Annotated in this window: 54 protein-coding genes and 2 tRNA genes (1 of these 56 running past the window's edge); 30 read left to right on the forward strand and 26 right to left on the reverse strand. The window is 63.6% G+C overall.

All coding sequences use genetic code 11. The annotated features are described in order from the left end of the window. The first annotated feature begins 215 nt into the window (after positions 1–215). The gene (locus tag AC2TC0_RS12100; RefSeq protein ID WP_484717777.1) at positions 216–488 is read left to right on the forward strand and encodes a hypothetical protein; all 273 of its coding nucleotides are present in this window, start codon (positions 216–218) and stop codon (positions 486–488) included. Here the strand turns inward: AC2TC0_RS12100 and AC2TC0_RS12105 are convergent. Together AC2TC0_RS12105 and AC2TC0_RS12110 are read right to left on the reverse strand one after the other, a co-directional pair. Then, positions 457–1281, reverse strand: coding sequence for a CDP-alcohol phosphatidyltransferase family protein (locus tag AC2TC0_RS12105; RefSeq protein ID WP_484717778.1), 825 nt, complete (start codon positions 1279–1281; stop codon positions 457–459). The two genes, AC2TC0_RS12100 and AC2TC0_RS12105, sit on opposite strands and share 32 nt — an antisense overlap. Further along, complete coding sequence (locus tag AC2TC0_RS12110; RefSeq protein WP_484717779.1) at positions 1271–2005, reverse strand: phosphatidylserine decarboxylase; 735 nt, start codon at positions 2003–2005, stop codon at positions 1271–1273. The genes AC2TC0_RS12105 and AC2TC0_RS12110 overlap by 11 nt, the downstream gene beginning before the upstream one ends. A 153-nt stretch (positions 2006–2158) precedes the next feature. Here AC2TC0_RS12110 and AC2TC0_RS12115 point away from each other — a divergent pair, with 153 nt between their 5' ends. Continuing rightward, positions 2159–3379, forward strand: coding sequence for an NADP-dependent isocitrate dehydrogenase (locus AC2TC0_RS12115; RefSeq protein ID WP_484717780.1), 1221 nt, complete (start codon positions 2159–2161; stop codon positions 3377–3379). A gap of 176 nt (positions 3380–3555) precedes the next feature. Continuing rightward, positions 3556–5328, forward strand: coding sequence for a cation:proton antiporter domain-containing protein (locus tag AC2TC0_RS12120; protein ID WP_484717781.1), 1773 nt, complete (start codon positions 3556–3558; stop codon positions 5326–5328). Between the two features lies 1 nt (position 5329). Here AC2TC0_RS12120 and AC2TC0_RS12125 read toward each other — a convergent pair whose 3' ends face one another. Next, entirely contained in the window at positions 5330–8233 is a 2904-nt protein-coding gene (locus tag AC2TC0_RS12125; RefSeq protein ID WP_484717782.1) for a M16 family metallopeptidase, read from the reverse strand. 107 nt (positions 8234–8340) lie between these two features. Here AC2TC0_RS12125 and AC2TC0_RS12130 point away from each other — a divergent pair, with 107 nt between their 5' ends. Beyond that, the gene (locus tag AC2TC0_RS12130) at positions 8341–9177 is read left to right on the forward strand and encodes a carbon-nitrogen hydrolase family protein (RefSeq protein ID WP_484718124.1); all 837 of its coding nucleotides are present in this window, start codon (positions 8341–8343) and stop codon (positions 9175–9177) included. Between the two features lie 137 nt (positions 9178–9314). Here the strand turns inward: AC2TC0_RS12130 and AC2TC0_RS12135 are convergent, their stop codons facing one another. Beyond that, positions 9315–9545, reverse strand: a complete 231-nt coding sequence (locus tag AC2TC0_RS12135) for a hypothetical protein (protein WP_484717783.1) — start codon at positions 9543–9545, stop codon at positions 9315–9317. Between the two features lie 203 nt (positions 9546–9748). Beyond that, on the reverse strand, positions 9749–10510 hold the full coding sequence (locus AC2TC0_RS12140) for an NUDIX hydrolase (protein WP_484717784.1): 762 nt from the start codon (positions 10508–10510) through the stop codon (positions 9749–9751). Between the two features lie 103 nt (positions 10511–10613). On the opposite strand from AC2TC0_RS12140, the gene AC2TC0_RS12145 reads away from it, so the two are divergent. Further along, positions 10614–11231: a DUF4126 domain-containing protein gene (locus AC2TC0_RS12145; RefSeq protein ID WP_484717785.1), complete on the forward strand. Its 618-nt coding sequence runs from the start codon at positions 10614–10616 to the stop codon at positions 11229–11231. Between the two features lie 16 nt (positions 11232–11247). Here AC2TC0_RS12145 and AC2TC0_RS12150 read toward each other — a convergent pair. From AC2TC0_RS12150 to AC2TC0_RS12165, 4 genes are all read right to left on the reverse strand, one after another. Then, positions 11248–11323, reverse strand: a tRNA-Glu gene (locus AC2TC0_RS12150). 80 nt (positions 11324–11403) lie between these two features. After that, positions 11404–13173 (reverse strand): single-stranded-DNA-specific exonuclease RecJ, encoded by a 1770-nt coding sequence (recJ, locus tag AC2TC0_RS12155; RefSeq protein ID WP_484717786.1) that lies wholly within the window; start codon positions 13171–13173, stop codon positions 11404–11406. Beyond that, entirely contained in the window at positions 13170–14672 is a 1503-nt protein-coding gene (locus AC2TC0_RS12160; RefSeq protein ID WP_484717787.1) for a PH domain-containing protein, read from the reverse strand. The genes recJ and AC2TC0_RS12160 overlap by 4 nt, the downstream gene beginning before the upstream one ends. After that, positions 14669–15220: a PH domain-containing protein gene (locus tag AC2TC0_RS12165; RefSeq protein ID WP_484717788.1), complete on the reverse strand. Its 552-nt coding sequence runs from the start codon at positions 15218–15220 to the stop codon at positions 14669–14671. Before AC2TC0_RS12165 ends, AC2TC0_RS12160 begins: the two co-directional genes overlap by 4 nt. 320 nt (positions 15221–15540) lie before the next feature. Between AC2TC0_RS12165 and AC2TC0_RS12170 the strand changes: the two genes are divergently transcribed. Continuing rightward, entirely contained in the window at positions 15541–16755 is a 1215-nt protein-coding gene (locus AC2TC0_RS12170; RefSeq protein WP_484717789.1) for a hypothetical protein, read from the forward strand. Positions 16756–16810: 55 nt separating this feature from the next. Here AC2TC0_RS12170 and AC2TC0_RS12175 read toward each other — a convergent pair whose 3' ends face one another. Further along, positions 16811–17746 (reverse strand): LysR family transcriptional regulator, encoded by a 936-nt coding sequence (locus AC2TC0_RS12175; protein ID WP_484717790.1) that lies wholly within the window; start codon positions 17744–17746, stop codon positions 16811–16813. A 118-nt stretch (positions 17747–17864) separates the two neighbouring features. Between AC2TC0_RS12175 and AC2TC0_RS12180 the strand changes: the two genes are divergently transcribed. From AC2TC0_RS12180 to AC2TC0_RS12190, 3 genes are all read left to right on the forward strand, one after another. Then, complete coding sequence (locus tag AC2TC0_RS12180) at positions 17865–18416, forward strand: carboxymuconolactone decarboxylase family protein (protein ID WP_484717791.1); 552 nt, start codon at positions 17865–17867, stop codon at positions 18414–18416. Between the two features lie 96 nt (positions 18417–18512). Next, the gene (locus AC2TC0_RS12185; RefSeq protein WP_484717792.1) at positions 18513–19364 is read left to right on the forward strand and encodes an alpha/beta fold hydrolase; all 852 of its coding nucleotides are present in this window, start codon (positions 18513–18515) and stop codon (positions 19362–19364) included. A 153-nt stretch (positions 19365–19517) separates the two neighbouring features. Continuing rightward, on the forward strand, positions 19518–19970 hold the full coding sequence (locus tag AC2TC0_RS12190) for a hypothetical protein (protein WP_484717793.1): 453 nt from the start codon (positions 19518–19520) through the stop codon (positions 19968–19970). A gap of 205 nt (positions 19971–20175) precedes the next feature. Here AC2TC0_RS12190 and AC2TC0_RS12195 read toward each other — a convergent pair whose 3' ends face one another. After that, on the reverse strand, positions 20176–22137 hold the full coding sequence (locus AC2TC0_RS12195; RefSeq protein ID WP_484717794.1) for an alkyl/aryl-sulfatase: 1962 nt from the start codon (positions 22135–22137) through the stop codon (positions 20176–20178). A 46-nt stretch (positions 22138–22183) separates the two neighbouring features. Here AC2TC0_RS12195 and AC2TC0_RS12200 point away from each other — a divergent pair, with 46 nt between their 5' ends. Further along, complete coding sequence (locus tag AC2TC0_RS12200; protein WP_484717795.1) at positions 22184–22726, forward strand: NAD(P)H-dependent oxidoreductase; 543 nt, start codon at positions 22184–22186, stop codon at positions 22724–22726. On the opposite strand, the gene glpX is transcribed toward AC2TC0_RS12200, so the two are convergent. Further along, positions 22723–23694, reverse strand: a complete 972-nt coding sequence (gene glpX, locus AC2TC0_RS12205; RefSeq protein WP_484717796.1) for a class II fructose-bisphosphatase — start codon at positions 23692–23694, stop codon at positions 22723–22725. The genes AC2TC0_RS12200 and glpX overlap by 4 nt on opposite strands. A gap of 69 nt (positions 23695–23763) precedes the next feature. Here glpX and AC2TC0_RS12210 point away from each other — a divergent pair, with 69 nt between their 5' ends. After that, positions 23764–24198: a hypothetical protein gene (locus AC2TC0_RS12210; protein WP_484717797.1), complete on the forward strand. Its 435-nt coding sequence runs from the start codon at positions 23764–23766 to the stop codon at positions 24196–24198. 3 nt (positions 24199–24201) lie between these two features. Here the strand turns inward: AC2TC0_RS12210 and AC2TC0_RS12215 are convergent, their stop codons facing one another. The 3 genes from AC2TC0_RS12215 to AC2TC0_RS12225 all read right to left on the reverse strand — a co-directional run bounded on the left by AC2TC0_RS12215 (position 24202) and on the right by AC2TC0_RS12225 (position 27330). Next, the gene (locus AC2TC0_RS12215; RefSeq protein WP_484717798.1) at positions 24202–25032 is read right to left on the reverse strand and encodes a hypothetical protein; all 831 of its coding nucleotides are present in this window, start codon (positions 25030–25032) and stop codon (positions 24202–24204) included. Between the two features lie 28 nt (positions 25033–25060). After that, on the reverse strand, positions 25061–26383 hold the full coding sequence (locus AC2TC0_RS12220; protein ID WP_484717799.1) for a homoserine dehydrogenase: 1323 nt from the start codon (positions 26381–26383) through the stop codon (positions 25061–25063). Positions 26384–26463: 80 nt separating this feature from the next. Further along, complete coding sequence (locus tag AC2TC0_RS12225; RefSeq protein WP_484717800.1) at positions 26464–27330, reverse strand: hypothetical protein; 867 nt, start codon at positions 27328–27330, stop codon at positions 26464–26466. Between the two features lie 259 nt (positions 27331–27589). Between AC2TC0_RS12225 and AC2TC0_RS12230 the strand changes: the two genes are divergently transcribed. From AC2TC0_RS12230 to AC2TC0_RS12250, 5 genes are all read left to right on the forward strand, one after another. Further along, the gene (locus AC2TC0_RS12230) at positions 27590–28249 is read left to right on the forward strand and encodes an energy transducer TonB (protein ID WP_484717801.1); all 660 of its coding nucleotides are present in this window, start codon (positions 27590–27592) and stop codon (positions 28247–28249) included. A 63-nt stretch (positions 28250–28312) separates the two neighbouring features. Beyond that, positions 28313–29116, forward strand: a complete 804-nt coding sequence (locus AC2TC0_RS12235) for a MotA/TolQ/ExbB proton channel family protein (protein WP_484717802.1) — start codon at positions 28313–28315, stop codon at positions 29114–29116. An 89-nt stretch (positions 29117–29205) separates the two neighbouring features. After that, positions 29206–29703, forward strand: a complete 498-nt coding sequence (locus AC2TC0_RS12240) for an ExbD/TolR family protein (RefSeq protein ID WP_484717803.1) — start codon at positions 29206–29208, stop codon at positions 29701–29703. 23 nt (positions 29704–29726) lie between these two features. Beyond that, entirely contained in the window at positions 29727–30155 is a 429-nt protein-coding gene (locus AC2TC0_RS12245) for an ExbD/TolR family protein (RefSeq protein WP_484717804.1), read from the forward strand. A gap of 152 nt (positions 30156–30307) precedes the next feature. Then, positions 30308–30862 carry a superoxide dismutase family protein gene (locus tag AC2TC0_RS12250; RefSeq protein WP_484717805.1) on the forward strand — a complete coding sequence of 185 codons (555 nt, stop codon included), beginning with the start codon at positions 30308–30310 and terminating at the stop codon, positions 30860–30862. Positions 30863–30866: 4 nt separating this feature from the next. Here the strand turns inward: AC2TC0_RS12250 and AC2TC0_RS12255 are convergent, their stop codons facing one another. Further along, positions 30867–32492 (reverse strand): spinster family MFS transporter, encoded by a 1626-nt coding sequence (locus AC2TC0_RS12255; RefSeq protein ID WP_484717806.1) that lies wholly within the window; start codon positions 32490–32492, stop codon positions 30867–30869. Between the two features lie 71 nt (positions 32493–32563). Here AC2TC0_RS12255 and AC2TC0_RS12260 point away from each other — a divergent pair, with 71 nt between their 5' ends. The 4 genes from AC2TC0_RS12260 to AC2TC0_RS12275 all read left to right on the forward strand — a co-directional run bounded on the left by AC2TC0_RS12260 (position 32564) and on the right by AC2TC0_RS12275 (position 35649). Further along, complete coding sequence (locus tag AC2TC0_RS12260) at positions 32564–33019, forward strand: low molecular weight protein-tyrosine-phosphatase (protein ID WP_484717807.1); 456 nt, start codon at positions 32564–32566, stop codon at positions 33017–33019. Between the two features lie 125 nt (positions 33020–33144). Further along, complete coding sequence (locus AC2TC0_RS12265) at positions 33145–33873, forward strand: Bax inhibitor-1/YccA family protein (protein ID WP_484718125.1); 729 nt, start codon at positions 33145–33147, stop codon at positions 33871–33873. Between the two features lie 75 nt (positions 33874–33948). Beyond that, positions 33949–34839, forward strand: a complete 891-nt coding sequence (locus AC2TC0_RS12270) for a DUF2785 domain-containing protein (protein ID WP_484717808.1) — start codon at positions 33949–33951, stop codon at positions 34837–34839. Between the two features lie 51 nt (positions 34840–34890). Then, positions 34891–35649 (forward strand): competence/damage-inducible protein A, encoded by a 759-nt coding sequence (locus AC2TC0_RS12275; protein ID WP_484717809.1) that lies wholly within the window; start codon positions 34891–34893, stop codon positions 35647–35649. On the opposite strand, the gene AC2TC0_RS12280 is transcribed toward AC2TC0_RS12275, so the two are convergent. After that, a complete protein-coding gene (locus AC2TC0_RS12280; RefSeq protein ID WP_484717810.1) occupies positions 35622–36890 on the reverse strand; it encodes an MFS transporter in 1269 nt (422 codons plus the stop codon). The two genes, AC2TC0_RS12275 and AC2TC0_RS12280, sit on opposite strands and share 28 nt — an antisense overlap. 47 nt (positions 36891–36937) lie before the next feature. Further along, the gene (locus tag AC2TC0_RS12285; protein ID WP_484717811.1) at positions 36938–38500 is read right to left on the reverse strand and encodes a methyl-accepting chemotaxis protein; all 1563 of its coding nucleotides are present in this window, start codon (positions 38498–38500) and stop codon (positions 36938–36940) included. Between the two features lie 664 nt (positions 38501–39164). On the opposite strand from AC2TC0_RS12285, the gene AC2TC0_RS12290 reads away from it, so the two are divergent. Then, positions 39165–42281, forward strand: a complete 3117-nt coding sequence (locus tag AC2TC0_RS12290) for a type ISP restriction/modification enzyme (RefSeq protein ID WP_484717812.1) — start codon at positions 39165–39167, stop codon at positions 42279–42281. Positions 42282–42300: 19 nt separating this feature from the next. Here AC2TC0_RS12290 and AC2TC0_RS12295 read toward each other — a convergent pair whose 3' ends face one another. Then, positions 42301–43170, reverse strand: a complete 870-nt coding sequence (locus AC2TC0_RS12295) for an autotransporter domain-containing protein (protein ID WP_484717813.1) — start codon at positions 43168–43170, stop codon at positions 42301–42303. A 139-nt stretch (positions 43171–43309) separates the two neighbouring features. Between AC2TC0_RS12295 and AC2TC0_RS12300 the strand changes: the two genes are divergently transcribed. The 7 genes from AC2TC0_RS12300 to AC2TC0_RS12330 all read left to right on the forward strand — a co-directional run bounded on the left by AC2TC0_RS12300 (position 43310) and on the right by AC2TC0_RS12330 (position 46870). After that, positions 43310–43906: a sigma-70 family RNA polymerase sigma factor gene (locus tag AC2TC0_RS12300; RefSeq protein WP_484717814.1), complete on the forward strand. Its 597-nt coding sequence runs from the start codon at positions 43310–43312 to the stop codon at positions 43904–43906. Next, on the forward strand, positions 43903–44787 hold the full coding sequence (locus AC2TC0_RS12305; RefSeq protein WP_484717815.1) for a hypothetical protein: 885 nt from the start codon (positions 43903–43905) through the stop codon (positions 44785–44787). The genes AC2TC0_RS12300 and AC2TC0_RS12305 overlap by 4 nt, the downstream gene beginning before the upstream one ends. Before the next feature lie 112 nt (positions 44788–44899). Beyond that, on the forward strand, positions 44900–45451 hold the full coding sequence (locus AC2TC0_RS12310) for a hypothetical protein (RefSeq protein ID WP_484717816.1): 552 nt from the start codon (positions 44900–44902) through the stop codon (positions 45449–45451). A gap of 176 nt (positions 45452–45627) precedes the next feature. Next, positions 45628–45714 (forward strand) — tRNA-Leu (locus AC2TC0_RS12315). A 408-nt stretch (positions 45715–46122) separates the two neighbouring features. Further along, positions 46123–46374 (forward strand): hypothetical protein, encoded by a 252-nt coding sequence (locus tag AC2TC0_RS12320; RefSeq protein WP_484717817.1) that lies wholly within the window; start codon positions 46123–46125, stop codon positions 46372–46374. Between the two features lie 89 nt (positions 46375–46463). Beyond that, on the forward strand, positions 46464–46661 hold the full coding sequence (locus AC2TC0_RS12325; protein ID WP_484717818.1) for a hypothetical protein: 198 nt from the start codon (positions 46464–46466) through the stop codon (positions 46659–46661). Then, positions 46661–46870 carry a hypothetical protein gene (locus tag AC2TC0_RS12330; protein WP_484717819.1) on the forward strand — a complete coding sequence of 70 codons (210 nt, stop codon included), beginning with the start codon at positions 46661–46663 and terminating at the stop codon, positions 46868–46870. The genes AC2TC0_RS12325 and AC2TC0_RS12330 overlap by 1 nt, the downstream gene beginning before the upstream one ends. Positions 46871–46952: 82 nt before the next feature. Here AC2TC0_RS12330 and purC read toward each other — a convergent pair whose 3' ends face one another. Beyond that, positions 46953–47732 carry a phosphoribosylaminoimidazolesuccinocarboxamide synthase gene (gene purC, locus AC2TC0_RS12335; RefSeq protein WP_484717820.1) on the reverse strand — a complete coding sequence of 260 codons (780 nt, stop codon included), beginning with the start codon at positions 47730–47732 and terminating at the stop codon, positions 46953–46955. Positions 47733–47954: 222 nt separating this feature from the next. After that, positions 47955–49040: a CaiB/BaiF CoA transferase family protein gene (locus AC2TC0_RS12340; protein WP_484717821.1), complete on the reverse strand. Its 1086-nt coding sequence runs from the start codon at positions 49038–49040 to the stop codon at positions 47955–47957. An 89-nt stretch (positions 49041–49129) separates the two neighbouring features. On the opposite strand from AC2TC0_RS12340, the gene AC2TC0_RS12345 reads away from it, so the two are divergent. After that, positions 49130–49543, forward strand: coding sequence for a GFA family protein (locus AC2TC0_RS12345; RefSeq protein WP_484717822.1), 414 nt, complete (start codon positions 49130–49132; stop codon positions 49541–49543). A gap of 105 nt (positions 49544–49648) precedes the next feature. Here the strand turns inward: AC2TC0_RS12345 and AC2TC0_RS12350 are convergent, their stop codons facing one another. Genes AC2TC0_RS12350 through ybeY form a run of 4 tightly spaced genes read right to left on the reverse strand, consistent with a single transcriptional unit; the run spans position 49649 to position 53667 of the window. Further along, on the reverse strand, positions 49649–50944 hold the full coding sequence (locus tag AC2TC0_RS12350; protein ID WP_484717823.1) for a replication-associated recombination protein A: 1296 nt from the start codon (positions 50942–50944) through the stop codon (positions 49649–49651). Between the two features lie 9 nt (positions 50945–50953). Then, entirely contained in the window at positions 50954–52135 is a 1182-nt protein-coding gene (locus tag AC2TC0_RS12355; protein ID WP_484717824.1) for a glycosyltransferase family 4 protein, read from the reverse strand. A gap of 43 nt (positions 52136–52178) precedes the next feature. Continuing rightward, complete coding sequence (locus AC2TC0_RS12360) at positions 52179–53126, reverse strand: hemolysin family protein (RefSeq protein ID WP_484717825.1); 948 nt, start codon at positions 53124–53126, stop codon at positions 52179–52181. 22 nt (positions 53127–53148) lie between these two features. After that, positions 53149–53667, reverse strand: coding sequence for an rRNA maturation RNase YbeY (gene ybeY / locus AC2TC0_RS12365; RefSeq protein WP_484718126.1), 519 nt, complete (start codon positions 53665–53667; stop codon positions 53149–53151). Positions 53668–53787: 120 nt separating this feature from the next. Here ybeY and AC2TC0_RS12370 point away from each other — a divergent pair, with 120 nt between their 5' ends. Continuing rightward, positions 53788–54441 (forward strand): CDP-alcohol phosphatidyltransferase family protein, encoded by a 654-nt coding sequence (locus AC2TC0_RS12370; RefSeq protein ID WP_484717826.1) that lies wholly within the window; start codon positions 53788–53790, stop codon positions 54439–54441. 8 nt (positions 54442–54449) lie between these two features. Here the strand turns inward: AC2TC0_RS12370 and AC2TC0_RS12375 are convergent, their stop codons facing one another. Further along, on the reverse strand, positions 54450–55273 hold the 3' portion of the coding sequence (locus AC2TC0_RS12375; RefSeq protein WP_484717827.1) for a prephenate dehydratase. Its footprint extends 64 nt past the window's final position; the window shows 824 of its 888 coding nt (coding positions 65–888); the start codon falls outside the window, past its right edge — the gene reads right to left on this strand; it ends in the stop codon at positions 54450–54452.

The raw sequence follows: 55273 nt of genomic DNA on the forward strand, positions 1-55273 counted from the left end.
GGGAAATCCCTCTGCCTCGCGGTCCCGGACTTGATCCGGGACAACAAGCTACTTTTGGCATGTTGTCCCGGATCAAGTCCGGGACGACGAACGATTGCAAAGGCAGGCGAACTTGACGCTTGACAAGCCCAACACTGTGTGGAACAAAACATGAACATGGAACGGATAAGGGGCAACTGGCGTTGTCCGCCTGCCCCCCAACGGAAGGGACCAAGATGATGCTGACCTTTGCCATTTCACTGTTGTTCACCACTGGGGCGGCTTTCGCATTGCTGGTAATCGTGGGCATGCTCGCGGGTAACCGTTCTGCCATCCTGTCGGCGCTGGCGGGACAGGGCGCTTTTGGAACGCGGCTCATCGATGCGGGCGGGCCGTCGCCGGATCGGCTGGCGCGGGTGAAGGTTGGGCCGGTGCGGCGCGGGATGGACAGCCGGGCGGCGCAGCACCGCCGCGCGCTCACGCCGATGGCGCTGCGCGCTGCCGCCTGATGCGGGCATAGCTCATGACGCTGAACGGGATGAGCGCGACGTAAACAAAGCTGATCAATGCCAGCAGGTGCCATGGCGTGAAAAAGAGCGCCGAGCCCGCTAGCGCCGCGAGCAGGATCAGTTCGAGCCGCAGCGTCTGGCGCACGCGCACCCGCCCCCAGCTGAAGGTGGCGAGATTCGAAATCATCAATATGCCAACCGCGCCCAGCCATAGCGCCACCGGCAGTGGCTGGCGAAACAGCTCATTGCCGGTCACAAACCACAGGTACAGCGGCAGGAACACCAGCCCCGCTCCCGCTGGTGCGGGCACGCCAGTCAGAAAGCCAGCCGATTTGTGCGGCTGGTCCTCGACATCGATAGCGGCATTAAAGCGCGCGAGCCGCAACGCTGCGCAGATGACGTAGCCCAGTGCGCAAATCCAGCCCCATTGGCGGCTTTCGTCCCCGATGGCCCAAAGATAGGTAATCAGCGCCGGCGACACGCCAAAAGCAATCACATCCGACAGCGAATCAAGCTCGGCACCGAAGCGGCTCTGGCCATTCAGCATGCGCGCGACGCGGCCGTCCATGCCGTCGAGCACCCCGGCAACGACAATCGCGCCCACTGCATATTTCCAATCCATCACCGCCCCGCTCTGCGATGCGGCGATAGCAAACAGCACACCGGTCAGCCCGCTGCACAGCGCGAGCGCGGTGATCACATTGGCCGGAATCGCTCGCAGCGGAATGCCGCGCACCCGGCGCGCGCGCGCGGGATGCACCCTGTCACCCCCGGATTGGTCGTTACTGGCCAATGCCGTCCTGCTCCGCCCCGACGCCCAGCCGCGCGATGATGGTTTCGCCCGCGAGCGTGCGCTGGCCCAGCAGCACGCTCGGGCTGGTACCGGCAGGGAGGAACACATCGACCCGGCTGCCGAAACGGATCAGGCCCACGCGCTGGCCGGTCCCCAGCATATCCCCCACCTTCACAAAAGGCAGGATGCGCCGCGCAACCAGCCCGGCAATCTGGGTAAAGCCGATGCGCACGCCATCCGCGCGCTCGACCACAAAATGCTGGCGCTCATTTTCCTCGCTCGCCTTGTCGAGATCGGCGTTCAGGAATTTGCCCGGGATATAAACCAGCTGCCGCACCGTTCCCGCAATCGGGGTGCGATTGATATGCACATCGAACACGCTCATGAAAATCGATACCCGCGTCAACGGTGCATCGCCCAGCCCCCCCGGGCCCGCCATTTCGGGCGGCGGCGGCACCTCGGCAATTTGCGTCACCAGCCCGTCAGCGGGGGCGATAATCAGGTCGCTGCCCGTCGGCGTCACGCGCACCGGATCGCGGAAGAAGGCCGCAACCCAGACAGTGATGCCGGCCATTGGCCAAGCCAGCGTTTCCCAGGCCATCAGCGCGAATACCACGCAGATAAAGGCGGCAATCAGGACGAATTTGCGCCCCTCCGGATGGACCGATGGCCATTGCCATTTGATCCCACCACCGGGGCGGTTACTGTGAGAAGTTTGCGACATGGCGGTCTATCTAGGGCGCTGCCTCGCCCGTGGCAATGTCGCTGGCCGAAAAGCTTGGCGCAGCGTCGGCCGACACCGCAAGCGCGCGCATTGACCCGCAATCCGGCTTTGCCTAAGGCCCGCTCGAAACCCTCCCCACAGGAAAAGGCGATCATGGGCAAAATCAAGGTCAAAAATCCGGTTGTCGAGCTTGATGGCGACGAAATGACGCGCATCATCTGGCAGTGGATCCGCGAAAAACTGATCCTGCCCTATCTCGACATTGACCTGCATTATTACGACCTTGGCATCGAGAAGCGCGACGAAACCAACGACCGCATCACGGTGGAATCGGCGCGTGCAATCCAGAAATATGGCGTCGGGGTCAAATGCGCGACGATCACCCCTGACGAACAACGCGTCGAGGAATTTGGCCTGAAATCGATGTGGAAGTCGCCCAACGGCACCATCCGCAACATTTTGGGTGGCGTTGTTTTCCGCGAACCGATCGTTATCAAAAATGTGCCGCGCCTTGTCCCCGGTTGGACCGATCCCATCGTGGTCGGCCGGCACGCTTTTGGCGACCAATATAAAGCGACTGATTTCCGCGTGCCTGGCCCTGGCAAGCTGCGGCTGGTGTTTGAAGGCGATGACGGCACGGTCATCGACGAGGAAGTGTTCCAATTCCCCTCGTCGGGCGTCGCCATGGGCATGTACAACCTCGACGATAGCATCGCCGATTTTGCCCGCGCCTGCATGAACTACGCCGCCGGGCGCGGTTGGCCGCTCTATCTTTCGACCAAGAACACCATCCTCAAGGCGTATGACGGGCGCTTCAAGGATATCTTTCAGGAAGTGTTCGACGCCGAATTCGCTGACAAGTTCAAGGCGGCCGGCACCGTTTACGAACATCGCCTGATCGACGACATGGTTGCTTCCGCGCTGAAATGGAGCGGCAAGTTCGTCTGGGCCTGCAAGAATTATGACGGCGATGTCCAGTCGGATACGGTGGCGCAGGGCTTTGGTTCGCTGGGCCTCATGACCTCGGTCTTGCTCAGCCCCGATGGCCGCACGGTCGAGGCCGAAGCCGCGCACGGCACCGTAACCCGCCACTATCGCATGCATCAGCAGGGCAAGGCGACCAGCACCAATCCCATCGCGTCAATCTTCGCTTGGACCCAGGGCCTGTCCTATCGCGGCAAGTTTGACGACACGCCCGATGTCACCCGCTTTGCCCAGACGCTCGAGCGTGTTTGCATCCAGACCGTCGAAGAAGGCAAGATGACAAAGGACCTGGCGCTGCTGATCGGCCCCGACCAGAGCTGGATGACGACCGAGATGTTCTTCGAGGCGATCCGCGAGAATCTCGAAAAAGCGATGGGGAAGTGGGCGTAAGCGGCGAACTGGGCACGTTAATTCCCGAAATCTCGTCATCCCGGACGTGATCCGGGATAACAAACCGAACGCGTGCGTTATCCCGGATCACGTCCAGGATGACGATGCTGGGGTGGTTTTGCCGTCCACCCCAACTTCCCCCTGACAATCGGCCCCGCATGCGCCATAGCCGGTGCATGGCGATTGATTATGGCAGCAGCGGACTTGCGAACACGCTGGTCGTGCTGGGCGCGGCGGGGATTGTCATCCCCGCTTTCGCGCGCATCCGCATTTCCCCGGTCATCGGCTTCATATTGGTCGGCGTGCTGGTGGGTCCCGCCATGCTGGGGGCGCTCGCCAACGAGCGGCCCTGGCTGCAATATTTCTCGATCAGCAACCGCGAGGCGATTGCGCCCTTTGCCGAACTTGGCATTATCCTGCTCTTGTTTTCCATCGGGCTGGAATTGTCGTTCCGCCGCGTGTGGAACATGCGCAAGCTGGTGTTCGGGGTGGGCGCGGGCCAGCTGATCGGCGGCGGCGTCATCCTCGCGCTGTTGCTTTACGCCATCGGCGGCTATGCGCCCGCCGCAGCGCTGGGACTGGGGCTTGCGCTCGCGCTATCCTCAACCGCGTTGGTGCTGCGCATTACCGGCACCAAGAGCATCGTCGGCAGGTCGGCCTTTGCCATGCTGCTGTTCGAGGATCTGGCCATTGTGCCCATCATCTTCCTGCTCGGTGCGCTGGCACCCGCCATGGAGGGCGACGGCGGACTGGCACTGCTCATGACGACCCTGTGGCAGGGAGCGGTGGTGGTCGCGGTGCTCGCCGCCGCCGGCCGCTGGATATTGCCGGTGATGTTCGCGCAAGCGGCACGCGCCAAGAGCAGCGAGATTTTTCTCGCCGCCAGCCTGCTGGTCGTGATCGTCGCAGCAATGGCGACGGCAGCAGTCGGGCTGTCGCCGATATTTGGCGCACTGATGGCTGGCCTGATGATCGCCGAAACCGACTATCATGCCGAAGTCGAGGCCATCATCGACCCGTTCAAGGGGTTGGCGCTGGGCGTCTTCCTGATCAGCGTCGGGATGAGCCTGAACCTTGAAAAGATCGCGGCACAGTGGCCGCAGTTGGTGCTGGCGGTCGTCGGCGTGGTGCTGGTCAAGGCGCTGGTTACCGGCGGCCTGCTGCGCATGGCAGGGGCGCGGCGCGGCACGGCGGCAGAAGTTGGCGTGCTCATGGCCAGCCCATCCGAAACCACATTGATCGTGCTCACCGCCGCTATGACTGCCGGACTGGTCGATCGTGCCACCGGGGAATTCTGGCAGATTGTAACCGCCATCGGTTTGACAATCACGCCATTGCTGGCCCGCGTTGGCCATGATGTCGCGCGGCGGATTGAGTTAGCCGGGGCTCCGGTTGACAGCGGCGATGACATTTCCGGCCGGACATTGGTCGTCGGCTTTGGCCGCGTGGGTCAGACCGTGGCCGAGCTGCTACGCGAACATGACCGCCCCTATCTGGCGGTGGATGCCGACATCGACACCGTGACGGCGGCGCGCCGGACAGGCTTTGCCATCCGTTTTGCAGACGTCAGCCGCGCCGGGGTGATCGACCGGCTCGATCTGGCGGCCGCGCATGCGGTGGTGATGACGATGGACGATCCAGTGCAGCAGCTCGCCCTGACGCGCAAGTTGCGCGCGCGCTTCCCGCAATTGCCGATCATCACCCGCGCCCGCGATGCCGACCATGCCGCCGATCTGTATCGCGCCGGCGCCACCGACGCCGTGCCCGAAACGCTCGAAAGTTCGCTGCAATTGGCCGAAGCGTTGCTGATTGACCTTGGCGTCGCCATGGGCCCTGTGATCGCCTCAATTCACGAAGTGCGCGACCGTATGCGGCGCGAAATCATGACCAAGGGCGAACTCGACTCCCCTCCCCGGCTGCGCAATTTGCGCAAAGCCAATCCGGAATGATTCAGCGCGGGGCGGCGTTTGCGTCGCCGCCAATGCGCGTTCCGGCCAGCGTCTGCCCCGGCGGCAATATCACCAGCGACCAACGCCGCTCGGCAACCAAATAGCGCTGCGCCAGCGCCTGAATATCGGCCGGGGTGATGGCCCGTGCATGATCCTCGATGCTCAGCGCCGCACGCACCACGCGCGGGTCGCGCGAGGCCCCCTCCAGCAGGTGCATCCAGTAAAGATTACCGGTCAGTGCGCGCGTAATCTGTTCGCGGATTGGTCCGGCGGCCCGCCCCAACTCGTCATCGCTGACCGGCTTGCTGGCCAGCTCGCGCGCTATGTCTCCGGCAATGTCAAAAAAGCGGTCGATGTCCTTCGGCGCTAGCAGGCTGCCGACCAGCAAATAGCCGCCGTCGTCAAATCCCGTTGGCCAGTCGCTGGTCACAATCGGCCCATAGCTCGCGCCGTCCTGCGCGCGCAGCCGTTCGAACAGCCGGTCGTTGAAAATGGCAGCGAGCACATCGATCTGGCGGCCGGTGCGGATCCCGCCGATGCCGCCGCCCGTCGGCCAAGCCAGCAGTGCCGCCGCCTGCCCCGAATCGCCCTTGTGGGTCACCACGCGCGGCGTCGGGGTCGCGGCGGGGAAGGTCAGTCGTTGGCCGCCCGCGGGCGGAGTGGTGGCCGTTGGCTGCAGCGTGCCCAGCGTTTCGGCAAGCAGCGTCCCGACATCAACACTGCCCAGATCGCCAAACAATTGCACCTCGATCGGCCCCGATTTCAGCTGCGGTTCCCAAAAAGCGCGGAAGGCCTCGGGCGTCAGCGCATTGATCGCCTCGCGCGACGGCGGCTGCCAGCGGCTGTCGCGGTCGCGCAGCCAGGCGAGCAGATCGCGCTCGATCAGGCCGCCCGGCGTCGTTTCGGCCTGGTCAAAGCCGGTGAGCATTCCCAGTTTGAGCCGCGCGATGGGCGCCGGGTCCCAGCCTGGCTGCGCCAGCTTGGCGGTAATCAACTTCAACTGGTCGGCCAGATCGGCGGGACTGGTTTCTGCCGTCCACTCAAACCCATTGTCTTCGACCGCAAAATTCAACTGGAGCTGTCGGCCGTTGGTCAATTCGTCGAGTTCATTCTGCCCCAGCGAACCGATGCCGCTCGCCGCGAGCGCGTAGTCGCCCGTCCACAGCAAGCTCGGCGCATCAGCAGCCACGCTGCGCGCGCCATTGCCGAAGCGCACGTTGACGCGGACCTTGTCAGGTTCCACGCCATTGCTCGACACCAGCGCGACGACGCCGTTGCTCAGCACAAATCGGCGGGCATTGAGCCCCGGGATTTGCGCGACCTCGCTGACCGTGCCGGGCGCGCCCAGCTTCGGCACATCGGCCATGGTCACGGGCCTGGCGTCAACATTTTGCACCAGCGCCACGGCGGGCTCGGCGAGCGCTTGCGCCAGAGCCAATTCGTCGCCGGGCATCGCCGCCGGCGCGACCATCGCCAGTCGCTCGACCGGTCCGGCGAACAGCTTGCGCGTCGTTTCCAGCATGACTTGCGGCGAGGCGCTGGCGCGGATCGCCGCAAACATGCTGACCTGCGTGGCTGGATTGGTCACCACCTCGCCGATGTCGACCGCACGGATAACATCATCGGCTAGCCGCGCAGCGGGCTCGTTGCGGGCATTGTCGAGTTCTTTTTGCAGAAAGGCAGCGATTTCATTGGCCTCGCGGTCGATCTCGGCCTGCGTCGGCGCGGTGCTGACAGCGGCAGCGATAACCGATCGGACATCGCGCAGCGCCGCCTGCCAATTGTCACCCGCGGGCACGACCTGAACCGTGGTAATGTCGGCCGAGCGGCTCACCACCTCTTGCTGCGCGCTGGCGACCAGATAACTCCCGCCCGAGCGCGCCGCGCGCTCAAACCGGCGGTTGATGAGCGCGGTCGCCAGAAAATCGAGGTAGAGCTGGCGCGTATAGGCGAGCGTATCGGTCTGGTGCCGCCAGGGCCGGATCGTCGCCAGCGTCAGGGTGCGCGGTTGCGCCGGTTCAGCGATCACCGCAACCTTCGGCTGCGCCGGATCGGGATCGCCCAGCGGCGGCATTTCGCCCGCCTTGCCCTTGCCGCGCCAGCCGCCGAAATGGCGTTTGATCAAGGCGGCAAAGTTCGCCGGGTCGCCGTCGCCGACCATCACCACGACGGCATTCTCGGGCCGGTAATAGCGCCGGTGAAAATCGCTGACGTTTTCGGCGCGTGCGCCCGCCAGCGTTTCCGGCGTACCGATGGGCGAGCGCCCCGCTAGCCGCTGCCCGGCGAAGATATGGTTGTTCATCCGGTCGCTGACGCGCAACTGCGGCCCGTCGGCTTCGCGCAATTCGGCCAGCACGATGCTGCGCTCGGCATCAAGCGAGGCCGTTTCGATCCGCGGCGCGCGGATCATCCCGGCGAGCAGCTTCATCCCCTCGTCCAGCGTGTCGGGAGTCACGCTGGGCAGGTCAAGCTTATAGACCGTTTCCGTCGGCGTTGTCTGGGCATTGCTGTCGCTGCCAAAGGTCACACCAAAGCGTTGCCAGATCCGCCGCGCTTCGCCGTCGGGTACATGTTCGGACCCGCGAAAAGCCAGATGTTCGAGCAAATGGGCAAAACCGCGTTCGTCGTCGCGCTCGTACAGCGAACCCACATCGAGCCGCACCCGAATCGACACCTGCCCCGGGGGCACGCCATTGTTGCGTACCGCGTAGCGCAGCCCATTGGGCAACGTGCCGAACGTCCATTCGGGATCGCGCGGAATGTCGCTGCCGACATATAGCCAGTCATCGGCAGGGACGCTGCTCGCCGATGGCTCGGTGGCGGTCAGACTGGCCGGAGCCAGCAAACCAAGGGCAAAGACAGGAGCGATCCAGCGCAGCACGCGCCAGCGGGGGAGGTTCAACATTCCGCCCTTCTAGCCCCACAAAAGCTTGCGCGCCAATGAACGAAAGCGGCTCCGCCAATATTCTTGTTGCCATTGTGGTCGCCGCCTATCGTGCCGCGATGCACGATATCATCATCGCCGCCGCCCAGATGACGAGCGGGATCGACCCAGGCGGCAATCTGGACCAGATTGCCGCCGCCGCAGCCGCAGCGCGCAGCGCAGGCGCGGCAATGCTGTTTTTGCCGGAAATGGCGCTGCTGCTCGACCGCGATCGGCAACGATCGGCGGCGCACATTGTACGCGAAGACGATTCGCGCTGGCCCGCGCGGCTGGCCGCCATCGCCGCCGACAACGCATTATGGCTGCATGCCGGATCAGCGCCCTTCCTGACCGACGATGGCGCACGGCGCGTCAACCGCAGCTTGGTCTTCTCGCCCGATGGCGATCTCGCCGCGCGCTATGACAAGGTGCATATGTTCGATGTCGACCTGCCCAGCGGTGAAAGCTGGCGCGAATCAGCGGCTTATGCTGGTGGTGACCGGATTGCGTTGGCCGACACGCCCGCTGGACGGCTGGGCCTGACGATCTGCTTTGATCTGCGTTTTCCCGAATTATTCGCCGCGCTGGCGGGAGCCGGAGCCGACGTCATTGCCGTTCCGGCGGCTTTCACAGTGCCCACCGGTCAGGCGCATTGGCATGTCCTGCTGCGCGCTCGCGCGATTGAAACCGGCTGCTTCATCGTCGCCGCGGCGCAGGCCGGGACGCACGCCGATGGCCGCGCCACTTATGGTCACAGCCTGATCATCAATCCCTGGGGCGAAATATTGGCTGAGGCTCCTGCCGGCGATTCGCTGTCTCGCGAACCGACGCTGATTACCGCCCGAATCGACCTGGCGGCTGTGGCGCAGGCGCGGGCAGCCATCCCGCTGGCGCGGTCGCGCGAAATGCGGACCCTCAAATTCTAAGCACGCAGGCGCTTCACGAATGACATCGGGCCGATTCGGCACGATGCCACCAACACCCTTCAAGGCAAACCACACGCAGCAAAGGGGCCGCTGCCAAAGGCAACGACCCCTCTGTATAGCTTTGAAGGCTCAGCCGATTACGGGCTGGTCGGTTCGTCGTCGCTGCCGTCAGAGATTGCTACGATGGCGCCAATGGCCGCAGCAACACCGATCAGGATCAGGACCCACGACGCGCCTTCGACGTCGCTTTCGCCTTCAACTGCCGAAATGGCACGCAGGTCAGCAAGCGGAGCAGCCGAAGCAGCGACCGGTGCGACCAGCATCGACGTGGCAGCAAGAGCAACAGCCGCCTTCTTGAGAATGTTCATTATAATCTCCATCCACTGGACTGCCTGTACCCCAGATGATTACGGGAAGGAGAATTTCCCGACCAACTGGACAGTCCATTCCGCTCTACCCACTGCCTTGCGGCATTGCAACATTCTTTTTGTCGCATTTTATGAAGCTGGTAACCTTTGACGACGGAATGCCGCGAATATCCGTCGGATTGAAAATTGCTTTGCGACAAAAATCACCCTCTGCGCACTTTTTCCCAGTTTTCGGAGGTTACGGGATAGCCCAAATCGGTCGGAATACATAACCTCGTACCCTCGTCATGCTCTTCGATCCACGGGGTTATCCGGCGCACGGGGTATTGGCGGGCGTGCTGCGCGAAACTGTCCGCTGACGCATGGCCGGCAAGCCGTTCCAGATTGCGCCGGGTTGGAAAAATGATGCTGATGTCGCCAGCATCGGCGGCATCGAGCGCACTCTGCGCTGTGCCCCAAAAAATGTGGCTGTGCTCGGCTTCGCTAACGCTCAGCTCGTGCCCATGGTCGGGCGCGGCAACCGCAAAGAACCAGGTGTCGAAGGTGCGCGCTTCCTTGAAATTGGGGCACCAGCGCGCAAATGGCACGAGCGCGTCCAGCTCCAACCGGTCGCCGCGCTCGGCGAGAATCGACGACAGCGGCCGTTCGGCAAGCAGGTCAGCGCGCACCGCCTCCAGCGAATCAGGTTCCAGCGTTGGCCATCCAACTGGCAACCCCGTTTCCTCGATTGTTTCGCGCAGCGCCGCGACCCGGGCCGCGCCTTCCAGCGTTGGCATACCGTGCAGGGCCGCCACGCAATGATCATCAGGATCGATGCGCCCGCCCGGGAAAACAACGGCCCCGGCGGCAAAGGCCATGGTGGTTGCCCGCTTCACCAACAATAACTCGGCTGCCTTCGCGCCGGGGCGCATGATGACCAGCGTCGCCGCAGGAATGGCACCCTCAATCACAATCTCTTCGTTCATGCCTTGCTGGTAGCGCGGCAATCGCTGCGCGCAAGCGCTTGCGCGGCCTCATCGCCCGGCGCATGCTGGCGGCGGGCGATTGTAGGGGGGGGCAAACGCGCGGATGGACATCATCGAGATTTTGGGTGTGGCCGGCAGCCTCAGCCTGCTGGCTGGGTGGCGGCTCTATCTCACCATCCTCGCCACCGGCACGGCGATGCATTTCGGCTGGCTGCCCTTGCCCGAGCATCTGGCGGCGCTGAAAGTGCTGGCTGAGCCCTGGGTACTGGGCGCCGCCGCCGTTGGCACCATCGCCGAATTTTTTGCCGACAAAGTGGCCTGGGTCGATAGCGTCTGGGACGCCATCCACAGTTTCGTTCGGCCCATGGGGGGTGCGCTATTGGCGTTGGCGCTGGTCGATGCGTCTGACCCTATATGGCAGGTAATCGCCTTCCTGCTTGGCGGCGGCGGCGCGCTGCTCAGCCACGGGGCAAAGGCGACAACCCGCGCCGTCGTCAACGTCAGCCCCGAACCATTCAGCAATGTCGCCGTGTCGGCGGGCGAAGATGTCGCGACCGGCGGACTATTAACGCTCGCCATCGCCTTTCCGGCGCTGGCCATCGGCATTGCTATCGTGCTGGCACTGGCAGCGGTCGCCGTTATCTGGGTGCTCGGCCGTCTGCTGCGCAACATCAAGCGCGCCCTGACGCCGGACCAGCGTTCATCTTCGGAAACGGGCTGACGCACCGCGACAGAAATGGTGACCCCTACGGGACTCGAACCCGTGTTTTCGCCGTGAAAGGGCGACGTCCTAGACCGCTAGACGAAGGGGCCGTCGTTCGGTGAGCGCGCGCCTTAGACGCGCACCTGCGGGGGGTCAAGGGGTCCGCGCGCGATTCTTGGCAGGCAATAGCTTAGTCCGCCCAGGCGGCATCCTCGACATGCAGTTCGGCAGCCTCGCGTCCGCCCCAATCGTCGCGTTTGGCGCGGCCCGCGAGCCACAGCCGCCGCCCGCGCGAGGCCAGCAGCGCCTGACCCAATTCGGTTTCCGCGCTGCGAAACGCCATTGCCTTGAAACGCGCGCCATCGTCGCCGCTGGCCAGCGCGCGGACATGGTCGGTGCCGACCACCGACACATCGACAATGCGCACCGGCCCGGTGGCGACGCGCGGAGCGGGCCAGCCGGCCCCGAACGGCCCCGCCGCCTCGATGGCGTCGCACCACAGCGGCGCAATGCCGCGCGGGGCGAGCACCGCGTCGATGGACAGCATGCGGTCGGCGGTCGCGCGCGCCACGGCCTCGGCCAGACGGTCGTTCAGAAACTCGGTCAATGCGTCGATCTTGCCTGCACCGATGGTAAGGCCCGCTGCCATTGCATGCCCGCCGCCTGCAATCAGCAGGCCGTAGTCCTTGGCCGCCAGCACCGCTGCGCCCAGATCAACGCCGTTGATCGAGCGGCCCGATCCTTTGCCCACGCCGGCCTCGTCCACCGCGATGACGATGGCGGGGCGTCCCATGCGTTCCTTCAGCCGCGCGGCGACGATACCAATAACGCCGGGGTGCCAGCCGTTGCCCGAGACGATGGACACCGCGGCATTGGCGGTGGCGCTGCCCTTGGCCAGCGCCTCTTCGAGCACGCCAGCCTCGATGGCGCGGCGCTCTTCGTTAAGGCGCGACAATTCGGCGGCGATCGTGGCCGCCTCGCCTGCGTCCTCGGTGGTCAGCAGCCGCACGCCGAGGTCCGATTTGCCGACGCGTCCGCCCGCATTGATGCGCGGCCCCAGCGCAAAGCCCAAATCGCTCGCCTGCGGACTGCGCGTCAGGCGCGAAGCGTCCATCAGCGCGCTCAGCCCAACATTGCCGCGCCGCGCCATCACTTTCAGGCCCTGCGTCACCAGCGCCCGGTTGAAACCAGTCAGCTTGGCAACGTCGGCCACCGTGCCGAGCGCGACGATGTCGAGCAGCTGCTTGAGATCGGGCTCGGCGCGGTTCACGAAGAACCCGCGCGCCCGCAAAAGGCGCAGCAGCGCCGCGCCGAGCAGGAAAGCCACGCCCACCGCCGCCAGATTGCCATGCACCGCCGCCTCCGGGGCTTCATCCAGCCGGTTCGGGTTGACGATGGCATAGCCGTCGGGGAGCGTCGTCGCGCACTGGTGGTGGTCAACCACAATGACCTCGATGCCCGCCGCGCGCGCCTCGGCCAGCGCTTCGAACGCCTGTGCGCCGCAATCGACGGTGACGATCAGCCGCGATCCCGCCTTGCCCAGTTTCACCAGCGCCGCGCCCGACGGGCCATAACCCTCCATCAGCCGGTCGGGGATATAGGCGCCGGGCTCCAGCCCCAATTGCCGCAACAGGCGGACCAACAGCGCCGCCGACGTCGCACCATCGACGTCATAGTCGCCAAAGATGGTAAGCGGCTCGCCCGCCTGAACCGCGTCGGCCAGCCGCGCCGCCGCGCGCTCCATATCCTGAAAAATGGCGGGATCGGGCATGAAGCCGCGCAGGGACGGTGCGCGGTGACGCTCCAGATCATCCGGCTCCACGCCGCGCGCGAGCAGCAATTGCGTGACCAGATCCTGCGGGGTCAGCCCGTCGCCCCCCACATCGTTGCTCGCCCGCCGCCAGCGCCACCCCTGACCGTTGATGCTGTGCGTGATGCCAAGGGCAATTTCGCCGCTCATGCGCGCACCGCCCGCGCCGCAAGAATGCGGGCGCGCAAATCTGCCGCCAGCGTCACCGGCACCGCATCGATATCGTGACTGGCGAGCGCGCTTTCGCCCGGCACGCCCAGCGCCAAGCGCACACAGCCAAACCGGCGCAGCAGCGGCCCGTCGGCCAGATCCGCGCTCTGCACATTGGCAAAGGGCAATATGGTCAGCCGCGGCGACCACCAGCCGCGCCAGATATACAGTACCCGGCCATCATCGGCCCAGCGGTGGCGCATGGCGGGCAGCAACGCGCCGACGACCATCACCGCCGCGACCAGCAGCGGAACCGCGCCCTGCCACAGCCCCAGCAGCACCGCCACCAGCCCCCCGGTCGCCAGCAAGGCCGCAACCATCAGCATCCCCGCCGCCTGCGCCAGCACTGGCACCTGAACCGCATCCGCATCGCCCGAGGGCCGCGCCAGCCGGACCGGCGCCAGCACGCGGTCGATATCGGCCAGCTGCCCGAACGGCACCAGCTGATGGTCTTTCTCCTCGCCGCCGTCGCTGGCCAGGCTCTGCAGGCGCAGCTCGTGCCAGCCCCAGCGCTGGCGGATGATGCCGCTTGCCACCACCGCCGCCTGCACGCGCGCCAGCGGGATCGCCACATCGGTGCGCGTCGTCAGCCCGCGTACCCGCCGGAACGCGCGCGGCCCCAGCGTCAGCAGGAAATTCCAGTTGACCAGCACCGTGCGCACCACGCCCGTCGCAAAGCCGACGAAAAGCAGCGCGATGATGGCGCCAATCCCCGCGACCCATTGGTGCGCCTGAATCCAGTCGCCCACGCCGCTGTCTTCGGCCAGGTTCATCCAGAATCGCACGCTGAATATATCCATGGGCAGCAGGTCATCGAACCACTGCGCCGCCACGCCCACCACCGCCAGCGCCGCCAGCGAAAAGTTGAACAGCCCGGCAAGCACCAGCCGCTGCGGCGACATGCTGAACAACTCATCATCATCGTCCGCAACTTCGGCCGCGCCGTCGGCCGCCACCACCGCGCCGCTGCGCCACGCGCGGATGGAACGGCGCAGGTCCTCCGCTTCCTCCAGCGCCAGCGCGTCGAGGTCGCCCTTCCCCTTTTCCGTCTCCGCCGCGCCGGTTTCGAACGCCACTTTGGCCAGGCCCAGCGCGCGCGCCACCACACCCTGTTCGATGCTGACGTCCTGTATGCGGTCAAAGGGGATGGTGCGGTGCTGGCGGTCGAATATGCCGCTTTCGATCACCACCGCATCCTCGGCGATCCGCCAGCGAAAGCGTGCCCAGGCCAGCCAGCTGAACCCCAAGCTCGCCAGCAGGAACACCCCCATCGCCGGCGCGACATAGGTCCAGCTGCCCGCAATCCCGATGGCCGCCAGCGCGGGCACCATCCGCACCAGCTTCGGCCCCAGCCCGATCACCGCGAGCAGCAGCGTCAGCGGCGACAGCCGCCGCCAGCCTTCATCCTCTTCCACCAGCGTCAGCGCCGCTTCGCTCATGCAAAGTCCGACACGATATGGCGGCGGATCGCGTCGCGCATCTCCGCCGCATGCCGCGCGGGCAGGCCCGGCAGCGTCACCGTGCTGTTGTGCGTGCCCGATGTGTGGACGACCAGGTGCGACAGGCCATAGCGCCGCTCGATCACCCCCTGCCCCACGTCGATATGCTGCACGCGCACGAACGGCACGATGGTGTCGGTGCGAAAGAAATAGCCGCGCGCGACGCGCAGATCCTCGTCGCCCAGCGCAAAGCCCAGCCGCTCATAGCGCCGCGCGGGCAGCATCACGATGGCGATCAGCGCGGCGAACCACACCAGCGCCGTCACCAACCCCACCGGCCCCTCGATCTGCGGCATCACCAGCGCATCAATCGCCACCGCGCCGATCATCAGCGGCAGCCAGCTCAGCGCAATGCCGATCCGCATCACCTTGGGATAGGCGGGGTCCACCGGCTGCAACGCCGCGCTGAGCCAAGGGTCATCGGGCGGCGCGGGAACCATGGCTTCGGCGTCGGGCCCAGCGGCATCGGAGTGTTGCACTTCGCTCATACACTTATGAGTAAGGCTTCGTCCGTCCGCCCGCAATGCCTTGGCCGCGCAATTTCTTCATGGTAGCGTGCGCGCCATCACATCGGGTCGCATCCATTTGGTGTAGCGAGGTGCAGCAGCAGGGTTGAATCACGGTCAGCCAAGGCAGCATCGGTTCCCCGGCGAAAGCCGGGGCCCAGAGCGGCCTTGCGCCAAGCCGCGCTAGACCCCGGCTTTCGCCGGGGAACAAGTTCGGCGGGACGGATCAATCCACTGGCTCGCTTGGCCAAAGTTTTGGCAGCGTGTCCGCAAGGGCGCTGCCGGTATGAAAGGATGTCGCCATGATCCCCCGCACGTTCACCACCCGCGCCCTGCTCCTCGCCGCCACCGCAGCGCTGCTGGTCGGCCCGGCGGCCACCCAAAACCCGCAGACCGGCCCCGTCGCGCGCTATGACATGCGCGCCGGCACCACCAGCGGCTTTATGGCAATGGCGGGCGGCGGCATGGGCGGCGCGCTCTCCATGATGATGGGTGGCGGCGGCGGCCACGTCCGCGAACTCGAACTGCGCCTCGGCTCGCAGCAATTGCCGACGAAGGGCAAGGCCAAGGCCGACCATTTCATGCCCGCGGGTGCCAAGCTCGGCAAATCGGTGCCGCTGTTCACCCCCGAACCCGGCAAGCCTGCCCCCGATGAAGACAAGCCGCCCGAAGAGCGCGAATTCAAAAAGCCCAAGGGCCGCCTGCTCATCTATTGGGGTTGCGGCGCCAAAGCGCCCAAGGGCCAGCCGGTCGTCATCGACTTTGCCAAAATGGCGGCGGGGCAAGTGCCGCCCAATCTGTTCGCCAGCACCGTCATCCGCGATTACGGCCCGCAAATGTCGAACAGCAAAACCTATGGCTATTGGCCCGGCGCGGACAATAAACGGCTAAAGGGCGACAGCAGCCTGATCGGCGCGCACCGCATCGCGGGCAATTACAGCCCCGAAATCGCCTTCACACTGGCGCAGGATTTCCTCGATCCGCTGAAGGCCAAAGCCGTTGACGGCACCGCGGGCGTTCCCGTCAGCTGGAACAGCGTGCCGCGCAGCACCGGCTATTTCCTCTGGGCGTTCGGCGCCAAGGGCAGCGGGCCCGACGACGCCACCGATCTGGTCTGGTGGTCATCCAGCGCGAGCCGCGATTTCTTCGGCGGCCTGACCGACTGGATTTCCCCGGCCGAAGTCACGCGCCTGATCAACCGCAAGGCGGTGCTGCCCCCCGCCATCACCCAGTGCACCATTCCGGCCGAAGTCCGCCGCGACGCCCCCGACTTTCTGATGGGCAATCTGTTCGCATACGGCCCCGAAGAAAATTTCGCCTACCCGCCCAAACCCGCCGACGCCAAAGCGCGCTGGGACCTGATCTGGACGGCCCGCGTCCGCCACCGCAGCACCACCAGCTTCCTGGTCGGCGGCCCCGACATGGGGCAGATGGGCAGCGCGGATAAGCCCGAGGAAAAACCCAAGTGCAAGAAGGGGCTAGGGGGTATGCTGGGTGGGGCGTTGGGGGCGTGTTGAGGGGGTGAGAGCGCGTTGGGTCCACCAGCCACGGGGATCGAAAGTGCCAACGCCATCATGGCGGCGCGCCCGACTCCATTTCTGTCGCGGCGGCGATGCTAGCCAGCGCCATTTTCAGTCGCGGGACCGTAAAGTCCAGAAAGGCGCGGCGCTTGAGCGGTTGGAAAGGTTGCGGCTGGTGGACCAGATTGACCGGAATGAGCTGACCGGTCCAGGCGCGTAGGACCGGGACGAGCCGCCCATCGGCAATCGCCGCCGCCGCCTGATAGGTCGCCAGCCGCGCCACGCCGAGGCCCGCGACTGCTGCCGCCACAACCGCGTCGGCCGTATTGATGGCAAAACGCGGTTTGAAGGCGATGGTGCGTTCGGCCGTGCCGCTGCCCAATGTCCAGCTGCGTTCTGCGGTGGCATCATCAAAAGCGATGCAGTCATGTTCGCCCAGCGCTTCAGGGGTGGCAGGTTCACCGCGCCGGGCGAGATAATCGGGGCTGGCGCACAGCAGCCAGCGCACTGTACCCACCGTCCGGCTGATCAGCTGGCTGTCGGGCAAGCGACCGATACGCACCGCCACATCGACATGCGCCTCGACCAGATCGACGACCTGGTCGGTCAGGATTAGGCGGACGCTGACGGGCGGGTAGGCCGCCAGAAATTCATGGACCACCGGTGCGACATGCACTTTGCCGAACATCACGGGCGCGGTCACGAGCAATTCGCCGCGCGGTTCGCGATACTCGCCGCTCGCCGCACGCTCGGCTTCGGCCAGATCGTCAAGCAGGCGGCGCGCAACCGCAACATAGGCTTCACCAACCTCGGTCAGCACCAACTTGCGACTGGTGCGGATTAGCAGCTGCGAGCCCAAATGCGTCTCGAGGTCGGAGATCCGGCGGCTGATGGTCGGCAACGGGATGGCGAGCGACCGCGATGCCGCCGACAGACTGCCTTCGTCAACCGCCGCCAACAGCGTGCGCATAGCCTCGAAGCGGTCCATTCAATATTCCGTATAATGGAAGTTACAGTCTCAAAATTACCATCTGATGCAAAAAATTGAAAGGGCCTATTTGAACTGCACGGTCATTCTCGACCGCCACAGAAAGGTCCCGTTTCCCATGACACGCATCACCATCCCCGCCACCATCGCCGATGCCCCCGAAGCATCGCGTCCACTGCTCGACGCCGTTGTCAGTCAGCTCGGCAGCGCGCCCAACATGTTCCGCGCCATTGCAACCAGCCCGCAGGCCCTCGAAGGCTATCTCGCCCTGTCGGGCGCGCTCGGCAAGGGCAGCTTGCCCGCCGCAACGCGCGAACGCATTGCGCTGGCCGTCGCCGAAATCAACGGCTGCAATTACTGCCTGTCGGCGCACACCTATCTCGGCCGCAATCTCGCCAAGCTCGACGATGCCGAAATCACCGCCAACCGCAACGGCGCGTCGAACGATCCCAAGGCCGATGCCGCCGTCCGCTTTGCGGCAAAGGTCGCAAAGGACCGCGGCCATGTGACCGACGCTGACTTCGCAGCCGTGAAGCTGGCTGGCTACACCGACGCGCAGCTTATCGAGATAGTGCAGCACGTCGCGCTGAACAGCTGGACCAACTCCTTCAACGAAGTGTTCCAAACCGAGATCGACTTCCCGGTCGTCACAGCGCGCAAGGCCGCCTGAGGCCGCGCAACGACCGCAACAACGGCGGGCGTCGGCATGACTCCCTACACCGGCGCCCGTCCCTTTCCGCTCTCCCCACCTCCAAAGGAACTTCCCATGACTCTCCATAAATTCGCCACCGTCAACGACCGTCAAATCTTCTATCGCGAAGCCGGTGATCCGTCGCTGCCGACCATCATCCTGCTGCACGGTTTCCCGACCAGCAGCTTCATGTTCCGCAATCTAATCCCGCTGCTGGCGGACAGCTTCCATGTTATCGCCCCCGATTATATCGGCTTTGGCCAGTCGGATGCGCCCTCGGTCGAGGACTTCGATTACAGCTTCGACAATCTGACTGATCATGTCGCTGGCCTGATCGATCAACTCGGCCTGACATCGTACATCCTCTATATGCAGGATTTCGGTGGCCCGGTCGGCTTCCGCCTGTTCTCCCTCAAACCGCAGGCGGTGACCGGCTTCGTGATCCAGAACACCAACGCCTATATGGCCGGTGTGGGCGAAATGCCGGCGCAGATTTTCCTGCCGCTGTGGGACAAGCGCGACGAAGCCAGCGAAGCCGGTGCCCGCACCTTCCTCGCTGCCGAAACGACCAAGTTTCAGTATCAGGTCGGTGCCAGGAACGTCGAGGCGATCAGCCCCGACAACTGGACCCATGATCAGGCGCTGCTTGATCGCCCCGGACATGACGCCGCCCACCTCAACCTGCTCGAGGACTATAAGACCAATGTTGCTGCCTATGACAGCTGGCAAGCGGCCTTCCGCCAGCATCAGCCGAAGACGCTGATTGCTTGGGGCAAGCACGATCCCTTCTTCGTACCCGCCGGTGCCGAAGCGTTTCTGGCTGATCTGCCGCAGGCCAAGCTGGTTTGGCTCGATGCCGGTCACTTCGTCCTCGACGAAAATGCCGCCACTGTTGCAGCGGAGATCAAGGACGTTTTTGTGAACTAATTGATCGCCGGTCAGTGCCGCAAGCGCTGGCCGGCGGTCTTGCCGCTTCCCTGAGTCAAAGCTCGCAGTTACGGTGGATGATGACCGCGTAGTTGCGCCGACGCGTAACGAAACCACTTTCCTACACGTGCACAATTTGCTCCATACTATCGGATGAGCATCGCCCCTTCCCCCGAATCGCCCTCGCCCGCCGCTCAGCACGGCGATCCCGATCTGTCCGGCACCACTTTCGCTTTCACCCCCGTGCCCATGGATCGCGTCCGCGCGGGTGGCTGGTCGCCGCTGGCGCAGCGGCGCTTCATCCGCGCGCTGTCGGTGATGGGCTCGGTCGGCGCGGCGGCGCGTGCGGCGGGGATGGGGCGCGTTGCGGCCTATCGCCTGCGCGACCGCGCGCTCGCCTTGGGCGGTGACGCGCTCGGCTTTGTCCGGGCGTGGGACCGTGCGGTCGATGCCGGGCGCGCGCGGCAATATGATGTGCTGATGGACCGCGCGCTCAACGGCGTGACGACGATCCGCGTAACGCGCGGCGGATCGGTGACGGTCGCGGGCGGCCCCGACATGACGCTGACCAGCGCCGCCATGCGCGACACCACCGCGCCGCGATAAGCTCACTTAGGGATACAAAGGATACAGAAAAAGTGAAAACGGCGGTGTCTTTTGTATCTTTATCGAGGATGGCAACAACCCAATCATCGTCATCCCGGGGCGGCGATGGCCTCGCTGATCCGGGATAACGGGCCCCTGTCGCTTGTTATCCCGGATCAGCGAGGCCATCGCCGAGCCGGGATGACGAAACATGGGTTGCTGGCCTTTACGGTACCACCACCCCGAAGCGCGCATTGGCGGGGGGGTGCAGCGCGAACCAGGCCAGAAATGCGGCCATATCGCCCTCCACCTTTACCGCGCCCGACGCCAGCAGCTGGGGAAAGCTCGCCGCGCCCAGCGACACATCGTCCAGCGCCTTGCGGTCGATGGTGATGGTCGCGGTCGGCTGGGCAAAGCTGCCGCCAAAGCGCGGGAATTCCACCCCGCCGCCGACCTCGATCGCCACGCGTTCGCCGCGATCGGGCAGGATGAACTGGAACTGGCCTTTCAGCTTGCGTCCCCGCTCCGCATCGAAGCGCGTCGCCAGCGCGTCAAAGATCGACGCGGTCGGGATGCCTTCGATATAGGCGCGGCTCTGGCCATTGCTCACGCCCCCGCCGCGTTCGGTGCCGCGCAGCGTCGCGGCGGCGGCCAGGTAATAATTGCGCCACGCGCCGCTTTCGGCCTGATAGCCCAGCTGGTCATAGGCCGAAGCGAGCGCGCCTTTCGCGGCCGCATTGGCGGGATCGGCGAACACCAGATGGTTCAGCAATTCGGCCGCCCAGCGATAATCGCCCGCCGCCAGCGCCGCCTGCCCCGCGCTCAGCAGCTTGTCGGGCCCGCCCGCCAGCGCGACATAGCCCTTCGCCGCCGTCTCGGGCGGTACCGGGTTGAAATTGGCCGGCACCCCGTCCCACCAGCCGAAATAGCGCTGGTAGGTCGCCTTCATATTGTGGTTGAGCGTGCCATAATAGCCGCGCGCATGAAACGCTTGCTCCTGCCCCGGCGCTTCGGCGACGCCGTCGGCCACCTCGTGCAGCGTCGCGCCATTGTTGGCGCGGTTCAGCGTGCGGTCGTGGATATAGCGATAGATGTTGCGCTGTTCGGTCAGATAGGCGGCCACCTGTGGCTGTCCCCAGGTCGGCCAACCATGCGACGCGAGTTGCACCTGCGCGACATCGCCCCATTTCACCCGCGCCGCGTCGATTACCTTGGACCAGAACAGCGCATCGCGCACCTGCGCCCCGCGCAGGGTCAGCACATTGTGCAGCGTCTTGGTCGCCACCTCCGCCGTATGCAACGCCTTGTAATCGGCGATATAGAACATGAACTCCGATGGCGCCTCGGTTCCCCCTGCGTCCAGAAAATCGAAGCTGATACCATCAATTTCGCGCACCCCGCCGGCTTTGGGCAGCGTTTCGGTCGGCTCCATATAGCCGATGGTCCCCGCGGGCAGGCGCGGCCCCAGCCCCGTGTCGACCTGTCCCCGCTCGCCGGGCGCAAGGAAGCTGCCGAACATATATGTCGCGCGCCGCCCCATCGCGGTCCCGGCAATGACATTCTCTGCCACCGCTTCTTCCGAAAAGCCGTGCGGGGCGATGATGCGGATCTTCTCCCGCGCCACCTGGTCGCGCGTCACAATGCCGCCGACGCCGCCGAAATGGTCGCTGTGGCTGTGGGTGAAGATGATCGCCCTGATCGGCAGCCTCGGCAGATGCGCCATCGCCAGCCGCCACGATGCGGCGGCGGTTTCTTCGGACGTCAGCGGGTCGATGATGATCCACCCGGTCTTGCCGCGCACGATGGTCATCACCGAAATATCATAGCCGCGCACTTGCCAGATTTTGCCCGGCACCACTTCGAACAGCCCGTGAATGCGATTGAGCTGCGCCTGCCGCCACAGCGACGGGTTCACGCTCGCCGGGGCTTCGGCGGCGTCGAGGAAGGCATAGGGCCGCCAGTCCCACACCACGTCGCCATTGGCTTTTGTGATCAAACCGTCAGGGATTTCCGCAATCTTGCCGCGCGCCGCGTCGGCCCGATCCTCACCCCCCGCCAGCGCCAGCCGCGCGGCCAGCGCCTTGTTCGCGGCAATCGTATGCTCGCTCGCGGCGTCCTGTGCTGCCAGCGGTGCCGCCAAGGCCAACGCTCCCGCTGCTCCCAGCAGCGCGCGATATTTGGTGCTCATGCAATCCTCCCTCTCCCAGCTGCGATGCTGCGCTGGGCCGGACGCAATGGCAAGCCCTCGACAGCAAGCCTCGGTCGCGCGACAATGCGGAGTGGAAACCAAAACCCTCCTCATCATCTGGCACAGCCGCACCGGCGGCAGCGAAGCGCTGGCGCGCGCAGCGGCGCGCGGGGCGATGGCTGCGCCCGAAGTCGCCATCGATCTCCGCCGCGCCGACGATGTCAGCGCCGACGCGCTGCTGGCAGCCGACGCCTACCTGTTTGTTGCCCCCGAAAATCTTGCGACCTTGTCGGGCGCGATGAAGGAAATGTTCGACCGCAATTATTATGCCGTGCTCGGCCAGATCGAAGGCCGCCCCTATGCCACCATTATCTGCGCCGGCAGCGACGGCACCGGCGCGCAGCGCCAGCTCGACCGCATCGCCACCGGCTGGCGCCTGCGCCGCATCGCCGAAGAAATGATCGTCATCACCGGCGCCCAGACCGGCGAGGCGATCTGGGCGGCGAAGGTGATTGGCGCGGCTGAGTTGGCAGCAGCAGAGCAATTGGGCGCGGCGCTGGCAGCTGGATTGGCCGCGGGGGTGTTTTAGCCGAGGCGGTGTTCGCCTTTGATCCAGCGTACGGTGCCCGACGACGCGCGCATAACAACACTCTCCGTCGTCATCTTGCCGCCCTTCAGCCGCTTGACCCCGGCGAGCAGCGAGCCGTCGGTGACGCCCGTCGCGGCAAAGATCACATCGCCCTTGGCGAGCTCGCGGATGTCATATTGTTTGTCGAGGTCGGTGATGCCCCATTTGCGCGCCCGGCTCCGTTCGGCCTCGTTGCGGAACAGCAAGCGGCCCTTGAACTGGCCGCCGACGCAGCGCAGCGCGGCGCAGGCGAGCACGCCTTCGGGCGCACCGCCGGTACCCATATACACATCGATGGTGGTGTCGGGGTCTGTCGTCGCAATGACGCCGGCCACATCGCCATCGCCGATCAGCACCACGCCGCAACCCAGCTCGCGCAGCTCGGCAATGATCTTTTCATGGCGCGGCCGGTCGAGCACGCAGGCTATAATCTCGTGCGGTTCGACACCCTTTGCCGCGGCGATTGCGCGGATATTGTCGGCGACCGATTTGTCGAGGTCGATGACGCCGGCCGGATAGCCGGGGCCAACCGCAATCTTGTCCATATAGACATCGGGCGCGTTGAGCAGATTGCCTTCCTCGGCAATTGCCAGCACAGCCAGACTGTTGGGCCCAGCCTTGGCGCAAATGGTGGTCCCTTCCAGCGGGTCGAGCGCGATGTCGATCTTGGGTCCTTTGCCCGGCGCGTTGCCGACCTTTTCACCAATGAACAGCATCGGCGCCTCGTCGCGCTCGCCCTCGCCTATCACCACCGTGCCGTCCATGTAGAGGCTGTTAAGTGCCGCGCGCATGGCCTCGACTGCCGCGGCATCTGCCGCCTTTTCATCGCCGCGCCCGATCAGCTTGGAGGCCGCTATGGCCGCCGATTCCGTGACGCGCACCATTTCGAGGACAAGTACGCGGTCAAGCGTCTGGCTGCGTTCGGTCATGGTCAAGCGGACTCCGTTGGGTTAGGCAGCGGTCGGGGAATGGTTGCAGCGGGGCCTTAGGAAGGGAAATTGCCCTTGTCGAGTGGTGTGGCGGCGCTATTGGCCACGATGATGACAATGCAGGCCGAAGCGGCGGCGCCCGTGCAAGGTCCGGTCGATACTCAGGCAATGATCGACAAGGCGAAGGAGGCCTACAGCCCCATTCGCCGTTGCAAACCCGCAGAGGACGGCACCATCGTGGTGTGCGGCAGCGATACCGCCGATAACCGCCTGTCGCCCGAGCTGCGCGCCATTGCGGGCGTCGGCGAGTCGACGCGCGATTCGATTCCGCGCGCTCCCGAACCCAAGACAATGTCGTTGGACAAGTTGCCCTATAATTGGTTCGGACAAGATGGCGTTCTGTTCCCACGCGCGCGGCCCAATGCGCTGCTCGAGCATGTCAAGGCGATGGAGGCCGCGCGCGCCGCTGAGGCTGAAGCAGCGGGGGAAACGCCGCCCAGGTGATACCTAGGCAAACACTTGGGCGTCGGTTTCGCGTTGACTCGCCATATACATCCCGCCCGCGAGCAACGCCTGCACCGCGAAGACGACCAACCAGAACAGCAACCAGACTATAGCCATCGCGGTTTCGCCCCAGCCTTCACCCTGCGGGTCTGCCAATATGATTGCGCTCCCCGCCGCGAACAGGCCGACAAAAGCAAGCGTCGCTACCAACTGGAGAAAGAAGTAAAGGAGGAATAGCTTGCCCCACGACGGTGCCGTTCGCCGCCATGATTCAATCAGCGCGGGTATTGGGTTCATGTCTCCGTTCGCTGCCATAATTGGTCCAGTAAGCCACAACCGCGCACCAATGAACGCGCCCAACCCCAAATTGACCAGCGTCTGGATGCCGGCCGCAATCATCATGCCGTCGCTGCCCGACAAGCGCAGCGGTTCCAGCGCCAGACCCAGTGCCAAGCCGGGCAGCACCGCGATCAAGAGGCTGGCGACGACATAGCAGACCAGATAGGCCACCCCGCCCACCAGTGCGTACATGATCTCGCTAACCGGTCCTTCTCGCAGGTCAGGCAGTAAGGCGTTCCACAGCGCAAACTGAGCCGCCGTCCACAGCACGGCAATGATCGCTGCCAGGTAAAATGGTCCCGCAAGCGATCCGCCGAAATAGCCACCGCTTGCAACCACGGCGACGAGCGCGCGCAGAGACAGGGTTGGTTCGCCAGCATGCAAAAGATAGGGGACCAGCACCCCCAGCGCGAGATAAAGCAGCAACGCCTGCCAGTCCTTAACCGCCAGTGCCTTCGCGTGGCCGAACGCCGCGCGCAATTGAATTGCTGTCATTTTTCCCCCGTGGTCGTCCCTCGCTCCACTATAGGTCGAGGATCGGCATGTGCATAGGGGCGCCGATGACGTTCGGGGTTGCGCCCAACGCGGCCAGCGCAGCGGCAACGCGCGATGTTTTGCACCGATGGGTGACCAGCACCATGACAACGCCCTGACCGCCAGCATCTTGACCGCGCTGAATGAAGCTTTCGATCGACACCCCGGCATCGCGCATTGCCGCGGCAATTTCAGCGAGCACGCCGACGCGGTCTTCTACCATCAGGCGGACATAATGCTTGCCTTCGCGTAAGCCGGGGTCGGCCGGTTCGGCGGCGTCGAGCGCATCCACCGGCATCGCAAAGGCAGGACCATATTCATCGCGGGCGATATCGATGATGTCAGCGACGATGGCCGATGCGGTTGGCCCTGCTCCCGCGCCTGCACCCTCGAAGAACAGCCGCCCTACAAAATTGCCTTCAGCGACCACAGCATTGAGTGCGCCGGGAACATAAGCGAGCGGATGGTCGGAAGGCACCAAGCACGGCTGAACCTGCTGGTAAAGGGCATGGCCGTTCCGTTCCGCCATGCCGATCAGTCGAACCCGATGCCCGAGCGCTTCTGCCTCGCGGATGTCGGCGGCGATAAGATCGCGTATCCCCTCAATCCCAACAGCGCCAAAATCGAGGCGCGTGCCGAAGCACAGCGCGGCGAGGATCGACAATTTGTGTGCAGCATCAACCCCGTCAATATCGAACGAAGGATCGGCCTCAGCATATCCCTGCGCCTGCGCCGCCGCCAATGCCTCGGCAAAGTCCGCGCCTTCGCGCTCCATCAGCGTCAGGATATAATTACAGGTGCCATTAAGGATGCCATACACGCGCGCGATCTCATTCGCCGACGCGCCCTCGCGTATGGCCTTAATAACAGGAATGCCGCCTGCGACGGCGGCTTCATATTTCAACGGTGTGTCACGCGCTTCGGCCGCGCCGGCCAGATCGAGTCCATGGTGCGCAATCATTGCTTTGTTGGCGGTGATAAATGCCTTGCCCGCTGCGATGCTTTGCCGCGCCAGCGTCAGCGCCGGACCGTCAGCACCGCCGATCATCTCAATCACGACGTCGACATTAGGGTCATTAGCCAGCGCCTGCATATCGTCGATCCAGCGATAACAGGAAAGGTCAATGCCGCGGTCGCGATGCCGGTCGCGCGCACTTATTGCGACTATTTGGACCGGCCGGCCCGCGCGGCGCGCGATCAGTGCAGCATTAGTCTCAAGCAATTTGACCACGCCAGCGCCGACGACACCAATACCAGCCAAACCAACACGAAGCGGAGCAGCGCTGGTTTGGCTAGGCAAGCGTGGCGGCATGAGCAAAGTCTCCGGTAAGGCACGGGCCAAACGCCGCGTGCTGCGCCCCTATCGCCTTTTGCCACTCAGTCAACGCACGCCTAGCGCCTTAAAGACGGCGTCCGGTTGCGTCTGCATTCGCCAAGCTGTTCCAGCACGAAGCGATAGTCGGCGATCGCGGCAGCTTGCTCGCGGGGGCCAGCCCCTACCAACGTTCCGGGTGGCAGGGCGCGCGGCAGCTCGCAAGCCAAACGATACCAGCCCAAAGTATCGCGCGCAGGCACTGCTGCGTTGCCATCAACAATCTCGCCAAATGTGGCTGCCCACTGGCGCGCTCGGCCGGGCGCGCTGATGACCGAGAGGGTCAACGGTTCGCCACTCGCTGTTTCGACAAAGAACTGGGTTTCGCCCTCGCCCGGCAATGTTCCAGCCTGATGAAAGGCGTTGGCGATGCCGGTCACCTTCGTTGGCGCACCAGGCTTGACCACTTCGCCAACAACGCGTCGGACCAGTGCGTCGGTCGGATTATCCCATGCCAACTGCGCATCGGGCGCAACCAGAGCGATCTGGCCAGTTGACACCGGGCGGGCAAAGACAAGCAAACGCTGCTTGTTGAGCTTGGGCGGCCTTCCCTTGGCATCGCGGGGTATGTCCACAAGCCAGGCGATTCGTGCAGCGAGCGGCCCGGCGCCGCGAATCAGCGCGATCACGTCGGCCTCGACATAGATTCGCACTTTGTCTGGACTGATTCCCAGCGCACGCTCTGGCGGCAGTGCGCTCGCCGACCGGACGCGAGCATCGACCACCAGCGGCGCAATAGTCGCCAGATCGGCAACATCGGCATAGCTGAACGGACTGGCGGTCGCTGGAACCATCGCTGCTGGTGGCGCCGGACGTTGTTGCGAATAGGCTGGAATCCCGACGAAAAACATCAGACTGACAGCAACCACGGGGATCGGGAAACGCATCTGTTTACATCCTTGTAAGCGGCTTGATGGACTGGCTGTGCCACTATGGTAGGCCCAATCTTAACCCTTGATAAAGGGTTTGCGAACTCGGCATTGCCGCGATAGGACGTGAAGAACTGACCGGAAAAAGCAATAATAGCTGGTCAGCATTCGCCGGGTGCATGGATTGGGATGGGGAGCTTTTTGGGCCCCGGGTTATTCTTTGCCTCCGTCCGGATTGGTATAATCAGGATGATCTAGCAAGGAGCGTCGTTCCTGAATGGCATATGGTGATTCAGTTGACCCTAAAAACAGGGTAGTCGCCATCGTCTTGGTGGGGCTGTTGACCGCAGCATTGGGCTATGGCCTGGTGACTGGGCTTAACATCCAAATCGTCAAGAAGTTGGCAGAAAAGCTCGATGTTATCGACGTCGAGGAGCCCCCGCCGCCGGAAGAGCCGCCGCCGCCGCCGCCGCCGGACAACAAGCTTCCGCCGCCACCGCCGGTGGTGGTACCACCGTCAGTATTGCCGCCGGTTTCGTCGAACACGTTGCGCGACACCACGCCAACGCCGCCGCCGCCCGCGCCGCCTACTCCGGTGATTACGCCGCCAGCTCCGCCAGCTCCGCCGGCGGTCAATAAGTCTGCGCCGGCCAAAGCTAAGGGCAACCCGGGTCGCTGGGCGACGAATGACGACTATCCGGCACGGGCGCAGCGCGAAGAGCGTGAAGGTACCACCGGGTTCCGCGTTACGGTGGGCGCTGATGGCCGGGTAACCGGTTGCGATATCACATCGTCGAGCGGCCATGCCGACCTCGATCAGGAAACCTGCAAGCTGGTGACGCGCCGTGCGCGCTTTGATCCCGCACTCGACCGCGACGGCAACCCGACCACGGGTAGCTATTCGAACCGCGTGCGTTGGCAAATTCCGAAGGAATGACGTGACGGGCCGATTGGGCCCCATAGTTTAACCGTTTTTGACTTTTGAGAGGGAAGTAAAGCAATGTTCGATCTGATTTCCACTGCTGCCGCTGCCGGTGGCCACGAAGGCGGCTTCGGCCTGATGCCGGCATCGGCATGCGTCGTGAAAGAAGGCGACAGCCCTTATGGTCTGCTCCCTGCGCTGTGCGAGGGCGGCATCGTGTCGCAGGTGACCTTCTTGGTCATGCTCATTATGTTCATCGGCACGCTGTATATTCTGTTCACCAAGCTGCTCGAGCAGAACAAGGTTATGAAGCAGGGCAAGGCCGTCGCGCAGGGTTTCTGGCGTGCGCCGACGCTCGCCGAAGGCGCGGCAAAGCTGGAAAAGAACAGCGCCTATCGCCAGGTTGTCGAAGATGGTCTGCGCGCCAACGAAGAGCATAACAAGCTGACCGACCCCGTCGAAGCGCATGACTGGATGCACGGCACGCTTGAGCGCTCGCAGAACCACATCAACTCGAAGCTCAACGGCGGCCTGGCTTTCCTCGCTACCGTCGGTTCGACGGCACCGTTCGTCGGGCTGTTCGGAACGGTTATCGGGATTCTTCGCGCGCTGGTGAAAATTGGTGCGTCGGGTCAGGCGTCGATCGACACCGTGGCGGGTCCGGTGGGTGAAGCTCTGATCATGACCGCCATCGGTCTGATCGTGGCAGTTCCCGCGGTTCTGGCGTTCAACTGGCTGCAGAGCCGCAACAAGGCCATTGCTCGCGACCTGTCGACCTTTGCCAATGACGTGCTTGGCTCGATCATGTCAAATGGGCAGGTGAAGCCGTCTATGCCTGCAGCTCCTGCTGCTGCTGCCAAGGCGGCTCCGGCCAAAGCCTGAGGAAAAGCAATGGCAGCGCCCGGTAACACCCCGGGCGCTGCAAGCTTTTTTCGCGTAACTAAGACTATTGAGAACAGGATGCTAAGCCCATGGGCATGAGTGTAGGCAAGGATGGCGGCGAAGAAGAGCCGATGTATGAAATCAACACGACTCCGCTCGTGGATATCATGCTCGTGCTGCTGATCATCTTCCTCATCACCGTTCCGGTGGTGCTGGAAACGGTCGACTTGAAGCTGCCCGACGTGGCTTTTGAGCCAACGACGACAAAACCGGAAAATGTGCTGCTCTCCATTCGTGGTAATTCGTCGAATGCAGCGGCTTGCGAGGTTTATTGGGGTCAAACGCTGATTGATTCGCGCGAATTGCTGACCCGTGGTCAGGACAAGCTGGAAAAGCTGCTCGAAGATATTGGTGGCGTCGAAAACATCACCGACGAAAATTTCCCCGAAGTGCACATCCGCGGCGACATCAATACGCCCTACCAGTGCATTGGCGGGGTTATTTACACGATGCAGTTCGCCGGGTTCCAGAAAATCGGCTTCATTTCCGAACCGGCGCCCGGGTCGGGCACGCTGGGTCGGCTGTAATTTTATTCAAAGGATAGTTCCCCATGGGTGCTAGTGTACGCAAAGACGGTGATGATGCACCGATGATGGACATGAACACGACGCCGTTGATCGACGTCATGCTTGTGTTGCTCATAATGTTCATCATCACCATTCCGGTCCAGACGCACGCGGTGAAAATCGACCTGCCAACGCCGGATCCCAATCCGCAAAACGCAGTCGAGCCAGATAAGAATAAGATTTTCATCGATGCCGGTGGCACGATCATGTGGAATGGTACACCGGTCGATTTGGCACAGCTGGATGTTTATCTCCAGCAGACCAAGACGCTGCCGGTCGAGCCTGAACTGCAGATCGAACCCGATCCTTTCGCCCGCTACATCGTTGTCGACCGCGTCATTGCGGTGGTCAAGCGCAGCGGCGTCGGCAAGATCGGTTTTGTTGGTAACGAACGGTATGCCCGCGTTTTCTGACGCCGATACGAATTGCTGAATTTGAACAGGGGCTGCGGGCAACCGCAGCCCTTTTTCGTTGGCGCAATGTCATTGCGCCGCGCCGCTCATCGGTTAAGCTGGGAACGAAACGGTGGATATCCCGTTGACCCTGTAGGCCAAGGAGTGTCGCGATGAAAAGCAATCTGAAAACCGCCATTGCCGCAGGAGTCCTGGCCATTATGTTGACCGGATGCGCGTCGCTGCGCGGCGGTGCTGGTTCGACCGCGGACATTCCAAAGCCTGATGCCGTAGCGCACCTGATGGAAGCCGGCGGCAATGATCGCGGCCGCGTCGACATTTTCCGCGATGGCAAGGGATTAAGGCTGGAAATTGTCGCCCGCGAATTTCAGCCAGGCACCTATGGCATGCACATCCACAGCGTCGGCAAATGCGAGGCTCCGGACTTTATGAGTGCGGGGCCACATTGGAACCCGACGGGCGCCCAACATGGCGCCGACAATCCCAATGGTGCACATCGGGGGGATCTGCCCAATTTGGAAGTCGAAGCTGGCCTGATTGGGCGCGTGACGGTGACCATCCCCGAGGCCACCTTGACCGGCAATGGCGGTCTAATGGATGGTGACGGGGCGGCGTTCATTATCCATGCGTCGGCCGACGATTACAAAACTGATCCCACCGGCAACAGCGGCGGTCGCAAGGTGTGCGGCGTTTTCGGGCCAGAATAAGCGCCTAAATCGCCTCCCCTGCCGCGCGGGCGCGATCAATCAGCGTCGCTTCGGCCTGCGGCACGCTGCGATAGGCATAGATGAGCAGCGCCATCGCCACCGGCACCACCCCGATCAGCGACAATATCCCGGCACGCAAATTGCCAACCATCTTGCCGTCGATCATAGTGCCGGTCAGATCGGCAATCTGTCCGACGACATACGGGCCGAAACCTAAGCCGATGAGCGTAGTGGCAAGGAAAAACACCGCAGTCGCCGTCCCGCGCATGCGCGGCAGGACGAGATCCTGCGTTGTCGCCGCCGCCGCACCCAATGCTGCGCTGCCCAGCAATCCGGCGACAAAATTCAGCCCATAGAAAATCGCTGCGCTGCTGGTCGTGAACGCAACCCAGATCGGGATGACCGGTCCGAGCACGCCAATCATGATGACAATAAGCCGTCCCGCCGGATTGCGCGCGCGCAAATAATCGGCAAGCCGCCCGCCCATGATGACGCCCAAAAAACCACTGAGCGCTGCGAACGAACCCAAGATGAAGGCCAGTTCCTGCTTGGGTAGCTGCATCACCAGCTCGGCATAAGGCGCGGTCCAATAGGCAAGGCCATAGCTCGATAAAGCAATCAGGCCGTAACCCAGTGCCGTACAGAGGAACGCAGGCGTTCCCCAGATGAGCTTGAAAGTCGCAGGATCGCGCGCACGCAAATTGGTTGCCCAGGAAAAAACAGCATAAAAGCCGACCGCCACCGCCGACCATTGCGGCAAAGTGTCTGGCTCTGGCGTCAGTGGACTATCGGTCAACCGGATCATGAACCAAGCAAATATGCCGAGCAGTGCCGCCGCCAGCACATTGATGCCCAGTGCGCCGAGGCCGCGCCTTGACGCGCCGATCAAAGTGAAGGGCGGGACGATGGTCGATAGGTCATGGACAAAGTCCTTGAACGGCGTCGGCGACATGGTGACAGGAGTGCCGTCCATCGCACCGCGCTTGGGCTCCTTCAAGCTGAACACCCAAAGCGCGACGAGTAGCCCCGGCAAGCCCACCGCGAGGAATGCCGCTTGCCAGCCCACCAACCCCAATGGACCGCCGCCGGGATAGGCTTGATTCCACCCCTCCTTGATAGTGGCACCGATGAATAGCGAGATGCCACCGCCAAGGTAGAGACCTGACGAATAGATGGCGAGCGCGGTCGCGCGCTGGCGTTTGGGGAAGTAATCTGAAATCAGCGAGTAGGCCGATGGGCTGGCCGTCGCTTCGCCGATGCCGACGCCCATTCGCGCAAGGCCCAGCTGTGCACCATTTTTGGCGAACCCCGATAGCGCGGTCATCGCCGACCATAACGTCAGCCCGATACTCAGCAGCTTAACCCGGCTCCAATTGTCTGCAAGGCGGCCAAGCGGAATTCCGAACAGCGCGTAGAAAACGCCAAAGGCCGCCCCGCCCAGGAACCCCATTTGCGAATTGGTGAGGCCCAGATCGCGCTGAATATCAACAACCAATATGCTGACAATCTGGCGGTCGATGAAATTGAGGATATAAACGATGACGAGAACGAACAACACATACCAACTATAGCCGCTGGCATGCGGCTCGCGCTGGGCCGCAGCCGGATCGTGCATATCGGTCGCCACCATTTCCACTCCCATATGTTTATGCTCTATTTCCACCCTGCTAGCAGGCTTTGAAGTCAAGGGAAGCGTCGTCAATGCAATCAATCCTGTTTCTGTGCCTCGGCAATATCTGTCGGTCGCCGCTGGCCGAGGGGGCCGCGCGCGCTGCCTTTGCCGACGCCGCTATCTGGGCCGAACTTGATTCGGCCGGGACTGGCGATTGGCACATCGGCCGTGCGCCAGATCGGCGGGCGCAAGCAATTGCCAAGGCGCACGGCGTAGATATCGGCGGACTGGCCGCCCGGCAGATTGACCGCGAAGATTTTGAGCGCTTCGACCTCATCTTGGCCGCTGACCATGAAAATCTGGCGGACCTTAAAGCCATGGCCCCGCAGAACAGCCGTGCCAAAATGGCTCTGATGCTGGACATGGTGCCAGGGCGAGCAGGAGAGGCCGTCGCCGACCCATATTATGGCGATGCCGATGGCTTTGCCCGCTGCTGGGCCGATGTTTCGGCGGTAGCCGCCGCGCTTGTGGCCGCGCGGCGCTGACCGGGGCAACCAAATGCCACCAAATCCGTTAATGCAGCATACCGGTTTCGCTTGAATGCGAAGGCAAATGCCCCGATATTGCCACCACGGCCGGTATTGGCTGGCTGGTTATGGAGATTGAAACAATGGCTAATTGGAACGACCCGCGCGCTACGGCCGCCGGCTTCCCGACGTCTGCGGCCGAAATGGACGCGGCCGTTGATGCTGGTCTGCGGTCGTACATGCTGTCGGTCTACAACTATATGGCCTCGGGCGTGCTGCTGACCGGCATTGTCGCCCTGCTGGCCTATCAATCGGGCTTCACCCAGTCGATGATCGGCAGCCCGTTGATGTGGGTGGTCATGCTGGCTCCCTTGGCGTTTGTCATGGTGCTGAGCTTTGGCATCAACAAGCTGTCAACTGGTGCAGCACAGGCGCTGTTCTGGGTCTATGCAGCAGTAATGGGTCTGTCGATGTCGACGATCTTCCTCGCCTTTTCGGGGACGTCGATTGCGCAGACCTTCTTCGCGACGGCGGCAGCCTTTCTGGGGCTCAGCCTCTACGGCTACACCACGAAGAAGGATCTGTCGGGCTTCGGCACGTTCCTGATTATGGGTGTGGTCGGCATTATTGTGGCGATGCTGATTAATCTGTTTGTACAGTCGACTGCTCTTGGATTGGCGATCAGCGTGATCGGCGTGCTGCTGTTTGCTGGCCTGACCGCCTATGACACGCAGAAGATCAAGAGCATGTATTTCTATGTGCAGGGCACCGACTTTGTCGGCAAATCGGTGGTGATGGGCGCGCTGACGCTGTACCTCGACTTCGTCAACATGTTCACCTTCCTGCTCAACCTGCTGGGCAACCGCGAATAAGCGGGCCAGACAGGCAAGGATTTACGGGACCCGGCGGCGCAATCCGCCGGGTCATTTTTTTGAAGGTTGGCGGGCTTGATAACCAAAGGCATATTGGCATTGGCGGCGCTGGCGCTCCCGGCGGCGGCGCAAGCGAACGAAGCCTCGCCATGCCCTGTGGCGGCGGCTGAGCGCCAGGCAGCGCTCTACGATGCAGCGGCGTTGATTGCTGAACCCGCAAAACTCGATGCGCTCATCGCTTGCCTTGCTGACTCCGACCCACAAGCGCGCGACGATTTTGCCTTTTCGGCGTTGGCAAAGGCGATGCGCAGCGAGGGTTTTCCAGCCGCGCTGGTCAAGCGTGCCCATAGTCAGCTGATGGCGATTCTAGACGATGACAGCGCTGATCCGTATGGAGTGCGGCGGCCCTTCGCGATTATCGCATTGGCCGAGGTCGCTCGCTATGACCGGATCAATATTCTGCTCACCCCTTCCGAACGCCGCGCCCTGGCCGAAACGGCAACCGCCTATCTGCACAGCGTGACCGACTACAGGGGTTATGTTGAAGGCGCAGGGTGGCGCCACGGCATCGCGCATGGTGCCGATCTGATGATGCAATTGGCGCTGAACCCCGATCTTCACCCTGACGATGCCGCCCAGATGCTCGGCGCGATCGCCGCCCAAGTCGCCCCGCACAGTGGGCATAGCTATGTCCATGGCGAAAGCCGACGGCTGACGCGCCCGGTGCTGTTCCTTGCCGCGAGCGGAAAGCTGAGCGACGTGCAATTGGCGGCGTTCTTTACTCGACTAAAGCCTGACGATGCGCCGCGCTGGCGCGAACCCTATGCGTCGCTCGCGGGGCTGGCGGCGCTCCACAACAGCCGTGCCTTTGCCATGCCGCTGCTGGTTGACGTGATGCGTAGCAAGGATGCAGCGGTCCGGCGCATGGAAGCCCCGCTCCTCGACCTGCTCAGCTCCCTACCCTGACTTCTGCCAAAGACGCTTGTGTTGTCATGATGCAGCGATAAGGCCACAGCCATGACCAACGAACGCATCTGGACCGCTGCCGTGCTGGTGATCGGGGATGAAATCCTCTCTGGCCGCACACAGGACAAGAATGTCGCGCAGATTGGCGTGTGGCTGAATGCGCAGGGCATCCGGCTGCGCGAAGTGCGCGTGGTGCCGGACATCGAGGAAGAAATTGTGACGGCAGTCAACGCGCTGCGGGCGCGTTATGACTATCTGTTCACCACGGGTGGGATTGGGCCGACCCATGACGACATCACCGTTGATGCGGTAGCCAAGGCGCTGGGCGTCGCGGTGGAAGTCCACCCGCAGGCGCGGGCGATATTGGAGCGTTATTATGAAACGCGCGGCGGGCTCACCGAGGCGCGGCTGCGCATGGCGCGCGTGCCCGCCGGTGCAGACCTGATCCCCAATCGCATGTCCGGCGCGCCGGGTATCCGCATCGCCAATATGTTCGTCATGGCGGGGGTGCCGCACATTACGGCCGGGATGCTCGATGCGCTATCGGGCCAGCTTGAAGGCGGTGCGCCGCTGGTCGCCGAAACCATCGGCGCGTGGGTACCCGAAAGCGAGGTCGCTGACATGCTACGCGCCGCTGAAAAGGCCCATGTGGGTGTGGCCATCGGCAGCTATCCTTTTTTCCGCGAGGGGCGCGTAGGGGCCAATTTTGTCGTGCGCGCCACCGATGCGGCCACAGTATCGGCCTGCATCGCCGAGGTGACGTCGGGACTTGAAGCGGCGGGTTATCCGGTGACCGCAGGCGGTATCTGATCCGCCGGACGCAATAGCGTCAATATTGCGAGCGCCGATAGCGCCAGCGCGGCCGCGACGAAAAAAGCAATGCCATCAAGCGCGAACGGCGGGTTCGGTCCGGCAAAGCGCGCGTGCAGCGGATTGTAGATGAGCGGCGCGGCTATAGAGCCGAGCGCCATCACCGCAGTCGCAAAACCCTGCAGCTCACCCTGGTTCGACGGGCTGGCGCGACGCGTCATCATTGCGGTCAGGCAAGGGTGCACGAGCGACTGAACGCCGAGCGGCAGGATCATCAGCACCGCGACCAGCGCGCTGTCGGTCCAACCCAGCACCGCCATGATGACGCTGGCAGTGGCGAGCCCCAGCAGTGCGGCGCGGCGATCGCCCAGCGCTGCGATGATGCGCTTGGCGGCAAAGATTTGCGTCCCTGCCATTGTCATGCCGACGAGCGCGAGCGATCCGCCGACTAGGCCCGGCGACCAGCCGTAACGGTCGGCGGCATAATAGCTCCACAGCATCGGATAGATGAGGCTTGAGACCTGCCACAGCAAATAGACAAGTGCGACGCCGCCGATGCCGGGCAGGCGGCGAATAATGAGCAGCGCCCCCACCGGATTGGCGCGCCGCCAGTCAAAAGCACGGCGCTGGTCCAGCGCCAGGGTTTCGGGAAGCGCGACAAGACCGTAGACGAAATTGGCGAAGGCGAGCACGGTCGCGGCGTAGAAGGGCACCCGCAAGCCCAGTTCGCCGAGGACGCCGCCCAGTGCAGGGCCGAGCACGAATCCAATGCCAAAGGCTGCACTTATCAGCCCAAAGCGGCGCGAACGTTCGTTGGGATCGGTAATGTCGGCGACGACCGACTGTGCCGGGCCGTTGATCGCGCCAAAGATGCCGGTCAACGCGCGCGCAACGAAAAGCCAAAAAAGGGTGGGGGCGAACGCCAGAATAAGGAAATCGACGGCAAAGCCGAACAGCGACAGCAGCAGCACCGGACGACGGCCAAACCGGTCGGACAGATTGCCTGCAATTGGCGCGCAAACAAACTGAAACAGCGCAAAAGTGACCGCGATCAACCCGCCAATCGCGGTCGCATCGGCAATCCCCACGTCAGCCAGCTGCATCACCAGCCGCGGCATCACCGGGATGATGATCCCGAACGACATGGAGTTGAGCAGCAGGGTGACGAGCACAAAGCGCAGCGCGCGCGCTTCGGCGGCGGCATCGAGGGTGACGGGAGAAGCGGGCGCCGCGCTGGTCATGCGTACCCGGCCTATCGCAGGCGGCGCGCCGTTGCGAGCGGTTTATCCTAAGCGGCGCGCAGACGATCGAGAAAGCCCGCGCTGAGCCGCTCGAGCGCCGCTGTTTCCTGCGCGAGCAAGCGCGCGACATCGCCAAGCTGGCTGACCACCGCGCCGCTTTCAACGGTGCGTTCGGCGACCACGCCAATGGCATCGGCGACGGCGCGGCTGTGGCTAGCGGCGCGCGCGGCGCTGCTGTCGATCGCGCCCGTGGCGCTGCTTTGCTGGCTGACGGTCACGGCGATCTGCGCCGCGCGGTCGGTGATGGTGTCCACTTGCGTCGCGACATCGGCCATTTTGCGGTCCGCAGTCCCCATGCGTTCGCGCACCCCGGCGACGAAGCCGCCAATGCGCCCGATGGCCTCCTGCGCTTCGGCGGCCAGCCCCTTCACCTCGCGCGCGACGACGGCAAAGCCGCGTCCCGCCTCGCCCGCGCGTTCGGCCTCGATACTGGCGTTCAGCGCCAGCATATTGGTCTGGCGCGCGATGTCGGTGACGACCTGAACGAGATCGGCCATGCCTGCGGCGTCGCTGGTGAGGGTGCGGACGTGCGCCACCCCTGCCCCGGTAGCCGAAGCAGCAGCGCTGGCCGCCTCGCGCTGCGCGGCGACCTCGCTATGGATATGCGCGACGGCATCGCGCAGCTGCGACGCGGCGGCGGCGACCTGTTGCACCGCCTGATTCGCCTCGCCCGCCGACTGGCGCACGGTGGCGACGCGTTCGCCGGTTTCGCCGGTGATGCGCTGCATCGCTTCGGCCGCGCTGGTGAGCTGGTGCATGCCATCGGCGAGCGCGCGGACCACCGCGACAACCTCGGTCTGAAAGCGTTCGGCGAGCGCCAGCATGGCGGCGTGGCGCGCAGCCTGCGCGCTTTCGCGTTCCTGTTCGCGCGCGGCGGCGACTTCGGCGGCGCGCGCCTGTTCGGCCTGCAGCTGTTCCTCCCGCTCGCGGCGGCGCGCGGCTTCGGCTTCGGCGAGCGCGGCCGAATCGCGCACCTGCTGCATCATAAAGCCCGCGAGACGGACAAAGCCGTGGTGCAGCATCGCGACGTAAAGGATGATGCAGCCATACATGGCGGCGTTGAATTCCTGGGGCGAGCGCCACAGCCCGAACATCAGCGCGCCCGCGACAATAGCCATGAAGGCAAAGGCATTGTGCGGCAGATAAAGGTTGGACAGGCCGCCGGTGGAAATCACCCCGATCATGGTGGCGATAACGAAGATTTCGGTACTGCTGTCCGCCACCTCCATCGCCGCGACGCCGATGATGCCCCACACGACGGCGCTGGCGATGGCGAAAATCTGATGCAGCCGCGCCTCGCCCGCGAGGCCGATGCGGCCAAAGCGCGCAAAAGGCAGGCCGGGCAGCGTCAGGTGCAGCGTCGCGAGCAAGATGATCATCATGATCGCCGCACCGCCAATGACGGCGCGCATTTCGGTGTTCCAGAACAGCAGCATGACGCCGACCATCAGCAGCAGGACGACCGGCGTGGTTTCCATGATGTTTTTGCACATCGAACGGAATTGCGCGGCCTGCTGCGCGTCGGCCCATTTGGGGTCGAGCTCCAACATGCCCAGCGAATTACGAAGCAATGTCAAGGCGCCCACGCGCAAATTCCCCCAAATGCGGTTCTTTACGCGGATCGGCATGGCAGAAGAGGGTAAAGGGGGCGTTAACCATGGGGGGGGTGCGTTGGACCCAGTTCCCCCGCGCAAGCCGGGGTCCACCACAGGGGGCATGGGCAAAGTCGGTGGGCAACGCACTGGGCCCCGGCCTGCGCCGGGGAACGGAGCGCCAAAAAATGGCGGATTCTTCAGAAAGTATAAACATGCCCCCCTATCCCCCCGGTCTGTCCGGCTTGGGAGGGCGGTCGCTCAAAAAATGGCGGATTCTTCAGAAAGTATAATCATACCCCCTATCCCCTCGCCGCCCCGGTGGCACGAATGCAGCGGCGCGGCGAATCCAACAGGCTGGACGAGCGGAGGCAAAGGGAATGACAGGCGGCGGCGATGTAGGAAAGCCCCCTTGTGAGGGGGACGCGGGGTTGGCATGAGGGGGACGATTGGGGGCGTCGCGAAGCATATGGATATAGGCGGCTATTTGGCGCAGGTGCAGGCGCAATTCCAAAGCGGGCAAGCTACCGAGCATAGCTATCGCCCTGCCTTAGCCGCACTGTTCCGTTCCATTGACCCGGCGCTGACGGTCATCAACGAACCCAAGCGCGGCGATGCCGGGATGGTCGATTTCCTGTTCTTGCGCGGCGACGTGCCCATCGGCTGGTGCGAGGCGAAGGATGTCGACAAGGACGTTATCCGCCTGAAGGGATATTCGATCGAACAGCGCAAGCGATATGAAAAGGCATATCCCAATCTGATCTATACCAACGGCGTCGATTTCGAATTCATCCGCGACGGCACACAGGTGCATTTTGTGTCGATTGCCGATTTCCTGATGGGGCTGCAGCCCAACCCCGACAGGTTTAACGAGCTAGCGCGGCAGCTAAAGCTGTTTGCCGAGGCCAAACCGATCAGCATCACCAGTGCAGCCAAGCTTGCGGAAATGATGGCGGCCAAGGCGGCGATCATAAAGGATGAGGTCGGCATCGCGCTGAAGGACGATCCCGAATTTCGCACGGGGCTGGGCGGGCAGTACAAGAGCTTCAAGACCAACTTGCTGCCTGCGCTGGAGCCTGATGAATTCGCCGACATCTATGCCGAGACCATCACCTATGGAATGTTTGCGGCGCGGTTCCACGACGATGATCTGACCACCTTCAGCCGTACCGAGGCGCTGGAAAAGCTGCCCGCCAGCAATCCTTTCCTGAAGGGGCTGTTCGAATATGTCGCAGGGCCAGCGCTGCCCAAGCGCCTGACCTATATCGTCGATGATCTGGTGCAGGTAATGCGCGCCAGCGACCCCCATTCGCTGTTTCGCGATTTCGGCAAATTTACGGCGCGCAACGACCCGTTCGTGCATTTTTATGAAGACTTCCTCGCCGCCTATAACCCCAAGAAGCGCAAGAGCCGGGGCGTGTGGTACACACCCGAGCCGGTGGTCGATTTCATCGTGCGAGCGGTCGATGATGTGCTGAAAACCGAATTCGGGCTCGCCGACGGGCTGGCCGACACCAGCAAGGTGACGGTCGATTGGGACACGGGGGTGAACCACCCCAAGACCGGCAAGCCGGTGACCGAGAAGCGAGAAGTCCACAAGGTCCAGATATTGGACCCGGCAACAGGCACCGGCACGTTCCTAGCCAAGACCGTGCAACTGATCGCCGACCGGGTGAAGGCGCGCGCGCCGGGCAAATGGTCGGGCTATGTCGAGCAGGATCTGCTGCCGCGGCTCCACGGCTTCGAGCTGCTGATGGCCAGCTATGCCATGTGCCACATGAAGCTGGACATGCAGCTGACCGAGAGCGGGTATAAGCCGAGCGAAAAGCCGCCGCGGCTGTCGGTCTGGCTGACCAACGCGCTCGAACCCGCCGAGCGCGAAGTGCGCGACCTGTTCTTTCAGCCGCTCGCCGAGGAAGCGCGCGGCGCGAGCGAGGTGAAGCGGCAAAGCCCGATCATGTGCGTGATCGGGAACCCGCCGTATTCGGGTATCTCACAGAATATGGGCATTTGGATTACCGGCCTGATCGAGGATTACAAATACGTTGATGGCGAGCATTTCGGTGAGCGGAAGCATTGGCTGCAAGACGACTATGTGAAGTTCATTCGAATGGCCGAGCATGTGATTTCTGAGAACCCTTCTGGCGGTGTACTAGGGTTCATCACCAACCACGGCTATCTCGATAACCCAACTTTTCGGGGTATGCGTTGGCATCTTCTCAAGACTTTTGACAAAATTTGGGTGCTCGATTTGCATGGGAATGCAAAGAAGATGGAGAAGAGCCCGGAAGGTTCGCCAGACAAGAATGTTTTTGATATCCAACAGGGCGTAGCGATCGTAATTGCTGTAAAGAAGGGCCGCAAATCAGATAAATTAGCAGATGTTTGGCACGGAGATTTATGGGGAACTCGACACCAAAAGAGCGAAGCGCTTCATAGCCTCGGCGCGTCAGAAGCAATGACAAGTCGTTTGAAGGTAAATGCTCCGAGTTATGTCCTTGTCAAACGTTCTAATGCACCTTCACAGTATTTAGAGGCCCCTTCGCTGCTCGATATAATTATGCACTACTCGTCTGGAATTGTTACATCTCGCGACGAATTCGTAACGGACGATAGTAAGGCCAATTTGCTGGAGCGGATAAATGATTTTGGCGACTTATCGCTATCAGATATGTCTTTTCAGCACCGATACTCCCTCGGCGAGAATTACCAATGGAAAGTATCAGAACAACGGAAGCTGTTTCCCGCTCTCGACCATTCAAACTTGAAACGCATCAGGTACCGGCCGTTTGATGATCGATGGATATACTACCAGGAAAATGTCGTTTTTCGTATGCGACAAAAAGCTTTCGCTCACATTCTCAATCAAAGAAATCTTGGCATAATATTCAATAGGAATATTGAACAGAAGCGAGATTTCGCAGACATTTTGATTTCGGACTCCATTATTCAACACCACTCTTTGAGCTTAAAGGAAGTGAATTTTCTAGCGCCTCTTTATCTCTATCCCGACGACATCGCTGACCAATCCGACGCCTTCACCCCTAAACACCGGACCCTAAACCTCGACCCCAAACTCTATGCCGCCATCTGCGCCGCCGCCGGGATCGACCCTGCCGATACGGCGATGGCGCGCGATGGGAATATGCCCCACCCCAACCCCTCCCCTGAAGGGGAGGGGCTATTCGACTTCCGCGCCGCCACCGGCGATGCGCGGCCATCCGAGGTCAAGGTTTTCGACTATATCTATGGCGTCCTCCATTCGCCCGATTACCGGCGCACCTATGCCGAGTTTCTGAAAATCGATTTCCCGCGCGTCCCCTCGCCCGCCTCCCCCGAGGTCTTCGCGCATGTGAGCGAAAAGGGTGAGGCGCTTCGCCGGTTGCACCTGATGGAAAGCGCAGCGATTGGTGACACACCCTATCCCTATCGGGGCGAGGGCGATGATGGCGTGGCCAAGGGGTTTCCGAAGTTTGAGTCCGCGCCTGCGGCAGCGGGGACAGCGAATACGCCGTCCCCGAAGTCGGGCCGCCTGTTCATCAACCCCGGCCAGTATTTTGATGCCGTGCCCGAAATCGCATGGGGTTTTCCTATCGGCGGCTATCAACCCGCGCAAAAATGGCTGAAGGACCGGCGCGGCCGCGTGCTGAGCTGGGATGACATAAGCCATTACCAGAAGATCATCAAAATCCTGACCGAAACCGACCGGATCATGAAAGAGATTGAGCTTCCATTATAGCGGCCACCTACCCCCGCCCTTAAAACCGGAAACTCAGTCCGCCGGTCAGCGAGGTCGCTTCTGGCCCCAGGAAGCCGGCGGTGCGCACGGCGCCCAGTTGCAGGTCAACCGCGTCCGACAGGCCGAAGGCGGCGGTTACGCCATATTCGAGCCATTCGTCACTGACGCCCGGGCGGTCGCCGATGCCGAGTGCGGTAGCGCGTTGGGCATTGGTGCCGTTGTAGGCGCTGTTGTTCGAGCTGGCGAGTGCGGCGGTATAGAGGCCGATGCTGTGGCGCTGGTCGGGACCGAACAGCCAGAGCGCGCTGGCGCCGAGCGACCCCGTCACGCCATCCTCACGCGATTCTTCGCCCAGGCTGGTACCGCCGGGCAAGGCCAGTGCGCGCGCGATGCTGATGCGGCTGTAATCCCCAGCAATAAAGGGCGCGAGCACGCCGCGGTCGCCGAGGGGGATTTCGTAGCTGAGCGACAAGCCGGCACCAAAGGACGATCCATCGCTGTCCAGCGCAATCGTCTGGCCAGTGCGCGTGGTAAAGGCGCGGCGGTCGAATTTGCGGTCGCCGAGCGAGACATAGCCATCGATACCGACCGCGCCAAAATAGGTGCCCGCGCCGAAAGTGAGCTGACGCGTCGAGGCGGGAACGGTGGATAATGGCGCGCCGTCGTCGCTGCCGCCATCGATATAGGTTCCGGTCAGGCGGACATAGGTGTCGCCGAAATGCCGGGTGACGCCCAGGCTGGCAAAGGGTTGATCCCCGGCCCCGGCAAAAATGGTGGAGCCGCCGGAGGCAGAGATGCTCCAGTCCTTTGGCTGGGCCGCCGGGGTGTCTTGCGCGGCGGCGGGGGTGCCGATGGATGCAGCAAGGCAAGCGATGATGATAAGGCGCATGGACGTATTTCCCCTTATGAATTGTTTTGGTCCCACCGCCCAACGCACCAGGTGAAAAAATCCTTCATCCGGCGCGAAGGATTTTTTCAGCTGGTGCGTGATAGCATGCGGGGCATCGAGAATTTTCGATCGGGAACCTATGCTGGCGGCACAAAGCGCGGCACCTGTGCAGCGCAACGAGGATGGATTGATGGAGCAGGTGGCGGCGCGCGATGGCGCGGCTTTCCGCCGCCTTGTCGACGCGCATGCCGCCGCCGTGCACCGGATCGCCTATCGCATGCTGGGTGATGCCGCCGAAGCCGAGGATGTAACGCAGGACGCTATGCTGAGATTGTGGGAACATGCGGCGCGGTGGCGGCCCGGCGGGTCAGGGGTGGGCGCATGGTTGCAGCGCGTCACCGCCAACCTGTGCCTCGACCGCCTGCGGCGGCGTCGGTTCAGGAGCGACGACGAGGTGCCCGAGCGCGCCGACACCGCGCCGCTGGCTGACGCGGCAATGGACGCCGAGCGCACCGCCGCCGCCGCGCGCGCCGCCGTGCTGGCGCTGCCCGACCGGCAGCGGCTGGCGATCGTGCTGACCTATTATGAAGGCTTGTCCAACATGGCCGCTGCCGCGACACTCGACATGAATGTGAAGGCGTTTGAATCGCTGCTGCTGCGCGCGCGCGCAGCGCTGCGCGAGGCGTGCGTCAAACGCGGGCTGGTGGCCGACGATCTGCGCGGGGAAGTGGCATGAGCCCCATGGACCGCGACCTCGCCAAGGCGCTCGACGCTTATGCTGCCCCCGCCCTGCCCGCCGACTTTGCCGCGCGGGTGACAGAGCGTGCGTTGGCGGGCAGGCCACTGCCGCCACCGTTTCCCCGCCGCGCCGCGCGGTCGCGCTGGCTGCCCCGGCGCGGGGTGGCGCTGGGACTTGCGGCAGGTGCGCTGATGAGCGCGACGGCGGCGGCGGCGGGCGTGTTCGGCGACATTGGCGTCACCATCCCGGCGCTGCGCCAGTTCGCCGAGCGCATCGCGCTGGTCGAGCCCGCAGAACCCATCAACCCGCCGACGCGCCGCGCCGCCGCCCCCCTGCCCCCCGCCAGCGCGGCGGCGGGCACCCCGCTCACCGCCGCGCCGATCGGCCCCGCGCTGACCCCTGAGCAGCTGGAAACGCGCTTTCGGGCCGCCGACGCCCGACGCGCGGAACGGCGCGAGCGGGTTACCCAGCGCGTCGAATCCGCTGTCGAGCGCGGCATTGCCCGGCGCGAAGCCGCAGGGCTGCCCGTGCCCAGTCCCGAACAGCGGGCCGCGATACGCGCGCGGGTGGAAGACCGGCTGGTGACACGCGATGCGCTGACGAGCGAGCGGCGCGAGGCCAACCGCGATGCCCTGCGCGCGCGGGTGCGCGAGCAGCAGGCCGCGCCCGCCGATGCGGGGGCCGCGCCAGTCCCCGCGCCCGCGCTGACGCCCGAAACTCCCCCGGATCCCGCAGCGACACCCGAAGCCGAGGCTAGTGCCGAATCGACCAAGGCGGGCACCGCCGAGCGCCCGCGCCTGACCCCCGCTCAGCGCGAGACGCTGCGCCAACGCCTCACCGAGCGGCGCGAACGCTTGCGCCGTCAGCGGCAGCAATGATTCCGGCCACCCCCATTTTTCGCGAAGGGTTTTTGCAGCTCGCCCGTTGAAGGGGTGTGACCGGCAACAAACCGCCGGACCTCACGGGAAGATTTGAGCAGGAGTTAAACCCATGAAAGCCATTTATTTTCTGACCGCCGCCCTGTTGCTGACGCCTGCCACGGCGCTGGCCCAGGAAACCAAAGTGCGCACAGGCTCTGGCCCCAACGGCTCGGCAACGCAGACGACCACGGTCGATAAGGAAGCCGGCACCGTTGACCGCAACAATGTGGTGACGCGCGCCAGCGACGGCGCCACCGCGACGCGCGACGTCAACCGCACCAAAACCGACACCGGATCGACCGTGACCGTCGATGCCACCAATTTCCAGGGCGAAACCCGCTCGGCCGAACGGGTGCGCACGCGGACCGAGAATGGTTCGACGATGACCGGCAGCGGCACCACCTTTGACGGTCGCAGCTATGGCGTCAGCGGCGAGCGTGCGCGCACCGACAATGGCTATACCGCCAGCCAGCGCCTGACGAACAGCGACGGTGGCACGGTGGCATCGCGTGATGTCGTCGCCACCCGGGAAAATGGCCGCGTCAACCGCCAGGTGACGACCGACCGGCCGCAGCGCGAGCGCCCGCAGCGCTCGTCGCGCCGCGGCCGCGGCGGCCAATAAGCACCAAACCGCACGCCCGGCGCCTCTCCCCTGACCCCTCCGCCGGGCGCACCACCTGACGGGCATGGGCCGGATTGCTCCGGTTCCATGCCCGCTTTGTTTGCTCAACCCGAAAAAGGGGGCGGCCCCCGTTGACATCCCCCGCGCCCGCCCCTAGTGGCGCTCGCCTACCCCGTGCCCAGATGGCGGAATTGGTAGACGCACCAGCTTCAGGTGCTGGCGGTCGCAAGGCCGTGGAGGTTCGAGTCCTCTTCTGGGCACCATTTCACCAATCACTGGCGTGCAGGCCTTCCCCGGCGGGGAAACTCCACGGGAGTTTCTGGTTTGTCGGCGTCCGCCGACGGGGGGAGGTTCGAGTCCTCTTCTGGGCACCATTTCACCAATCACCGGCGTGCAGGCCTTCCCCGGCGGGGAAACTCCCGAGCGCAAGCGAGGGCTCGCCGCGCTCGAATACAACCAGCTTGGCCCGCGCTCCGGCGCGGGCGGCGGGGCAACTATCTTTTGCCGCCTGCCTTGTAACCCGGTGGCCGCAGCGCCATCTTAAGGGTGGTTCCCAGTCTTGATCGACGGTCTCGGGCATTCTTCATCGAAATGCCATCTCCTTCTTTTTCGCCTTTGCGCCGCAGCCATGGCCCATCCCGGGCGGCTGCACTTTTGAGAAGGAAATCAGCATGACCGAATTTGGCAGCATCACCAGCTTTGACCGCAGCGCCGGTCGCGGCACCATCACCCCCGAAATGGGCGGCGCAGCCCTGTCGTTCCGCACGTCGGATCTGGCCGTCACGAGCGTCGCTCCGGTGGCCGAGCAGCGCTATGGCTATGACGTTCGCAAGGCCGGCGACGGCAAAAGCTATGCCATCAACCTGCGCCAGCAGAACAAGAGCGACACGCACAAGGAACAGGCCGAAGCCCAGAAGGGCTGAACGCCGACACCGCAATGACGGCAAAACCCCTGCGGCGTTACAGTGTCGTGGGGGTTGCGCCTTTTCCCCGGAAAGAAAGCAACCGCCGCATGGATATGAATCAACTTTTGCATGACCATCAATTTGCCAAGCTGTTGGCCCAGCATGCGCCCTTGCCCGCTACGCGCGGCGACAACCGCGTGCTGACTGGTCAGATGGCGGCGCGCATCACCGCGTGGCGCCGCGACAAAGGATTGTCGGCGCTTGGCTGGCCGCGCGATGATCGCGCCTGTCTGGCAGCCGTTTGATGCCCAAGAAACCGCCCGCCAGCCCTTCCCCACCGTCTGCAGGCGCCGACGCATGGGAAAATGAGGGCGGCACGCCGCGGCAAGCCGCCGCCACTGCGCTGCCCGACGGCATCACGGCAGTGGCCGCAACGCATTACAGCGTTGGGCCTTATCGCTACACCAATCTGGACGATGCGTTGGCCGAACTGGGTCGCCAAACGGCGCGCTGAGACGAGCATGGCCGCCGCGCCGCGCGTGATCTGATCACGCGCGCGGGCTTGGCATGCGCGCCTTTTGCGATATGCGGGGCGCCTATCCCTTTTTCTTGCGGTGGCTATCGAGGTCCAGCACGGCGCTTTCGCTGCCTTCGCCCTGCAGCAGGCCGAGGCGGCGGGCGACTTCCTGATAGGCTTCAACCTCGCCGCCGAGGTCTCGGCGGAAGCGGTCTTTGTCGAGCTTTTCGTTGGTCTGCATGTCCCACAGCCGGCAACCATCGGGGCTGATTTCGTCGGCGAGGATGATGCGGCTGAAATCGCCCTCGAACCAGCGGCCGAATTCGAGCTTGAAGTCGACGAGGCGGATGCCGACGGCGGCGAACATGCCGCTCATGAAATCATTGATGCGGATCGCCATGTCCTGAATATCGTGCAGCTCTTCCTGGGTGCACCAGTTGAAGCAGGCGATATGTTCCTCGGCCACCAGCGGGTCGCCCAGGCTGTCGTCCTTGTAGCAATATTCGATGAGCGTGCGGGGGAGCAGGGTGCCTTCCTCCAGCCCCAGACGCTTGCTGAGCGTGCCGGCGGCGACGTTGCGGACGATGACTTCGATGGGAACGATCTCGACGCGGCGGATAAGCTGTTCGCGCATGTTGAGGCGGCGGATGAAATGGTGTGGCACGCCGATGTTGCCGAGCAGGGTGAAAACATGCTCCGAAATGCGGTTGTTGAGCACGCCCTTGCCATTGATGGTGCCGCGCTTCTGCGCGTTGAAGGCGGTCGCATCATCCTTGAAATATTGGATCAGCGTGTCGGGTTCGGGCCCTTCATAGAGGATTTTGGCTTTGCCTTCATAGATTTGGCGGCGGCGGGCCATGGCGGCGTCCCTTTATGCTCTGGTATAAAATCGAAGGCCCCGGCGGCACGAAGCGCTGGGTGAGCGAGTCGGGCTGCCGGGGCGGTTGCGCAGCGTATAGCGCGGAAAAGTGAACAGGTCACGCAATGCGATAATCACCGTAGTGCTGAGCCTGTCGAAGCACGTGGCGCAGGAATTCACCGATTTCGCTGCCCCGCGCCGCGCCCTTCGACAGGCTCAGGGCTACGGTTCTTGGAGGCTTGGCGATGGCGCAGGCACGAACGGTGGATCGCTGGCGAACCGGATGGGGGGCGCGATGTGCGCTTCTTCGCCGGCGCGGACGATGAGGCCGCGTGTCGCGATATGGGGTTGGTCAAAGGCTTCGCGGAAATCGAGGACGGGGGCGAAAGCGACATCTTTATCGGCGAACCAGCTTTCCCATTCGGCACGGGTGCGGGTGGCGAAGGTTTCGCGGAGGAACTGGACGAGCGGGGCCTGCGCGGGGCCGGCGTCGGCTCCGGCGAGCGGGATAAGGTCGGGGCGATCGAGCGCGGTCAAAAGGTTGCGCGCGAATTTGAGCTCGCGCCCGCCGAGGACGATGTGCCGGGCGTCGGACGTTTTATACACTTGGTAAAAGGCTGCACCGCCGAGGCTGCGCTGGGTGGCGGAGGTGGGCGGGTCACCGCCCGCGATGGCGGAACCGGCGGTGTGGACGCACCAGGGCAGCATGGCGTCGAACATGGCGATGTCGACATAATCGCCCTGTCCCGACTTTTCGCGGCCGATCAGCGCCATCAATATCGCCGAAAGCGCGGTCAGTCCTGCGGCCATGTCGGCGCTGGGCGCGCCGGGAACGACGGGGGTGCCATCGGGACCGTCGTTGACGCTGAGGAACCCTGCGAGCGCTTGCACCGCCATATCGTGCGCGGGGTGGTGCGCGAGCGGGCCCGATTGGCCGAACGCGCTGATCGAGGCATAGACAATGCGCGGGTTGATGGCGCGCACGGCGGCGTAATCGAAACCGAGCCGCGCCATGACGCCGGGACGGAAACCTTCGACAAAGACATCAGCGCTGGTGATGAGGTCGGTAAGTGCCGCGCGGCCGGCGTCCGATTTGAGGTCGAGCGTGACGCTGGTCTTGCCGCGGTTGAGGCCCGCAAACCAGACGCTGTGATCGCCGGCGAACGGCGCCATTTCGCGTACCGGATCGCCGCCGGGGGGTTCGACCTTAATCACTTCGGCGCCGTGGTCCGCCATCATCACGGTGAGCATCGGACCGGGGAAGAATTGCGTGAGATCGACAACGCGGATGCCAGAGAGTTTGCCCATGGCCGCGGGCGTAGCATGCGCGAAAGGGCTTGCAATATTGGAAATCCGATGTTCTATTTCTGTTCCAAGACGCTTGAGGGGGCGAGTCGATGGCAGCAAATGAACAGATTGGTGGCGGATGTCATTGCGGCGACGTTCGCTATACGATGCCGACGGCGGTAGAACATCATACTCTGTGCCACTGTACCGACTGCCGGCGCCATTCGGGCGCGCCAGCGGTGGCATGGGCGATGGCGCGCGCGGATGCCGTGGCGATCGAAGGCAAGATGGTGATTTATGCCAGCAGCGAACATGGGCGGCGCCATTTTTGCGGACGATGCGGCACCGGGCTGTTTTACACCAATGACGCGATTTTCCCGGGAATGATCGATGTCCAGACAGCCACGCTGGATAATCCCGACGCAATTGCATTGGGCGCGCAAATCCAGCTCGCCGACCGGATCGGGTGGATGGCGAGTTTGGACGGCGTCCCGGGGTTCGAGCGCTATCCGCCGATGGAGTAAGCATCGTCATTGCGAGGAGCGTGGCGACGATGCAAGCTCCCGAACGCGAGATTGCGCCATGCCGATGGCCAGAGATAGCTTCGCGGCGCTCGCTGTGGCGATGCGTTAGATTTTTCCCCGCCGCTCGTCCCACCAAGCGAGGCGTTCGGCGATGCGTTTTTCAAAGCCACGGTCGGTGGGCTTGTAGAGGGTCTGCGGGGCCAAATCTTCGGGCCAGTAGTTCTGGCCCGAAAAGCCGCCTTCGGCATCATGATCATAGGCGTAGCCCGCGCCATAGCCCAAATCCTTCATCAGCTTGGTCGGGGCATTGAGGATGTGCGCGGGCGGCGCAAGGCTGCCGGTATCCTTGGCCGATTTCCATGCAGCTTTTTGCGCGGCGTAGGCGGCGTTCGATTTGGGGGCGGTGGCGCAATAGAGGCAGGCCTGGACGATGGCGAGTTCGCCTTCGGGCGAGCCGAGAAACTGGTAAGCATCCTTGGCCGCGAGGCATTGCACCAGCGCCTGCGGATCGGCGAGGCCGATATCCTCGCTGGCGAAGCGGGTCAGGCGGCGCAGCACATAAAGCGGCTCTTCGCCCGCCACCAGCATACGCGCAAGCCAGTAGAGCGCGGCCTGCGGATCCGACCCGCGCAGCGATTTGTGGAGCGCCGAGATGAGGTTGTAGTGACCGTCGCGGTCCTTGTCATAGACCGGCATTCGGCGGTGCAGCAGCGCCGCGAGCGCAGGCGGATCGAGCGGCTCGGTCACCCCGGCGGCAAGCAAGGTTTCGACCTGACCCAGCAGGAAGCGACCGTCGCCATCGGCGCTGGTGATCAGGGCCGCGCGCGCCTCGGCAGTGAGCGGCAGCGCAGAGCCAGTCGCGGCTTCGCCCCGTTCGAGGAGCGTTGTCAGCGCAGCGTCGTCTAGCCGGTGCAGCACCAACACCTGCGTGCGGCTCAAAAGCGCGGCGTTAAGCGCGAAGCTGGGGTTCTCGGTGGTCGCCCCAACGAGCACCACCGTACCGCGTTCGACATAGGGCAGGAAACCGTCCTGCTGGGCGCGGTTGAACCGGTGGATTTCGTCCACGAAGAGCAGCGTGCGCTGGCCCGTGGCCGCGAGCCGATCGGCGTCGGCAAAGGCAGCCTTGAGGTCGGCGACGCCAGAGAAGACCGCGCTGAGCTGGACAAAGCGCAGGCTTACAGCGTCAGCGAGCAGACGCGCGATGCTGGTCTTGCCGGTGCCGGGCGGCCCCCAAAGGATGATCGAGGCCAAGGTCTGGTTGGCCACCATACGCCCGATCGCGCCATCGGGGCCGGTGAGATGGTCCTGCCCGACAACTTCGGCGAGGCCTTGCGGGCGCAGGCGTTCGGCGAGCGGGGCAGCGGTGGGGGATGGCGGGGTGGTGGGGAAGAGGTCGGTCATGGCCGCCTGTTACCGGATCGCCGCGTCCGACACCGGGCCCAGCCCGCGCTTGCGCTGTGCAATCAGGCGGAGATAATTGTCGGCGACGGTCTGGTTGATCGCGTCCCAGCTGAATTCGCGGCTGCGCGCCTCGCCCGCTGCACCGTGTGCCGCGCGCAGGGCCGGATCGGTGCAATAGGCGGCGAGCGCGTCGGCATATTGGCCGATAGCGCCGGGCGGAACGAGCTGACCCGAACGTCCATCGCTGACCAGGCTCTGGCTGCCGGTGGCCTTGGCAGCGACGACCGGCAGGCCGCACGCCATGGCTTCGAGCGTCACATTGCCAAAGGTTTCGGTGACCGACGGATTGAACAGCATGTCCATTGACGCGACGGCGCGCGCCAGATCAATTCCGCCCTGAAAGCCGACGAAGTGCGCGCCTGGCAGGCGGCTTTCGAACCAGTCGCGCGCAGGGCCTTCGCCCACTACCACCACGTCATGGTCAACGCCGCGCCGCCGCAGCAGGTCGATGGTGTCGGCAAAGACATCAAGGCCCTTTTCCATCACCAGCCGCCCGAGAAAGCCGATAACCGGGGTGGTGTCGGCGATGCCCAATTTCTGGCGCCAGGCCAGATCGCGCCGTTCGGGTCCGAAAATGCTGCGGTCGACACCGCGCGACCAGATGTCGATGTCGTAATTCATCCGCTGTTCGCGCAGCAGTTGCGCCATCGATTCGGATGGTGCGACCAGCGCGTCGCAGCGGCGGTAAAGTTTGCGCAGCCAGGCGACCATCAGCGGTTCGATGAAGGCAAGGTTGTAGTAGCGGAAATAAGTTTCAAAGCGCGTGTGCACCGATGCCAGCACCGGCAAGTTGCGCTTTGCCGCCCAGCGTTGCGCCCGGCGACTGACACGGTCGGGGCTGGAGATGTGCAGGATGTTGGGCGCAAAAGCGGTTAAATCAGCCTTCACCCGGCCCGACAAGCGCAACGGAATACGGTATTCGGGGCGATTGGGGATGGCCATTGATGGCACGCTGACAAGGTCGCCTTGTGGTTCGAAGGCCGGCTCGTCCACCGTTGGCGAATAAACGCGCACAGCCGCCCCCTGGCGCAGCAGATATTCGACCAGCCGGTTGAGCGCCTGGTTCGCGCCGTCGCGGACGTAGTTATAGTTGCCGCTAAACAGGGCGATGCGCAGGTCGCTGGTTTGCATCGGCGGGATTTAGCGAGCTTTGGCTAGGGGTGCAAATGGCACCCTATTCGACTTCGCCGCGCCCTAGCGGAGCTTCAAAGTCGACCTTGACCGGCGGGTGCAGGCGCATGCGATCAACGCGGCGGGCGTCACCTGCCAATATCTCCAGCCGCCAGCCAGCGGGGTGGGCAATGATTTCGCCCACGCCCGGCACATGTCCCGCCAACACCGCGGCAAGGCCGCCGATGGTGTCGACATCCTCTTCGGTTTCCGCAAGGACAGCAGCGATGGTTTCGGCGATATCATCGAGTTCGGCGCGGGCATCGACATCCCAGCTGCCGTCGGCGCGCTGGACCATCAGTTGTTCGGGTTCGTCGTCGTGCTCATCCTCTATCTCGCCGACGATTTCCTCCATCAGATCTTCGATGGTGACAAGGCCCTCGGTCCCCGAATATTCGTCGATAACCACGGCGAGGTGCGTGCGCTTGGCGCGCATTTCGGCCAGAAGATCAAGCGCGCCCATCGACTGCGGCACATAGAGCGGCTGGCGCATCAGTTCGGCAAGCGGAGGCGGTTCGCGCTGCTCCGCCAGGACCGAAAAGACATCTTTGATGTGGATCATGCCGATGATTTCATCGAGGCTGCCGCGATAGACCGGCAGGCGGCTGTGCCCGGCATCGGAAAAGAGCGCGACGATTTCGGCGAAGGTCGCCGTTTCGGGCAGCGCGATAATCGACGAGCGCGGAACGGCGATATCATCGACCCGCTGTTCGCCGAAATGCAAGAGGTTGCGCAGCATCTTGCGCTCGGCGGGGGCCATATCGCCGACCGAGCCTGAGGCAGCACGGGTGCCGCGATCCTCTTCGGCCTCGTCGATGACCTCTTCAATCTGTTCGCGCAGGGATGGTTCGGCGCCGCCGCCGAACAACATGCCGGTCAGTTTCTTGAACAGTCCGCTACTTCGACTGTCGCTGTCGTCGCTGCGCGATGCGCTCTGCTGGTCGTCCGGCATGGCCCCCGTGTCCCCCGCCCGGTCATTCGGGCAAATGGCTATGCGCTGCATATGGGTCGGCAAGGCCCAGCGTGGCAAGGGCTTTTGTTTCCAGCGCTTCCATCGCGTCGCCGCTGGCGTCGTCCTGATGGTCATAGCCGACAAGGTGGAGCGTGCCATGGACGATGAGGTGTGCAGCGTGATCGGCAACGCTGATCCCGCGCCCGGCGGCTTCGCGCTCGCAAGTTTCAAGCGCCAGCACAATGTCGCCGATCAATATCTCGCCGTCATCGGTGTTGGCCAGCATCGCAAAATCCGATGGTTCATATTGCGGGAAAGACAGGACGTTGGTGGGTTTGTCCTTGCCGCGATAGTCGCGATTGAGGCCCTGAACCTCGGCATCATCCGTCAGCCGTACCGACACTTCGACCAGCGGCGCGGCGTTGGCGAGGGACGCATGCGGCGTTTGGGCGAGCGCAGCGGCAACGGCGCGCCGGGCCAGACCAGCCCAGTCGGTTTGTGCGTCCCATGGTGCCGCCAAATCTGTTTCGACGCCAAGCATCACGCAGCGCCGTAGACCATGCGTTCTGCGCCTTGCAAGCCAATGACGTTGCGACACGGCGTTGGCAAAGCCCGGTCAATAGCGCTGGTGCAATCTCGATGACAAATGTATTGCACTACGATGACAAGTATCCCCCGCATCCAGCAGAATATCCTTGCCGCCAATGAACGACGACTGCTCAATTGGCTTTGCTGGCGGCTTCCGGCCTGGGTCTCGCCCGATATGATGACGGCATTGGGCTTTGCCGGAGCATTGATGGTCGGCGTCGGCTATGTACTGAGCGGGCAGCATCTGGCGTGGTTATGGCTGGCGCTATGCGGCTATCTGATCAACTGGTTTGGGGATTCACTGGACGGGAGCCTGGCGCGGTACCGTGGCATCGAGCGACCAAAATATGGATATTTCATCGACCACAGCGTCGATGCGCTGGCCATTCTTGCGATGCTGGGCGGATTGGGTCTGGGGCCGTTTGTCGAGCTGGAAGTCGCCTTGCTGGGGCTGGTCGCTTATCTGATGTTGTCGATTCACACCTATTTGTGTGCGCAGGTCATCGACGAATTTAAGCTGACCTATCTGGCTGGGGGTCCGACCGAATTGCGGCTCATGTTGATGGCGATGACTGCAGCGATGTTCTTTATCAGCCCCAACAACCGGCTGGGCACCGATCTGTCGGCATTCGATATGTTCGCGCTGGTGGTGTCGGCGATATTGGTCGCGATCTTTGTGGCGCAGACCGCCAGCACGGCAAGGACATTGGCGAAACGCGAGAGCTAGAGCATGCCCTAGTCCCGCGTCCGCGCCATCGGGTAACTGCCCAGCAGGCGCACCTCGTTGCAGTGGAAGGCAAGTTCGGCGAGCGCGCGATCGACGCGCGGATCGCCCGGCGCACCAGCAATGTCGGCATAAAATCGGGTGGCAACGAACACGCCGCCGACCTGATAGCTTTCCAGCTTGGTCATGTTGACGCCGTTGGTGGCAAAGCCGCCCAGCGCCTTGTAGAGCGCGGCGGGAATATTCTTCACCTCAAAGACAAAGGTGGTCATCATGTCCGCGCCGGGCACCGGTGCGGCGGCTTCGCGCGCGAGCACGACGAAGCGCGTCATATTGTGGTCGGCGTCCTCGATTCCCGCTTCGTGCAGCGTCAGGCCGTAAAGGTCCGCGGCCATTGGCGGGGCAATGGCGGCAAGGCCGGGCTCGTCCGAATCGGCGACCCATGCCGCCGCGCCCGCCGTGTCGCTGTGCGCGATCGGATCGATGCCGTTGGCGCGCAGCCAGTGGCGGCACTGGCCCAGCGCCTGCGGATGGCTCATCGCCTTGGTCGGGGGGGCCAAATTGCGGCTCATCAGCCCGTGGCGGATGCGCAGGAAATATTCGCCGGTGATGAACAGCCCCGATTCGGGCAGCAGGAAATGGATGTCGGCGACGCGGCCGTGCAGGCTGTTTTCGATGGGGATAATGGCGCGGTCGGCGCGCCGGTCGCGCACAGCATCGATGGCGTCTTCAAAGGCGTAGCAGGGCAGCGGCAGCGCAGCGGCATCGTATAACTGCGCCGCAAGGTGGCTGTTTGCGCCGGGCGCGCCCTGAAAGGCCAGCGCGCGGGCGGGTT

Source organism: Sphingopyxis sp. sgz302558 (assembly GCF_057220455.1).

Coding starts and splice junctions, on each gene's coding strand:
- glpX (WP_484717796.1), bottom strand. CDS start 23,694: ATGACCGAACGCAGCCAGACGCTTGACCGCGTACTTGTCCTCGAAATG.
- purC (WP_484717820.1), bottom strand. CDS start 47,732: ATGGCCCGCCGCCGCCAAATCTATGAAGGCAAAGCCAAAATCCTCTAT.
- AC2TC0_RS12235 (WP_484717802.1), top strand. CDS start 28,313: ATGTTCGATCTGATTTCCACTGCTGCCGCTGCCGGTGGCCACGAAGGC.
- AC2TC0_RS12200 (WP_484717795.1), top strand. CDS start 22,184: ATGGCAAGCCCTCGACAGCAAGCCTCGGTCGCGCGACAATGCGGAGTG.
- AC2TC0_RS12225 (WP_484717800.1), bottom strand. CDS start 27,330: ATGCGTTTCCCGATCCCCGTGGTTGCTGTCAGTCTGATGTTTTTCGTC.
- AC2TC0_RS12135 (WP_484717783.1), bottom strand. CDS start 9,545: ATGAACATTCTCAAGAAGGCGGCTGTTGCTCTTGCTGCCACGTCGATG.
- AC2TC0_RS12295 (WP_484717813.1), bottom strand. CDS start 43,170: ATGCGCCTTATCATCATCGCTTGCCTTGCTGCATCCATCGGCACCCCC.
- AC2TC0_RS12175 (WP_484717790.1), bottom strand. CDS start 17,746: ATGGACCGCTTCGAGGCTATGCGCACGCTGTTGGCGGCGGTTGACGAA.
- AC2TC0_RS12370 (WP_484717826.1), top strand. CDS start 53,788: ATGACAAGTATCCCCCGCATCCAGCAGAATATCCTTGCCGCCAATGAA.
- AC2TC0_RS12110 (WP_484717779.1), bottom strand. CDS start 2,005: ATGTCGCAAACTTCTCACAGTAACCGCCCCGGTGGTGGGATCAAATGG.
- AC2TC0_RS12275 (WP_484717809.1), top strand. CDS start 34,891: ATGACCAACGAACGCATCTGGACCGCTGCCGTGCTGGTGATCGGGGAT.
- AC2TC0_RS12330 (WP_484717819.1), top strand. CDS start 46,661: ATGCCCAAGAAACCGCCCGCCAGCCCTTCCCCACCGTCTGCAGGCGCC.
- AC2TC0_RS12100 (WP_484717777.1), top strand. CDS start 216: ATGATGCTGACCTTTGCCATTTCACTGTTGTTCACCACTGGGGCGGCT.
- AC2TC0_RS12280 (WP_484717810.1), bottom strand. CDS start 36,890: ATGACCAGCGCGGCGCCCGCTTCTCCCGTCACCCTCGATGCCGCCGCC.
- AC2TC0_RS12310 (WP_484717816.1), top strand. CDS start 44,900: ATGAAAGCCATTTATTTTCTGACCGCCGCCCTGTTGCTGACGCCTGCC.
- AC2TC0_RS12245 (WP_484717804.1), top strand. CDS start 29,727: ATGGGTGCTAGTGTACGCAAAGACGGTGATGATGCACCGATGATGGAC.
- AC2TC0_RS12125 (WP_484717782.1), bottom strand. CDS start 8,233: ATGTTGAACCTCCCCCGCTGGCGCGTGCTGCGCTGGATCGCTCCTGTC.
- AC2TC0_RS12300 (WP_484717814.1), top strand. CDS start 43,310: ATGCTGGCGGCACAAAGCGCGGCACCTGTGCAGCGCAACGAGGATGGA.
- AC2TC0_RS12230 (WP_484717801.1), top strand. CDS start 27,590: ATGGCATATGGTGATTCAGTTGACCCTAAAAACAGGGTAGTCGCCATC.
- AC2TC0_RS12140 (WP_484717784.1), bottom strand. CDS start 10,510: ATGAACGAAGAGATTGTGATTGAGGGTGCCATTCCTGCGGCGACGCTG.
- AC2TC0_RS12170 (WP_484717789.1), top strand. CDS start 15,541: ATGATCCCCCGCACGTTCACCACCCGCGCCCTGCTCCTCGCCGCCACC.
- AC2TC0_RS12145 (WP_484717785.1), top strand. CDS start 10,614: ATGGACATCATCGAGATTTTGGGTGTGGCCGGCAGCCTCAGCCTGCTG.
- AC2TC0_RS12305 (WP_484717815.1), top strand. CDS start 43,903: ATGAGCCCCATGGACCGCGACCTCGCCAAGGCGCTCGACGCTTATGCT.
- AC2TC0_RS12190 (WP_484717793.1), top strand. CDS start 19,518: ATGAGCATCGCCCCTTCCCCCGAATCGCCCTCGCCCGCCGCTCAGCAC.
- AC2TC0_RS12255 (WP_484717806.1), bottom strand. CDS start 32,492: ATGGTGGCGACCGATATGCACGATCCGGCTGCGGCCCAGCGCGAGCCG.
- AC2TC0_RS12240 (WP_484717803.1), top strand. CDS start 29,206: ATGGGCATGAGTGTAGGCAAGGATGGCGGCGAAGAAGAGCCGATGTAT.
- AC2TC0_RS12285 (WP_484717811.1), bottom strand. CDS start 38,500: ATGTTGGAGCTCGACCCCAAATGGGCCGACGCGCAGCAGGCCGCGCAA.
- AC2TC0_RS12360 (WP_484717825.1), bottom strand. CDS start 53,126: ATGCCGGACGACCAGCAGAGCGCATCGCGCAGCGACGACAGCGACAGT.
- AC2TC0_RS12180 (WP_484717791.1), top strand. CDS start 17,865: ATGACACGCATCACCATCCCCGCCACCATCGCCGATGCCCCCGAAGCA.
- AC2TC0_RS12265 (WP_484718125.1), top strand. CDS start 33,145: ATGGCTAATTGGAACGACCCGCGCGCTACGGCCGCCGGCTTCCCGACG.
- AC2TC0_RS12345 (WP_484717822.1), top strand. CDS start 49,130: ATGGCAGCAAATGAACAGATTGGTGGCGGATGTCATTGCGGCGACGTT.
- AC2TC0_RS12290 (WP_484717812.1), top strand. CDS start 39,165: ATGGTCGATTTCCTGTTCTTGCGCGGCGACGTGCCCATCGGCTGGTGC.
- AC2TC0_RS12165 (WP_484717788.1), bottom strand. CDS start 15,220: ATGAGCGAAGTGCAACACTCCGATGCCGCTGGGCCCGACGCCGAAGCC.
- AC2TC0_RS12325 (WP_484717818.1), top strand. CDS start 46,464: ATGGATATGAATCAACTTTTGCATGACCATCAATTTGCCAAGCTGTTG.
- AC2TC0_RS12350 (WP_484717823.1), bottom strand. CDS start 50,944: ATGACCGACCTCTTCCCCACCACCCCGCCATCCCCCACCGCTGCCCCG.
- AC2TC0_RS12250 (WP_484717805.1), top strand. CDS start 30,308: ATGAAAAGCAATCTGAAAACCGCCATTGCCGCAGGAGTCCTGGCCATT.
- AC2TC0_RS12355 (WP_484717824.1), bottom strand. CDS start 52,135: ATGCAAACCAGCGACCTGCGCATCGCCCTGTTTAGCGGCAACTATAAC.
- AC2TC0_RS12160 (WP_484717787.1), bottom strand. CDS start 14,672: ATGAGCGAAGCGGCGCTGACGCTGGTGGAAGAGGATGAAGGCTGGCGG.
- AC2TC0_RS12340 (WP_484717821.1), bottom strand. CDS start 49,040: ATGGGCAAACTCTCTGGCATCCGCGTTGTCGATCTCACGCAATTCTTC.
- AC2TC0_RS12220 (WP_484717799.1), bottom strand. CDS start 26,383: ATGCCGCCACGCTTGCCTAGCCAAACCAGCGCTGCTCCGCTTCGTGTT.
- recJ (WP_484717786.1), bottom strand. CDS start 13,173: ATGAGCGGCGAAATTGCCCTTGGCATCACGCACAGCATCAACGGTCAG.
- AC2TC0_RS12120 (WP_484717781.1), top strand. CDS start 3,556: ATGGCGATTGATTATGGCAGCAGCGGACTTGCGAACACGCTGGTCGTG.
- AC2TC0_RS12260 (WP_484717807.1), top strand. CDS start 32,564: ATGCAATCAATCCTGTTTCTGTGCCTCGGCAATATCTGTCGGTCGCCG.
- AC2TC0_RS12185 (WP_484717792.1), top strand. CDS start 18,513: ATGACTCTCCATAAATTCGCCACCGTCAACGACCGTCAAATCTTCTAT.
- AC2TC0_RS12195 (WP_484717794.1), bottom strand. CDS start 22,137: ATGAGCACCAAATATCGCGCGCTGCTGGGAGCAGCGGGAGCGTTGGCC.
- ybeY (WP_484718126.1), bottom strand. CDS start 53,667: ATGCTTGGCGTCGAAACAGATTTGGCGGCACCATGGGACGCACAAACC.
- AC2TC0_RS12320 (WP_484717817.1), top strand. CDS start 46,123: ATGACCGAATTTGGCAGCATCACCAGCTTTGACCGCAGCGCCGGTCGC.
- AC2TC0_RS12215 (WP_484717798.1), bottom strand. CDS start 25,032: ATGACAGCAATTCAATTGCGCGCGGCGTTCGGCCACGCGAAGGCACTG.
- AC2TC0_RS12115 (WP_484717780.1), top strand. CDS start 2,159: ATGGGCAAAATCAAGGTCAAAAATCCGGTTGTCGAGCTTGATGGCGAC.